This is a genomic window from Saccharothrix espanaensis DSM 44229 (genome assembly GCF_000328705.1).
GTDB classification, from domain to species: domain Bacteria; phylum Actinomycetota; class Actinomycetes; order Mycobacteriales; family Pseudonocardiaceae; genus Actinosynnema; species Actinosynnema espanaense.
On record NC_019673.1, the window covers coordinates 621,444 to 676,248 of the forward strand.

General features: G+C 72.7%; 59 protein-coding genes and 1 tRNA gene (2 of these 60 only partly in view). 39 read left to right on the forward strand and 21 right to left on the reverse strand.

Translation table 11 applies throughout. The features are described from left to right. On the forward strand, positions 1-132 hold the 3' portion of the coding sequence (locus tag BN6_RS03000; protein ID WP_041311771.1) for a carboxylesterase/lipase family protein. Its footprint begins 1,323 nt before the window's first position; 132 of the gene's 1,455 nt are visible here — the last part of the coding sequence; its start codon lies off the left edge, out of view; it ends in the stop codon at positions 130-132. On the opposite strand, the gene BN6_RS03005 is transcribed toward BN6_RS03000, so the two are convergent. Both BN6_RS03005 and BN6_RS03010 read right to left on the reverse strand, forming a co-directional pair. Beyond that, on the reverse strand, positions 116-592 hold the full coding sequence (locus BN6_RS03005; protein WP_231904961.1) for a DUF2165 domain-containing protein: 477 nt from the start codon (positions 590-592) through the stop codon (positions 116-118). The two genes, BN6_RS03000 and BN6_RS03005, sit on opposite strands and share 17 nt — an antisense overlap. 199 nt (positions 593-791) lie before the next feature. After that, entirely contained in the window at positions 792-4,862 is a 4,071-nt protein-coding gene (locus BN6_RS03010; protein WP_015098054.1) for a WD40 repeat domain-containing protein, read from the reverse strand. Positions 4,863-5,155: 293 nt separating this feature from the next. On the opposite strand from BN6_RS03010, the gene BN6_RS03015 reads away from it, so the two are divergent. The 3 genes from BN6_RS03015 (at position 5,156) to BN6_RS03025 (ending at position 7,437) form a co-directional block, all read left to right on the forward strand. Further along, a complete protein-coding gene (locus tag BN6_RS03015) occupies positions 5,156-5,371 on the forward strand; it encodes a hypothetical protein (RefSeq protein WP_041311777.1) in 216 nt (71 codons plus the stop codon). A gap of 67 nt (positions 5,372-5,438) precedes the next feature. After that, positions 5,439-6,896: a DNA-3-methyladenine glycosylase 2 family protein gene (locus tag BN6_RS03020; RefSeq protein ID WP_162164604.1), complete on the forward strand. Its 1,458-nt coding sequence runs from the start codon at positions 5,439-5,441 to the stop codon at positions 6,894-6,896. A 34-nt stretch (positions 6,897-6,930) separates the two neighbouring features. Then, positions 6,931-7,437: a methylated-DNA--[protein]-cysteine S-methyltransferase gene (locus BN6_RS03025; RefSeq protein WP_015098057.1), complete on the forward strand. Its 507-nt coding sequence runs from the start codon at positions 6,931-6,933 to the stop codon at positions 7,435-7,437. Here the strand turns inward: BN6_RS03025 and BN6_RS03030 are convergent. Then, positions 7,395-8,108 (reverse strand): DUF2306 domain-containing protein, encoded by a 714-nt coding sequence (locus tag BN6_RS03030; protein ID WP_041311783.1) that lies wholly within the window; start codon positions 8,106-8,108, stop codon positions 7,395-7,397. The two genes, BN6_RS03025 and BN6_RS03030, sit on opposite strands and share 43 nt — an antisense overlap. Positions 8,109-8,269: 161 nt before the next feature. Here BN6_RS03030 and BN6_RS03035 point away from each other — a divergent pair, with 161 nt between their 5' ends. Genes BN6_RS03035 through BN6_RS03050 form a run of 4 tightly spaced genes read left to right on the forward strand, consistent with a single transcriptional unit; the run spans position 8,270 to position 11,014 of the window. Continuing rightward, positions 8,270-8,857 carry an ArsR/SmtB family transcription factor gene (locus BN6_RS03035; protein WP_015098059.1) on the forward strand — a complete coding sequence of 196 codons (588 nt, stop codon included), beginning with the start codon at positions 8,270-8,272 and terminating at the stop codon, positions 8,855-8,857. Beyond that, positions 8,857-9,570: an SRPBCC family protein gene (locus tag BN6_RS03040; RefSeq protein ID WP_015098060.1), complete on the forward strand. Its 714-nt coding sequence runs from the start codon at positions 8,857-8,859 to the stop codon at positions 9,568-9,570. Before BN6_RS03035 ends, BN6_RS03040 begins: the two co-directional genes overlap by 1 nt. Next, a complete protein-coding gene (locus BN6_RS03045) occupies positions 9,567-10,205 on the forward strand; it encodes a DUF998 domain-containing protein (RefSeq protein WP_015098061.1) in 639 nt (212 codons plus the stop codon). The genes BN6_RS03040 and BN6_RS03045 overlap by 4 nt, the downstream gene beginning before the upstream one ends. A 14-nt stretch (positions 10,206-10,219) precedes the next feature. After that, a complete protein-coding gene (locus tag BN6_RS03050) occupies positions 10,220-11,014 on the forward strand; it encodes an alpha/beta fold hydrolase (RefSeq protein WP_015098062.1) in 795 nt (264 codons plus the stop codon). 164 nt (positions 11,015-11,178) lie between these two features. Here the strand turns inward: BN6_RS03050 and BN6_RS03055 are convergent, their stop codons facing one another. After that, on the reverse strand, positions 11,179-12,012 hold the full coding sequence (locus tag BN6_RS03055; protein WP_015098063.1) for an SAM-dependent methyltransferase: 834 nt from the start codon (positions 12,010-12,012) through the stop codon (positions 11,179-11,181). A 221-nt stretch (positions 12,013-12,233) separates the two neighbouring features. On the opposite strand from BN6_RS03055, the gene BN6_RS03060 reads away from it, so the two are divergent. From BN6_RS03060 to BN6_RS03070, 3 genes are all read left to right on the forward strand, one after another. Then, positions 12,234-13,118 carry a helix-turn-helix domain-containing protein gene (locus BN6_RS03060; RefSeq protein ID WP_015098064.1) on the forward strand — a complete coding sequence of 295 codons (885 nt, stop codon included), beginning with the start codon at positions 12,234-12,236 and terminating at the stop codon, positions 13,116-13,118. 127 nt (positions 13,119-13,245) lie between these two features. Continuing rightward, positions 13,246-13,491: a DUF397 domain-containing protein gene (locus BN6_RS03065; protein WP_015098065.1), complete on the forward strand. Its 246-nt coding sequence runs from the start codon at positions 13,246-13,248 to the stop codon at positions 13,489-13,491. Next, the gene (locus tag BN6_RS03070) at positions 13,475-13,780 is read left to right on the forward strand and encodes a hypothetical protein (protein WP_015098066.1); all 306 of its coding nucleotides are present in this window, start codon (positions 13,475-13,477) and stop codon (positions 13,778-13,780) included. The genes BN6_RS03065 and BN6_RS03070 overlap by 17 nt, the downstream gene beginning before the upstream one ends. A gap of 184 nt (positions 13,781-13,964) precedes the next feature. On the opposite strand, the gene BN6_RS03075 is transcribed toward BN6_RS03070, so the two are convergent. Then, complete coding sequence (locus BN6_RS03075) at positions 13,965-14,564, reverse strand: TetR/AcrR family transcriptional regulator (RefSeq protein ID WP_041311788.1); 600 nt, start codon at positions 14,562-14,564, stop codon at positions 13,965-13,967. A gap of 76 nt (positions 14,565-14,640) precedes the next feature. On the opposite strand from BN6_RS03075, the gene BN6_RS03080 reads away from it, so the two are divergent. Further along, positions 14,641-15,162 carry a peroxiredoxin-like family protein gene (locus BN6_RS03080; protein ID WP_015098068.1) on the forward strand — a complete coding sequence of 174 codons (522 nt, stop codon included), beginning with the start codon at positions 14,641-14,643 and terminating at the stop codon, positions 15,160-15,162. 267 nt (positions 15,163-15,429) lie between these two features. Here the strand turns inward: BN6_RS03080 and BN6_RS03085 are convergent, their stop codons facing one another. Beyond that, entirely contained in the window at positions 15,430-15,801 is a 372-nt protein-coding gene (locus BN6_RS03085) for a hypothetical protein (protein ID WP_015098069.1), read from the reverse strand. A 301-nt stretch (positions 15,802-16,102) separates the two neighbouring features. Between BN6_RS03085 and BN6_RS03090 the strand changes: the two genes are divergently transcribed. Next, positions 16,103-17,041 (forward strand): LysR family transcriptional regulator, encoded by a 939-nt coding sequence (locus BN6_RS03090; RefSeq protein ID WP_015098070.1) that lies wholly within the window; start codon positions 16,103-16,105, stop codon positions 17,039-17,041. A 32-nt stretch (positions 17,042-17,073) separates the two neighbouring features. On the opposite strand, the gene BN6_RS03095 is transcribed toward BN6_RS03090, so the two are convergent. Next, a complete protein-coding gene (locus tag BN6_RS03095) occupies positions 17,074-18,054 on the reverse strand; it encodes a LysR family transcriptional regulator (RefSeq protein ID WP_015098071.1) in 981 nt (326 codons plus the stop codon). Between the two features lie 122 nt (positions 18,055-18,176). Between BN6_RS03095 and BN6_RS03100 the strand changes: the two genes are divergently transcribed. Next, complete coding sequence (locus BN6_RS03100; RefSeq protein WP_015098072.1) at positions 18,177-19,133, forward strand: trypsin-like serine protease; 957 nt, start codon at positions 18,177-18,179, stop codon at positions 19,131-19,133. 150 nt (positions 19,134-19,283) lie between these two features. Here BN6_RS03100 and BN6_RS03105 read toward each other — a convergent pair whose 3' ends face one another. The 3 genes from BN6_RS03105 to BN6_RS03115 all read right to left on the reverse strand — a co-directional run bounded on the left by BN6_RS03105 (position 19,284) and on the right by BN6_RS03115 (position 23,795). After that, the gene (locus tag BN6_RS03105; protein WP_041311792.1) at positions 19,284-20,213 is read right to left on the reverse strand and encodes a hypothetical protein; all 930 of its coding nucleotides are present in this window, start codon (positions 20,211-20,213) and stop codon (positions 19,284-19,286) included. A gap of 181 nt (positions 20,214-20,394) precedes the next feature. Then, positions 20,395-23,169, reverse strand: a complete 2,775-nt coding sequence (locus tag BN6_RS49450) for a helix-turn-helix transcriptional regulator (RefSeq protein WP_015098074.1) — start codon at positions 23,167-23,169, stop codon at positions 20,395-20,397. Further along, positions 23,166-23,795: an MBL fold metallo-hydrolase gene (locus BN6_RS03115; RefSeq protein WP_015098075.1), complete on the reverse strand. Its 630-nt coding sequence runs from the start codon at positions 23,793-23,795 to the stop codon at positions 23,166-23,168. Before BN6_RS03115 ends, BN6_RS49450 begins: the two co-directional genes overlap by 4 nt. A 614-nt stretch (positions 23,796-24,409) precedes the next feature. Between BN6_RS03115 and BN6_RS03120 the strand changes: the two genes are divergently transcribed. After that, positions 24,410-25,588: a Fic family protein gene (locus BN6_RS03120; RefSeq protein WP_015098076.1), complete on the forward strand. Its 1,179-nt coding sequence runs from the start codon at positions 24,410-24,412 to the stop codon at positions 25,586-25,588. 89 nt (positions 25,589-25,677) lie between these two features. Here the strand turns inward: BN6_RS03120 and BN6_RS03125 are convergent, their stop codons facing one another. Both BN6_RS03125 and BN6_RS03130 read right to left on the reverse strand, forming a co-directional pair. Beyond that, entirely contained in the window at positions 25,678-26,538 is an 861-nt protein-coding gene (locus BN6_RS03125) for a tetratricopeptide repeat protein (protein ID WP_015098077.1), read from the reverse strand. A gap of 163 nt (positions 26,539-26,701) precedes the next feature. Continuing rightward, positions 26,702-26,941 (reverse strand): hypothetical protein, encoded by a 240-nt coding sequence (locus BN6_RS03130; protein WP_015098078.1) that lies wholly within the window; start codon positions 26,939-26,941, stop codon positions 26,702-26,704. A 158-nt stretch (positions 26,942-27,099) separates the two neighbouring features. On the opposite strand from BN6_RS03130, the gene BN6_RS03135 reads away from it, so the two are divergent. The 5 genes from BN6_RS03135 (at position 27,100) to BN6_RS03155 (ending at position 31,441) form a co-directional block, all read left to right on the forward strand. After that, positions 27,100-27,465: a helix-turn-helix domain-containing protein gene (locus tag BN6_RS03135; protein WP_015098079.1), complete on the forward strand. Its 366-nt coding sequence runs from the start codon at positions 27,100-27,102 to the stop codon at positions 27,463-27,465. A gap of 157 nt (positions 27,466-27,622) precedes the next feature. After that, complete coding sequence (locus BN6_RS03140) at positions 27,623-28,624, forward strand: helix-turn-helix transcriptional regulator (RefSeq protein WP_015098080.1); 1,002 nt, start codon at positions 27,623-27,625, stop codon at positions 28,622-28,624. Positions 28,625-28,660: 36 nt separating this feature from the next. Further along, positions 28,661-29,554 carry a dioxygenase family protein gene (locus BN6_RS03145; RefSeq protein ID WP_015098081.1) on the forward strand — a complete coding sequence of 298 codons (894 nt, stop codon included), beginning with the start codon at positions 28,661-28,663 and terminating at the stop codon, positions 29,552-29,554. A 342-nt stretch (positions 29,555-29,896) separates the two neighbouring features. Then, positions 29,897-30,838 (forward strand): hypothetical protein, encoded by a 942-nt coding sequence (locus BN6_RS47595; protein ID WP_015098082.1) that lies wholly within the window; start codon positions 29,897-29,899, stop codon positions 30,836-30,838. A gap of 339 nt (positions 30,839-31,177) precedes the next feature. Next, on the forward strand, positions 31,178-31,441 hold the full coding sequence (locus BN6_RS03155) for a hypothetical protein (RefSeq protein WP_015098083.1): 264 nt from the start codon (positions 31,178-31,180) through the stop codon (positions 31,439-31,441). 190 nt (positions 31,442-31,631) lie between these two features. On the opposite strand, the gene BN6_RS03160 is transcribed toward BN6_RS03155, so the two are convergent. Next, positions 31,632-31,704 (reverse strand) — tRNA-Arg (locus BN6_RS03160). Positions 31,705-31,966: 262 nt separating this feature from the next. Here BN6_RS03160 and BN6_RS03165 point away from each other — a divergent pair. Further along, positions 31,967-32,755 (forward strand): hypothetical protein, encoded by a 789-nt coding sequence (locus BN6_RS03165; protein WP_231904965.1) that lies wholly within the window; start codon positions 31,967-31,969, stop codon positions 32,753-32,755. A 289-nt stretch (positions 32,756-33,044) separates the two neighbouring features. On the opposite strand, the gene BN6_RS03170 is transcribed toward BN6_RS03165, so the two are convergent. Then, positions 33,045-36,275 (reverse strand): penicillin acylase family protein, encoded by a 3,231-nt coding sequence (locus BN6_RS03170; RefSeq protein ID WP_015098085.1) that lies wholly within the window; start codon positions 36,273-36,275, stop codon positions 33,045-33,047. 550 nt (positions 36,276-36,825) lie between these two features. Here BN6_RS03170 and BN6_RS03175 point away from each other — a divergent pair. After that, positions 36,826-37,473, forward strand: coding sequence for a response regulator (locus tag BN6_RS03175; protein ID WP_015098086.1), 648 nt, complete (start codon positions 36,826-36,828; stop codon positions 37,471-37,473). 346 nt (positions 37,474-37,819) lie between these two features. Here the strand turns inward: BN6_RS03175 and BN6_RS03180 are convergent, their stop codons facing one another. Both BN6_RS03180 and bluB read right to left on the reverse strand, forming a co-directional pair. Then, positions 37,820-39,304 carry a GGDEF domain-containing protein gene (locus tag BN6_RS03180; protein WP_015098087.1) on the reverse strand — a complete coding sequence of 495 codons (1,485 nt, stop codon included), beginning with the start codon at positions 39,302-39,304 and terminating at the stop codon, positions 37,820-37,822. A 74-nt stretch (positions 39,305-39,378) separates the two neighbouring features. Then, positions 39,379-40,011, reverse strand: coding sequence for a 5,6-dimethylbenzimidazole synthase (gene bluB / locus BN6_RS03185; RefSeq protein ID WP_015098088.1), 633 nt, complete (start codon positions 40,009-40,011; stop codon positions 39,379-39,381). A 150-nt stretch (positions 40,012-40,161) separates the two neighbouring features. Here bluB and BN6_RS03190 point away from each other — a divergent pair, with 150 nt between their 5' ends. Then, on the forward strand, positions 40,162-40,419 hold the full coding sequence (locus tag BN6_RS03190; RefSeq protein ID WP_148302719.1) for a hypothetical protein: 258 nt from the start codon (positions 40,162-40,164) through the stop codon (positions 40,417-40,419). Here BN6_RS03190 and rpsR read toward each other — a convergent pair. Genes rpsR through rpmB form a run of 4 tightly spaced genes read right to left on the reverse strand, consistent with a single transcriptional unit; the run spans position 40,367 to position 41,312 of the window. Continuing rightward, positions 40,367-40,600 (reverse strand): 30S ribosomal protein S18, encoded by a 234-nt coding sequence (rpsR, locus tag BN6_RS03195; protein ID WP_015098090.1) that lies wholly within the window; start codon positions 40,598-40,600, stop codon positions 40,367-40,369. The genes BN6_RS03190 and rpsR overlap by 53 nt on opposite strands. 9 nt (positions 40,601-40,609) lie before the next feature. Then, complete coding sequence (rpsN, locus tag BN6_RS03200; protein ID WP_015098091.1) at positions 40,610-40,906, reverse strand: 30S ribosomal protein S14; 297 nt, start codon at positions 40,904-40,906, stop codon at positions 40,610-40,612. After that, entirely contained in the window at positions 40,906-41,073 is a 168-nt protein-coding gene (gene rpmG / locus BN6_RS03205) for a 50S ribosomal protein L33 (RefSeq protein ID WP_015098092.1), read from the reverse strand. The genes rpsN and rpmG overlap by 1 nt, the downstream gene beginning before the upstream one ends. Beyond that, the gene (rpmB, locus tag BN6_RS03210) at positions 41,073-41,312 is read right to left on the reverse strand and encodes a 50S ribosomal protein L28 (protein WP_015098093.1); all 240 of its coding nucleotides are present in this window, start codon (positions 41,310-41,312) and stop codon (positions 41,073-41,075) included. Before rpmB ends, rpmG begins: the two co-directional genes overlap by 1 nt. Positions 41,313-41,362: 50 nt before the next feature. Here rpmB and mrf point away from each other — a divergent pair, with 50 nt between their 5' ends. From mrf to rpmF, 3 genes are read left to right on the forward strand one after another with little or no spacing between them, the layout of a single operon-like run. Beyond that, entirely contained in the window at positions 41,363-42,415 is a 1,053-nt protein-coding gene (gene mrf, locus BN6_RS03215) for a ribosome hibernation factor-recruiting GTPase MRF (RefSeq protein WP_015098094.1), read from the forward strand. Continuing rightward, on the forward strand, positions 42,412-42,657 hold the full coding sequence (locus BN6_RS03220) for a type B 50S ribosomal protein L31 (RefSeq protein WP_015098095.1): 246 nt from the start codon (positions 42,412-42,414) through the stop codon (positions 42,655-42,657). Before mrf ends, BN6_RS03220 begins: the two co-directional genes overlap by 4 nt. Beyond that, positions 42,657-42,818 carry a 50S ribosomal protein L32 gene (gene rpmF, locus BN6_RS03225; protein WP_015098096.1) on the forward strand — a complete coding sequence of 54 codons (162 nt, stop codon included), beginning with the start codon at positions 42,657-42,659 and terminating at the stop codon, positions 42,816-42,818. The genes BN6_RS03220 and rpmF overlap by 1 nt, the downstream gene beginning before the upstream one ends. Before the next feature lie 60 nt (positions 42,819-42,878). Here the strand turns inward: rpmF and BN6_RS03230 are convergent, their stop codons facing one another. Then, on the reverse strand, positions 42,879-43,523 hold the full coding sequence (locus BN6_RS03230) for a histidine phosphatase family protein (RefSeq protein ID WP_015098097.1): 645 nt from the start codon (positions 43,521-43,523) through the stop codon (positions 42,879-42,881). Between the two features lie 55 nt (positions 43,524-43,578). On the opposite strand from BN6_RS03230, the gene BN6_RS03235 reads away from it, so the two are divergent. From BN6_RS03235 to BN6_RS03290, 13 genes are all read left to right on the forward strand, one after another. Then, a complete protein-coding gene (locus tag BN6_RS03235; RefSeq protein WP_015098098.1) occupies positions 43,579-43,899 on the forward strand; it encodes an EthD family reductase in 321 nt (106 codons plus the stop codon). Then, complete coding sequence (locus BN6_RS03240; protein WP_015098099.1) at positions 43,896-44,720, forward strand: 3-hydroxyacyl-CoA dehydrogenase family protein; 825 nt, start codon at positions 43,896-43,898, stop codon at positions 44,718-44,720. The genes BN6_RS03235 and BN6_RS03240 overlap by 4 nt, the downstream gene beginning before the upstream one ends. A gap of 10 nt (positions 44,721-44,730) precedes the next feature. Further along, positions 44,731-45,864, forward strand: a complete 1,134-nt coding sequence (locus tag BN6_RS03245; RefSeq protein WP_015098100.1) for a GNAT family N-acetyltransferase — start codon at positions 44,731-44,733, stop codon at positions 45,862-45,864. A 33-nt stretch (positions 45,865-45,897) separates the two neighbouring features. Then, complete coding sequence (locus BN6_RS03250) at positions 45,898-46,515, forward strand: trimeric intracellular cation channel family protein (protein ID WP_015098101.1); 618 nt, start codon at positions 45,898-45,900, stop codon at positions 46,513-46,515. A gap of 108 nt (positions 46,516-46,623) precedes the next feature. After that, positions 46,624-47,313 (forward strand): response regulator transcription factor, encoded by a 690-nt coding sequence (locus tag BN6_RS03255; RefSeq protein WP_041311805.1) that lies wholly within the window; start codon positions 46,624-46,626, stop codon positions 47,311-47,313. Beyond that, positions 47,310-48,689: a HAMP domain-containing sensor histidine kinase gene (locus BN6_RS03260; protein WP_015098103.1), complete on the forward strand. Its 1,380-nt coding sequence runs from the start codon at positions 47,310-47,312 to the stop codon at positions 48,687-48,689. The genes BN6_RS03255 and BN6_RS03260 overlap by 4 nt, the downstream gene beginning before the upstream one ends. Positions 48,690-48,751: 62 nt before the next feature. Then, complete coding sequence (locus BN6_RS03265) at positions 48,752-49,618, forward strand: GNAT family N-acetyltransferase (protein ID WP_015098104.1); 867 nt, start codon at positions 48,752-48,754, stop codon at positions 49,616-49,618. Positions 49,619-49,842: 224 nt separating this feature from the next. Next, entirely contained in the window at positions 49,843-50,643 is an 801-nt protein-coding gene (locus BN6_RS03270) for a DeoR/GlpR family DNA-binding transcription regulator (protein ID WP_041311808.1), read from the forward strand. After that, a complete protein-coding gene (gene galT / locus BN6_RS03275; protein ID WP_015098106.1) occupies positions 50,640-51,725 on the forward strand; it encodes a galactose-1-phosphate uridylyltransferase in 1,086 nt (361 codons plus the stop codon). Before BN6_RS03270 ends, galT begins: the two co-directional genes overlap by 4 nt. A gap of 589 nt (positions 51,726-52,314) precedes the next feature. After that, positions 52,315-53,343: a S1C family serine protease gene (locus tag BN6_RS03280; RefSeq protein ID WP_408005275.1), complete on the forward strand. Its 1,029-nt coding sequence runs from the start codon at positions 52,315-52,317 to the stop codon at positions 53,341-53,343. A gap of 252 nt (positions 53,344-53,595) precedes the next feature. Then, the gene (locus BN6_RS46455; protein ID WP_158509339.1) at positions 53,596-53,772 is read left to right on the forward strand and encodes a hypothetical protein; all 177 of its coding nucleotides are present in this window, start codon (positions 53,596-53,598) and stop codon (positions 53,770-53,772) included. A gap of 70 nt (positions 53,773-53,842) precedes the next feature. Then, positions 53,843-54,346 (forward strand): sigma-70 family RNA polymerase sigma factor, encoded by a 504-nt coding sequence (locus BN6_RS41535; protein WP_158509340.1) that lies wholly within the window; start codon positions 53,843-53,845, stop codon positions 54,344-54,346. Beyond that, a protein-coding gene (locus BN6_RS03290; protein WP_015098110.1) for an OmpA family protein crosses the window boundary here: on the forward strand, positions 54,343-54,805 show its 5' portion. 305 nt of this gene lie beyond the right edge of the window; 463 of the gene's 768 nt are visible here — the first part of the coding sequence; it begins with the start codon at positions 54,343-54,345; its stop codon lies off the right edge, out of view. The genes BN6_RS41535 and BN6_RS03290 overlap by 4 nt, the downstream gene beginning before the upstream one ends.

Consider the following 54,805-nt stretch of genomic DNA (forward strand, 5'->3'; position numbering starts at 1 on the left):
GCCGGGCTGCCGGCGTGGCCCACCTTCGGCGAGGGGCACGTCCAGTCGCTGGCACCGGACCGCATCGGCCCCGTCGACTACGCCGCCGAGCACCGGCTCCCGTTCTGGGACCGGGTCACTGGACGTCCTTAGTGGACAGTCGGAGCAGGATCAGCCCCACCGAGGCGATCACGAAGTTCTGGAACGCGGCGGACAGCCCGTTCCAGTCCTTCGACTGCCACATCAGGAACCACTCGCCGCCCACCACGATGAACCCGCCGCCGAACAGCAGCACCTGCATGACCCACCCGACCGTCGACAGCGGGCGGGCCGCCGGCCGGCCGCGCAGCCACGCCACCAGCGCGGTCAGCAGCACGGCGGCGGTCACCGCCTCCCAGGCGATGATCAGGACGTACGCGATGGTCACGAGGGTCGGGTCGGTGATGGCGCGGTACATCGTGTTGGGCGACTGGAACGTCGTGTCCATCGCGAACACGTGCTGCACGAACGCGCGGTTGGTCTCGTAGTCGGTGACGTTCCCGAACACCACGAGCCCCATGTAGACGCCCGTGATCGCGGTGAGCACCGCGACCACGGCCTGCGGGCTCCCCACCCGGCCGAGTAGACGCATGAGCTGAGACTTGTCCACGGCCCGTGAGAAGTCCATCACGAACAGTGCCGATTGAGACGATCACCCACGTCACCCACCGTCAACGGTTCGGACTGGCTACGGACACCCCCGCTTCCACACCACGGCACCCCGCCACCTCTGCACCCCAGCACCACGGCACCACGCCACCCGGCACGTGGTCTTACGAGCACACCGGTTCGTAATCGAGCTGCGGCAGGTGCTTGCGCCACAGCTCTTCCGGCAGCACGCCCTTGGTCTTGGCGCAGATGCGGCCGATCGCGCGCTGCTGGTCGAGGTCCCACAGCCGGACCGTGGTGTCCAGGCTGGTGGAGGCGAGCATCCCGGCGGGCGTGAACCTGACGTCCTGCAACCCGGCGTCGTGGCCGGTCAGCGCTTGCCCGAGGGGGCGCGGGCGGACCAGGTCGCGCACGTCCCACAGCCGGATCGCGCGGTCGTCGCCGCCACTGGCCAGGGTCTTGCCGTCCGGGCTGAACGCGATCGTCACGGCCGCCTCGACGTGCCCGGTCAGCGGCGAGCCGATCGGCCGGACCCGGGTCGGCGCGGACAGGTCCCACAGCCGCAGCGACTTGTCGTCGCCGGCGGTGGCCAGCACCTTGCCGTCCGGGCTCACCGCCCCCGCCCGGACCGCGCCCGCGTGGCCGGTCAGCGGCTGGCCGAGCGGCTGCGCCGCCGCCGGGTCGGCGACGTTCCACAGCCGCAGGGTCTGGTCCGCGCTCCCGGTGACCAGCGACCGGCCGTCCGGCGTGAACACCGCGAAGTGCACGTACCCGCTGTGCCCGACCAGCGGTTCGCCGAGCGCGCGCGGCCGTTCCCGGTCGGTGATGTCCCACAGCTGCACCGAATCGTCGTTGGACCCGGTGACCAGCACCTTCCCGTCCGGGCTGAACGCGACCGGCGCGCTGTAGCGGGTGTGCAGCTCCAGCGGTGCGCCGAGCGGGCGCACGGCGGCGGGGTCGGACAGGTCCCACAGCCGGACCGCCTTGTCGCTGACGCTGGCCAGTGTGGTGCCGTCCGAGCTGATCGCCAGCCCCCACACGCCCGCCTCGTCGCCGGTCACCGCCAGCGCGGCGCTGTGCGGCTCGTGCGGGTCGGTCAGGTCCCAGACCCGGATGCTCTGGTCCCGGCTGCCGGTGACCATCCGCTTGCCGTCCGGGGTGGACACCGGGCCGACGGTCCGCCCGGAGTGGCCGATCAGCACCGTCTTGGGCAGCGACCACAGCCGCACGGCGGTGTCCTGGCTGCCGGTGGCCAGCCGGTGGCCGTCCGGGCTGAACGCCACCGCGTAGATGGTGCCGTTGCGCCCGGTCAGCGGCTGGCCGATGATCAGCGGGTGGGCCGGGTCGGTCACGTTCCACAGCCGGGCGGTGCCGTCGCCGCCGCCGCTGGCCAGCACCCGGCCGTCCCGGTTGAACGCCACCGACCAGACCGCGCCGGTGTGGTCGGTCAGCGGCCGGCCGAGCAGCCGCGCGGCGGCCGGGTCGGCGACGTCCCACAGCCGGATGGTGTGGTCGTCGCTGCCGGTGGCCAGCACCCGGCTGTCCGGGCTGAACGCCACCGAGCGCACGATCCCGTCGTAGCCCGCCAGCGGCGCGCCCAGCGGCCGGGGCCGGGTGCGGTCCTCGACGTCCCACAGGACCACGGTCTTGTCGTCGCCGCCGACGGCGAGCAGCCTGCCGTCCGGGCTGAACGCGACCGACCGCACCTGCCCGGAGTGCAGGCCGAGCGCGGCGCCGAGCGGGGCCGGCGCGGTCGGGTCGGCCACGTCCCAGAGCTGCGCGGTGTGGTCCTCGTTGGCGGTGACCAGGGTGTTGCTGTCCGGCGCGAACGCGACAAGGTAGATCGTGCCGTGCTCGCCGACCAGCGGCTGGCCGAGGGCGCGCGGCCGGCTCGGGTCGGTGACGTCCCACAGCCGGACCGTGCCGTCGTCGCCGGCGGTGGCCAGGGTGGTGCCGTCCGGGCTGAACACCGCCGAGCTCACCCAGCTCCGGTGCCCGCGCAGCGGCGGGCCCAGCGGCCTGGGGTTGTCGCGGTCGCGCAGGTCCCACAGCCGCACGGTCGAGTCGTAGGAGGCGGTGGCCAGGGTGTTGCCGTCCCGGGAGAACGAGGTCAGGTAGACCGCGCCCTCGTGGCCGACGAGCTGGGTGGCCAGCGGCGTGCCCTGGGTGGACAGGATGCGGGTGTAGACCTCCTGGTCGTCCGGGCGCATCCGCTGCGCGACCAGGTCGAGCTGCGCGGACAGCGACGGGTCGGTCTCCTGGAGCCGGTCGGCCTCCGCGACGACCTGCCGGAACACCGCGTCGTCGCGCTGCCGCACGGCCAGCACGGCGGCCGTGACGGCGATGATCGCCAGCACCACCACGACCACGACCGCGCTGCGCCGGCCCCACAGCGCGCGCCGGCGGAACTGCGTGGACACCGACAGGAAGTCCTGCGCCACCCCGGTCAGGCCGCCCGGACCGGCTGCGTCGGCCCAGTGCCGGGCCGTCTCCAGCCGCGCGCCCCGGTACAGCAGGGACGAGTCGCGGTCCTGGTTGGCCCAGGTCGCCGCGTCCTCCTCCAGCCGCTGGCGCAGCAGCTGGCCCTCCCGGTCCTGGTCGATCCAGCTGCGCAGCCTCGGCCACGCCTGAAGCAGCGCCTCGTGGGTGATCTCCACCGAGCCGGAGTCCAGGGTGACCAGCCGGGCGCGGGCCAGCACCTCCAGCGCCTCCTCGCCGGCCGCCCGGTTCGCGGCCTGGTCGACCAGCTCGTGCCGGGTGGACCGGCGGCGGGTGTCCTGGGTGTCCTCGCCGACCCGGACCAGCCGCAGCAGCAGCGGGCGGGCGGCGAGCTGGGCGTCCGGGGCGAGGTCGGCCCACGCGCGTTCGGCGGTCGCCGCGACCGCGCCCTGGATGCCGCCCGCCGCGCGGTAGCCGGAGATGGTGAGCTTGCCGCCGGTGCGGCGCTGCCAGGTGGCCAGCAGGGCGTGCGAGAGCAGCGGCAGCGCGCCCGCGTCGTACGCGCCCTGGCCCGCCCGGCCCTGCGCCCGCCCGCTGCGCACGCCGAGGTCGCGCAGCATCAGCTCGATCAGGCCCGGTTCCAGTTGCAGGCCCGCCGCCCTGGCCGGGCGCGACACGGCTTCGCGCAGCTCGGCGGAGGTCATCGGGCCGAGCACCATCTGGCGCTCCTGGAGCGCCTCGGCCAGTTCCGGGAACGCCAGGCAGCGGCCGTAGAAGTCGGCCCGGACGCCCAGCACGACCAGCGCGGGCGGCACGCCGCCGGGCACCGCGGGCGTGCACGCCACGTGCAGGGCCTGCACGAACACCTGCGCCAGGCTCTCGTCACCGCACAGCGTGAACGCCTCTTCGAACTGGTCCACCACGACGACCACGCGCTCGGCGCCGTGCCGGGCGGCGTACGCGCCGAACGCGGCCCGGATCTGCCCGGCGAACCGGAGCACCCCCAGCAGGGTCTGCCCGAGGAACGTCTCCGGGCCGTCCGACGGGTGCTCGGCCGCGTGTTCGGCGAATTGCCCCGCCATTCCCTCCATCGCCAGCCCGAGCACCTCGGACAATTCCGGGATCTGCCGGACGAGTTCTTTCACCGGGTCCGCTCCGGGCGTCACCACGACGGCCGGCCAATTCTGCGAATCGGGCAGCCCGAGCGCCCCGTCGCGAATGGCCGGAATGACCCCGGCGCGGACCAGCGACGATTTGCCGGCGCCCGAGGCGCCGACCAGCACCACTATTCCGCCGGAATCCGCGGCGGCGCCCAGCCGGGAGACCAGGGCGGCGGTGCTGCGCTCCCGGCCGAAGAACCACGAGGAGTCCTCGGGCTGGAACGCGGCCAGGCCCCGGTACGGGCAGACGCCGATCTCGTCGGAGCTGGGCGGCTCCTCGTCCTCGGGCGCGGTGGCCGGGCTGGCGAGCGCCTCCTCCCACAGCGCGCGCCACGCCGCCAGGTCGTACAGGCCCGCCGCCGGCGGCTTCGGCCGGGACTTGCGGGCCTCGCCGATGAGGACTTCGAGGACTACCGAGAGTGCCGAGAACCGGGCCGGCACGTTGCGGCCGCGCCGCCAGTCGCTGACCCGCTGGGCGGTCGCCCGGACCGGCCGGCCGCGTTCGTCGGTGCGCCGGGCGCGCCCGACCGACTCGGTCACCCGCTTCAGGGGCGGGTCGCCGGCTTCCGCGTAGAGCAGCGCGAACCGCTCCGCGAAAACGGCGCGGGGCCCTGACCCCTGACCAGAACCAGCCATCCGCGGCTGACCTCCTCGGGTCCGGTCTTCCGGACCGGAAAACCGGATGTGAGCGCGTGAACAGGTCGTTTGTGGACCGGTGCGGCACCAGGCCATCCACCCTAACGACTTCGGCTGCCAAGCTGCCCGGGACGTTCCGCCGATGTCGTCAGGTTGGGCGAAGGGACCGGTCGAAGTGGTTTCGCCAGCAACTACCGCGAGTGTCGCGACGTTCTCCGCTGAGGGGTCCTGGGGGTCTTCTCAGCGGGACGCGCCGAACCGGCCCGGCCGGTGGAACGGCGCGGCGACCTGTCATGTCGGCCGGGACTGAGAGCGGTGCGACCGGCCCGGTGCCGGTCACGGCCCGTGAGGACCGGGGGATACCCGTTGAAGCACGGGTCTGCCCGATCCTGCGGACCGTGCTCGACGGGCACGCCCGGGATCGGGCCGAGGTGAGGCTGGTCCTGCTGGCCAGGCTCGCCGCACCGCTGCCCGCCCAGGCCGGGTCGGCACAACGCCGTGCGACCTGACCGGGCCGCTCCCTCGATGTCGGATTTCTGCCGGCCACCGGCCCGGCGTTCCCCGATGCTGGACCACGTGCACGAAGACCCGGAACGGTGTGTGCGAGCCGTGCAGTCCAAGGACGCGCGGTTCGACGGGTGGTTCTTCACCGCGGTGCTGACCACTCGCATCTATTGCCGTCCGAGTTGTCCGGTAGCGCCGCCCAAGGTCGAGAACATGCGGTTCTACCCGAGTGCGGCCGCGGCCCAACAAGCGGGATTCCGGGCGTGCAAACGGTGCCGGCCCGACGCCAGTCCGGGTTCCCCGTTGTGGAACCACCGCGCCGACTCGGTGGCCCAGGCCATGCGGTTGATCGCGGACGGAGTGGTGGACCGGGAAGGTGTTCCGGGACTCGCCGCCCGGCTCGGCTACAGCGTCCGCCAGGTCGAGCGCCAACTGCTCGCCGAACTCGGCGCGGGTCCGCTCGCGCTGGCCCGCGCGCAGCGGGCGCAGACCGCGCGGCTGCTGATCGAGACGACCGCGCTGCCGATGGCCGAGGTGGCGCTCGCGGCCGGCTTCGCCAGCATCCGGGCGTTCAACGAGACCGTGCGCTCGGTGTTCGCCCTCTCGCCCACGGACCTGCGCACCCGGCGGCGGGCCGTCGCGGACACGCCCGGCGTGCTGTCGCTGCGGCTGCCGTTCCGCGCGCCGCTGTGCCCGGACAACCTGTTCGGGCACCTCGCGGCGACCGCCGTGCCGGGCGTGGAGGAGTGGCGGGACGGGGCGTACCGGCGGACGTTGCGGCTGCCGCACGGGCACGCCGTGGTGGCGTTGTCGCCGCAGCCCGACCACGTGGCGTGCCGGTTGGCGTTGACCGACCTGCGCGACCTGTCGATCGCCATCGCCCGGTGCCGGCGGATGCTCGACCTCGACGCCGACCCGGTCGCCGTGGACGACCGGCTGCGCACCGACCCGGACCTGCGCCCCCTGGTGGACAAGGACCCGGGCCGACGGGTGCCGGGCACCGTGGACGCGGCGGAGTTCGCCGTGCGGGCGGTGCTGGGCCAGCAGGTGTCCACGGCGGCGGCGCGCACGCACGCCGGGCGGATCGTCGCGGCGGCGGGCACGCCGATCGCCGACGTCGGCCTGACCCACCTGTTTCCCACCCCCGACGATCTGCTCTCGCTCGACCCGGCGGTGCTGGCCATGCCGAACGCGCGCAAGGTCGCGTTCCGGGCGCTGGTGGAGGCCCTGGCCTCGGGCGCGGTCGACCTCGGGGTCGGCGCGGACTGGGCCAAGGCGCGCGCCGAGCTCCTGGCGTTGCCGGGGTTCGGGCCGTGGACCGTCGAGGTGATCGCGATGCGCGCGCTGGGTGACCCGGACGCGTTCATCCCGGGCGACTTGGGCGTGCGAGTGGCGGCGCGGGCGTTGGGGATGCCGGACACACCGGGTGCTTTGGTCGCCCGTGCACAGGCGTGGCGCCCTTGGCGCGCCTACGCCGTCCAATACCTGTGGGCGACCGGTGACCACGCGGTCAACCGGTTGCCGGCGTGATGCCTGGTGAGCCAGGCGTGAGAGGAAGTTCGCGGTGGTAGCGCACACGGTGGTCGACAGCCCGGTGGGGCCGTTGACGTTGGTGGCCCAGGACGGCGTGCTGTCCGGGCTGTACATGACGGAGCAGAGGTACCGGCCGGCGGAGGAGAGCTTCGGGGCGCGGGACGCGTCGTTGTTCGACGACGTGGTCGGGCAGCTGGCGGAGTACTTCGCGGGCACGCGGACGGAGTTCGACGTGCCGCTGGACCTGATCGGCACGCCGTTCCAGCGTTCGGTGTGGACGGCGCTGTGCGCGATCCCGTACGGCGCGACGATGTCGTACGGCGAGCTGGCGGCGGCGTTGGGGCGGCCGACCGCCGCGCGGGCGGTCGGCCTGGCCAACGGGCACAACCCGATCGGCATCATCGTGCCGTGCCACCGGGTGGTCGGCTCCGGCGGCGACCTGACCGGGTACGGCGGCGGGATCGCCCGCAAGCGGCAGCTGCTGGACTTCGAGTCTCAGACACCGACCTTGGGCCTGTCCGTCGTCGCGCCCGGCTGACGCCGCCGGGACTTGCCCCGGTCCAGCCACCACTCGATGAACAGGAACGGCAGCACCCAGCCCATCCACGCGGTGATGCCCGTGATGGCCTGCATCAGCGCGACCTCGCTGCCGCCGAACGTGGTGTGCAGCTGGTCGGGCAGGGTGAACCCCAGCCCGGCCGCCCAGAACCGGTTGGAGATGATCGACAGGGTGAGCGCGGTGCTGCGCAGCATCCAGCGGCGGTGGTCGGCGTAGCGGCGCTGCCGCGCCATCCGGTAGCCGGCGATCGTGACGCCCAGCCAGAGCGTCCCCATCAGGACGTTGCCGACCTGGTTGATCGGACCGAACGGGCTGACCGCGCCGATCGCCACGGCGAGCACGCCGCCGGGCAGGACCCCCGCGAACACGTACACGCGGCCCGCCCGGCGGTGCCAGCCGGGGTGGTTCTGCCGCAGCCACGGCCAGATCTGCAGCACGCAGGTCAGGATCGCGATCGCCCCGAACACCACGTGCGCGACCAGGAACGGGTAGTGCCACGTGTGGTTGCCGGGCTGGGGCACGCGGGTCTGCGCGGCGTCGAACGTCAGGTACCTCGGCAGCGAGAACGCCACGAACGCGGCGACCAGGACCCCCAGCGGCAGCACCCAGTGCTGTCGCCACCAACTCTGCTTCACCTGTGTGTCCACCATGCCCGGGAGCCTGGCCGGCCCGGCTGACCGACCCCGCACCGAACCCTGACAGCGCAGCTCAGCCGCCCTGCCCCGGCACCGCCCGCACCGCACCGGCCACCCGCCTCACCGACAAATTGAGTTGTCTTGACAAACGAAGTTGTCGGTGAGAGGGTTCTCCCATGCTTGAAGTGGCGGTGATCGAGGACGCGGCTACGGCCGAGGTCTCGCTGGACCCGGTGCGGGCCCGGCTGCTGGCCGAACTGGCCGAGCCGAGCTCGGCGACCATGCTGGCGGCCAAGGTGGGGCTGCCCCGGCAGAAGGTCAACTACCACCTGCGCACGCTGGAGCAGCACGGGCTGGTCGAGCTGGCCGAGGAGCGCCGCAAGGGCAACATGACCGAGCGGGTCATGCGCGCCACGGCGGCGTCCTACGTGATCTCGCCGATGGCGCTGGCCGCCGTGCAGCCCGACCCGGAGCGGTCGCCCGACCGGCTGTCCGCGCGGTGGCTGCTCGCGGTGGCGGCGCGGTTGGTGCGCGACGTGGGCAACCTGCTCACGGGCGGCGCGAAGGCGGGCAAGAGGGTGGCGACCTTCGCCATCGACGGCGAGGTCCGGTTCGCCACGGCGGGCGACCGGGCCGCGTTCGCCGAGGAACTGGCCGCGGCGGTGACCGGGCTGGTCGCGAAGTACCACGACGAGACGGCGGAGGGTGGGCGGGCGCATCGCGTCGTCGTCGCCGTGCACCCCAGCATTCCCAAGGAGTCCTGATGGGCCACGCGTACGAGGAAACCAACGAGGTCGAGCTGGCGGTCACGCCCGAGCAGGTCTGGGCGGCGATCGCCACCGGGCCGGGCATCGACTCGTGGTTCATGGGCAGCAACGAGGTCGAGGCCGGCGTCGCGGTGAAGGGCGCGTTCAGCGGCTACCAGCCGACGCACGGCGTCACCGCGTGGGAACCGGGCAAGCACCTGGCCTACGGCGGGGAGAAGGAGCCGGACGGCCGGTTCATCGCCTACGAGTTCCTGATCGAGGGCCGGGAGCGGGGCAGCACCGTGCTGCGCATGGTCGCGAGCGGCTTCCTGCCCGGCGACGACTGGCACGACGAGTTCGAGGCGATGCTGGCCGGCGGCGCGATGTTCTGGCGCACGCTGATCGAGTACCTGGAGCACTTCGCGGGCCGCACCGCCCGCCCGGTGACCGTGCCCGGCCCGCAGGTCTCGGACTGGGCCGAGCGCTGGGCCGCGCTGCACCGCGCGCTGGGCCTGACCGCCGCGCCGCGGCGCGGTGACGCGGTGACCGTCGACGGGATCCCCGGCGTCGTCTACTACGCCAACGGGCAGACGATCGGGATCCGCACGCCCGACGCGATGTACCGGTTCTTCCAAGGTCTCGGTGGCTCGCTGATCGCGATGCACCACGTCTTCGCCGACGACGAGCGCGACGAGCGCAGCTGGTCCTCCTGGATGGGCGGGCTGTCGTGACCGCGCTGGGAACGCGGCAGCGGTCCGGCACCGACGTGACCGGTCTGCTGCTGGGCTGCGGGGTGCTCGCCGGGCCGCTCTACCTGGCCACCGGGTTCGCCCAAGCGTTCACCCGGGACGGCTTCGACCTCCGGCGGCACCCGTTCAGCTTCCTCTCGTTGGGCGACGGCGGCTGGGTGCAGGTCGCGAACTTCGTGCTCACCGGGTTGTTGTTCCTGGCCATGGTCTTCGGGGTGCGGCGGGCGATCAAGGGACAGCGCGGCGGCACGTGGGGGCCGGTGCTGCTGGGGATCTTCGCGGTCGGCATGGTCGGCGGCGGCGTCTTCGTGGCCGACCCAGCGTTCGGGTTCCCGGTCGGCGCGCCGGACGGGCAGCCGGAATCGCTCTCGTGGCACGGGACCCTGCACGGGGTGGCGTTCTTCGCGGCGTTCCCGGCGCTGATCGCGGCGTGCTTCGTGTTCGCCCGGCGGTTTCGTGGCGGGTGGTCGTGGTACTGCGCGGCGACCGGGGTGATCTCCATGGCGCCCATGGCTTTCATGGGTTCGGAGTGGGGAACGGTGCTGCTGTACGCGGTGGCAGTGGTGAGTTGGCTCTGGGTGTCCGCGGTCGCGCTGAAGCTGCGCGCCGAAGTCTGAGGAGAACGTCGAACATGGGTCAGGTCACGTCCGCGGACGGCACCGGTATCGCTTACAGCAAGGTCGGTTCGGGGCCCGCGCTGATCGTCGTCGACGGCGCGCTGTGCTACCGGGAGTTCGGCCCCGCCAAGCAGTTGGCCGAGGCGCTCGCGCCGCACTTCACCGTCTACACCTACGACCGGCGCGGTCGCGGCGAGAGCGGGAGCACCGGGCTTTACGACGTCGAGCGGGAGGTCGAGGACATCGCCGCGCTGATCGAGCGGGCGGGTGGCCGGGCGCACCTGTTCGGGATGTCCTCCGGTGGCGCGCTGGTCGCCGAGGCAGTGCACCGGGGTGTCGCGGCCGAGCGGTTCGCCGTCTACGAGTCGCCGATGATCGTGGACGGGTCGCGGGACCCGATGCCGGCGGACTACCCGGAGCGGATGAGCCGCGCGGTCGCCGCCGGCCGGCCGGGCAACGCGGTGAAGATGTTCATGAAGTTCGTCGGCACGCCCGGGTTGTTCGTCGCGCTGATGCAGGTCATGCCGATGTGGAAGAAGCTCAAGGGCGTGGCGCACACGCTGCCCAACGACCTGGCGGTGGTCGGTGAGCACCAGCGCGGGGTCGCGCCGCCCGCCGACCGGTGGTCCGGGGCGAAGGCACCCGGCCTGGTCATCGCCGGCGGCAAGAGCCCGGCGTGGATGCGCAACGCCCAGCAGGTGCTGGCGTCCGCGCTGCCGGACGGGCGGTTGACGGTGCTCGACGGCCAGACCCACATGGTCAAGGCGGACGTCACCGCACCGGTCCTGGTCGACTTCCTCACCCGCTGATCCGCCGGCCACGGGGCGCTGCCGCGACGCGGTGGCGTCCCGGCGGTTGTTGGTCCACAAAGGACTACTCTCGGGCCGGGTGATCCGGGAGGCAGCGAATGCGTCGTGCCATCCGCACATGGCACGACGCTCGACGCGGAGTCACCGCCCCCACGTGACGGCTGCTACGGCTTGCGGGCGACCGCTCCGGCGATGCAGTACGACACGGCGTCGAGCTTCCTCAGTCGCGGCCCGTCCGGCCACCAGTCCGCGCAGATCACCAGCCCGGGGTCGACCATCTCCAGGCCCTCGAACAGGCCGAGCAGCTCGGCGCGGGTGGCGAACCGGCCGGAACCCATGGGGGAGTGCAGGAACGTCTCCTCCATCCGCCGCGCGATCGCCGAGTGCTCCTCGGTTTCCGGGTCCATGAAGTGGCTGATCGCCACGTACGAGCCGGACGGCAGCGCCTCGACGTACTCGGCCATGATCTCCGCCGACGTCGGCGACGTGCCGTTGTAGTGGTGCAGCGTGCCGAGCTGGAACAGCGCCACCGGCCGGCTGAAGTCGATGTGCTTGCGCACCACCTCGTCCTGGAGGATCTCCTGCGGGCGGAAGATGTCCGCGGCGGAGAAGTGCGTCTGGTCGTTCTCCTCCAGCAGCGCGCGGCCGTGGGCCAGCACCACCGGGTCGTTGTCGACGTAGACCACTCGTGCGTCCGGCTGAATCCGTTGCGCCACTTGGTGGGTGTTCTCCGCCGTGGGCAGGCCGGAGCCGCAGTCCAGGAACTGGGTGATGCCGGTCTGGCCGGCGACGAACCGGGTGGCGCGGATGAGGAAGGACCTGTTGTCCACGGCCAACGTGGCCGCTTCCGGTGCGACCTGCTGGACGCGGCGCAGCACTTCCCGGTCGATCTCGTAATTGTCCTTGCCGTTGAGGAAGGCGTCGTAGACCCTGGCGATGCTGGCCTTGGTCGTGTCGATGTAGACGGGGGCGGCGGTGTCCGAGGACGGTCCCGGCATTGGTGACCTCGCAGTGGGGTTGGGGAGAGCGGCGGCCGTGCACCGCGGCACGACCCACCCAGCGTAGGTGCTTGGACTCACCGTGTGAGTGGGCAGTGTGCGGCGGACGGAGGAAGATCAGCGGTGTACGTTCAGTGACGATGCGATTTCGGGCTGTCCGGGCGCAACCGCTGTTCGGGTGGACGGCGTCGCACGAGTGAGGACGATCGGGAGGATCAGCGATGGCCACTGGTGACCCCGAGGGTTCGGCCACCGAGCGGGACGGCGGCCCCACCGCGCTGCGCATCGTGCTCGGCTCGCAGTTGCGCAGGCTGCGGGAGGGCGCGGAGATCAGCCGCGCGGACGCGGGGTACGCGATCCGCGGCTCGGAGTCGAAGATCAGCCGGATGGAACTCGGCCGGGTCGGGCTCAAGGAGCGCGACGTCTCGGATCTGCTGACCATGTACGGGATGACGGACGCGGACGCGCGGGACAAGTTCCTGGCGATGGTCCGCCGGTCGAACGCGCCCGGCTGGTGGCACCGGTACACCGACCTCATGCCGGACTGGTTCCAGGACTACGTCGGGCTGGAGGAGGCGGCGTCCCGGATCCTGACCTACGAGACGCAGTTCGTGCCCGGGTTGCTCCAGACCGAGGCGTACGCGATGGCGATCGCCAGCCACGGCAGGCCGGAACTGGCCGGCCCGCCGGTGAAGCGCCGGGTCTCGCTGCGCATGCAGCGGCAGAAGGTGATGTTCCGGCCGGGCGCCCCGCGGCTGTGGGCGGTGATCGACGAATCAGTGCTGCATCGCCCGATCGGTGGGCGTCAGGTGCTGCTCGACCAGATCGAGCACTTGCTCTCCGTAACCAAAGACGGACCCATCACTCTCCAGATCGTTCCGTACCAGTTGAGCGGTTACGCAGCGGAGGGTCCGTTCACCATGCTGCGGTTCAGCGAGCGCGACCTGCCCGACATCGTCTACCTGGAGCACCTGGCGGGTGCCCTCTACCTCGACAAACGGGAAGAACTCGAGGTCTACAGCAGGGTTTTCGACCGGTTGACGGTCGACGCGGAGACGCCCGACCGCAGCCGGCAGTTGCTGATGAAGATCCGAGCGGACCTGTAGCGCTCCTCCGTCCGGGGGAGATTCGTCCTCTGCATCTGCACGTGCATTTACCCACCTCTCACGGAGTGCTACGGTCCGTGCACAGCCAGATGCACGTGCAGATGCATCCCGTCGCGTGGGGTAGGTGATGTCGATGGCCCTCAAGGCCCACAACGGCATGTCCGCGGCCGAGCTGCCGGACGTGACTTGGCGCAAGAGCGCGCGCAGCGGAGCGTACGGCAACTGCGTCGAACTCGCCGCACTGGACAGCGGTGAGATCGCGATGCGCAACTCCCGGTTCCCGGACGGTCCCGCCCTCGTCTACACCAGGGCGGAGATCGCGGCCTTCGTGGCCGGTGCCAGGGACGGGGAATTCGATGACCTCGCCGGCTGACGCCGTGGTGCGGACTTCGTTGCAGCTGCGCCAGTTGATCGAGCGCGGTTTCCAGTTCCTGCACCCCAGGGACTCCCGGGGTGAGCTGGCGGCAGTGGTGGGTGTCCGGGCGCACGACGCGGTGATCGACGTCGTGCGGTTGCACACCGAGGACGACGTGGTGGCGATCAGGATGCCCGCCGACGAGGTGAACGTCCTGTCCCCCACGAGATTCTCCTGGCGACGGCGCGGGCCGGCGACGAGCGTGCTCGACGAGCTGCTCGAACTGCCCGACGACCGGATCGCCTGACCAGACGGCCCGTTCCACCCGGAACGGGATGAGGGGCGGCACGTGTCCCTCGCCGACGAACCTGACCTGGAGACGCAGCGGGAACCGGCTCCGCGCCCGTTGTCCGGTTCCGTGACGCTCGAAGCGGAACTCCGTGTTCGTCGCCTCTGGCGCGAAGGTCGGCCGCACCCGACCTTCGCGCCGGCTAACTCCCGTCGAGACCGCGCAGCACCACGTCGAGGCCCCGGCGGAACCCGTCCGGCACCCCGAGTCCCGCGGTGGCGGTCTCCGCGAGCAGCGGGAACTCCGATTGTGCCGCCATGGCAGCGGTTCCGGGCCCGGACAGCGGTCCGAGGTGCTCCAGCTGCACCGCGCCGATCAGGTAGCCCAGCAGCGCGCGCAACGCCACCACCCGCCGTTCGCCGCGGAAACCGGCCTGTGCCAACACTTCCAGCACGGCCTCGGACCAGCGCAGCAGCGCGGGCGAGCGGTGCCGGTGGGTCATCGTCAGCGGCACCGCGTTCGGGTGCGCGGCGATCGCGTCCCGCACGCGGTGCACCAGGGCCGTGACCTGGTCCGGCCAGTCGGCCGCCGGCGGCCGGGTGTCCACTGTGGACAAGACGTGGTCAACGACCAGTGCCTCCAGGCCGGTCTTGTCCGGGACGTACCGGTAGAGCGACATGGTGCCCATGCCGAGTTCCTGGGCGACGGCGCGCATGGACAGGTCGGCCAGGCCGGCGCGGTCGATCACGGCGAGCGCGGCGGCGGCCAGGTCCTCGGGGGTCAGCGAACGGGGTCGGGGCATGGTGCTTGACAGCGTACGACATACGCTCATACCGTGACGTAGGCGTACGAGGCACGCCTACGAGGGGGTTTTCACGGTGTTGACGACGCGCGAGTGGGAGACGGTGCTGGGCGGTCCGGTACGGGTGCCGGACCCGGACCTGCTGGTGCACCTGCAGTTCCGGCGCTTCGCCGGCTGCCCGGTGTGCAACCTGCACCTGCGGTCGGTCGTCCGGCGGCACGCGGAGATCGAGGCGCGCGGCATCCGGGAGGTCGTGGTGTTCCACTCGACGGCCGAGGAGTTGCGGCCGCACGTGGCGGACCTGCCGTTCGCCGTGGTGGGTGATCCGGGGAAGGTGCTCTACGTCGAGTTCGGCGTGGAGTCCTCGCCCCGGTCGGTGCTCGATCCACGGGCCTGGGGATCAATCGCGCGGGGCTTGGCGCGCGACCTCGGGCCGGTCCTGCTCGGCCGCCGGCCGCTGCCCCGGCCGACCGGGGGACGGCTGGGCCTACCAGCGGATTTCCTGATCGCGCCGGACGGCCGGGTGATCGCGGAGAAGCGCGGCGAGCACGCCGACGACCAGTGGTCGGTGGACGAGCTGCTGCGCCTCGCCGGCTAGTTGTCCACAGGCTTGTCCACAGCTGTGGACCGATCGAACGCCTGTTCGACCAGTGCGCGACGGCTCGTCGTCACACCCAGCCGGCGGGGCCGGGCCGTGAGGGCGGGTCAGGGCAAAGGGAAATGCCCGCCAAGGTGTCCTTGGCGGTTCAGGGAAGACACGTCCGGCAAATCCGAACAATTCCCACGTCTATTCTTGGCAGCTGTGGGAAAAGTGCGGGTGGACGCACCCCGGCCACGTGTGGTGGGCCGGGGTGCGTCCGTTCGATCAGTTGCTGACCTTCAGGCTGTAGCCGGCGAAGCCGAGCTGGCAGACGTACGAGGACCAGACGCCACCGGAGGTGCCGTTGCCGCCGACGGTGTTGCAGTCGGCGAGCGAGAGGGTGGCCAGGTACACGTTGCTGAAGGAGCCGTGGGTCGGCTGCACCAGGGTGCTGTAGCCGGCGACCCCGCTCTTGCACTCGTAGCTGGAGAACACGCCGCCGGCCACGCCGTTGGTGCCGATCTGCGTGCAGGTCGCGTTGTCGCTGGTGTAGAGGTAGACCGGGTCGGCGGAGGCCTGGGCGGCACCGGCGCCGAGCGCGAGGGTGGCCGCGGCGGCCGCCGCACCGGCGGTCAGGACACGGGCGAGCTTCATCATGTCAATTCTCCCCAGAATGTCGGTTTCGACCGTATCGGCACCGCCGTGGCGGCACCTGAAACGACGTTAACAGCCGCTTACCGGCACCCTGGGAACATTTCTTCTCGACTGTGAATAATGCCCTGCGGAATCGGGCCTCAAGGTCCGGCGACAGCGCTGGTCCGCGTCGTACCCAGAGGTAATGTGTGAGGTGGGTCACGCAAGCTTGTAACAGTATTGGGAGAGGCGCTGTCCGGGCTACCGGGAAAAGGCATTCGTCGCACCGGTTGACCTCTCCGTCGTATCGGTCATACTCGGCCGGATGGAGCTGGAAGTGCGGCACTTGCGCTTCGTGGAGGCCATCGGCGCGGCGGGCAGCCTCACCCGGGCCGCCGCCGCGCTCGGGGTGTCCCAGCCCGCGCTCACCTCCCAGCTGCACCGCATCGAGCACGCCCTGGGCGGCCTGCTGTTCGACCGGGGCCGGCACGGCGCGCGCCCCACCGCCCTCGGCGAGGTCGTGCTGACCCACGCCCGCGAGGTGCTCGGTGCGCTGGACGGCCTGCGCCGCGCGGTCGACCGGCTGCCCGGCGGACCGCTGCTGAGGGTGGGTGTGCTGCCCACCGCCCTGGCCCGGCAGCTCGGCGGGACGGCCGCCGCCGCCGTGCCGGACCGGGTGGTGGACCTGTCGGTGGTGCAGAGCCGGGCCGAGGCCCTGGCCGCGCTGCGCGACGGACGGCTGGACCTCGCCCTGCACGTCGACTTCCCCGATCGCGAGTGCGTCGCGCCGCCCGGCGTGGGGATCACCCCGCTGGGCTGGGAGCCGGTGTTCGTGCTCGTGCCGGACGCGCACCCGGCCGCCGGGCGCGCGGAACCCGCCCTCGCCGACTTGGCGGGGTCGACCTGGCTGACCTCGCGGCACGGGGACGACGAGTTCGCTCGCCACCTGGTGGACCGCTGCGGGCCGGTCGTCCTGCAGGCCGTGGAGGAACTCGTGGTCGCCGAGCTCGTCCGGCGCGGCGCGGACGTCGTGGTGCCGTTGCAGCCGCTCGACACCGGCAGCACGATCCCCGGCCGGATCCACGCGGTCGAGGGCTCGCCGCTGCGGATCCGGCACCTCCTGCTGTGGTCCGAGGCCGTGGACCCGGCCGTGGTGGACCGCATCCACGCCGGTCTGGTCGCCGCCTACCGCCGGGTCGCGCCGGCGGGCTGCCGCATCCCCGGCTGGTTCGACCGCAACCCCGGCTGGCTCGGCTCGCCCTGACCCCGCGGCGGCTGACCCTCAGCGGCTGCCCCTCAGCGGCTGCACGGATCGTGCCGGGGGACGGGGCGGGCCGGGGTCGTGGTCCACTCCGGGTGCCGGTGCAGCCAGGCGCGGTAGACCGGCGGCCGTTGCACGACCTGGTGCTGCGCCTCGACCAGCCCCGTCCACAGCCGGTCCACGTCGGCCGGCCGCAGCACCCCGCCCGTCCGCCAGAACAACGTCGTCGCCATCCACAGCGGCGCGCCCGCCAGCGGCACGACCGCCACCCCCGACCGGCTCCGGCTGCCCGGCATGACCGGCAGCACCGCGCGCCCGAGCTCGGCCGCCTGCAACGCCTCGGTGGCGTCCATGATCCGGATGTCCGGGGTGAACCCGGCCCGCAGGCACACCTCGGTGAGGTGGTCGCCGAAGTGGTCCCGCGCGGTCGACGCCGCGCCCCACGTCTCGCCCGCCAGGTCCGCCAGGTCGATCTCGGTGCGCCGGGCCAGCGGGTGCCGGTCGGCCAGCGCGACGAACATCGGCTCGACGGCCACCGCGGCGCGGTGCACGCCGGCCGGCACCGGGTACTCGCCGCCCGGGAACTCGGCGACCAGCGCGCCTTCGATCCTGTTGTCCGCCAGCAGCTCCAGGTGCGCCACACCGTCCAGTTCGGTGCGCACCGAGGCCTCCACCCCGAGCACCCGGGGCACCAGCACGGACAGGCTCGCCAGCAGCATCGACGGCGTGCAGCCGAACCGGGCCGCGCCCGGCGACGTGCGCCCCACGGCCACCTCGAACCGGTCCAGCGCCTCCAGCACGGTCCGGGCGTGCGCGGCCACCACCTCGCCCAGCGGCGTCGGGGTCGCGCCCCGCGCACCCCGCCGGAACAGCGGCCCGCCGACGATCCGCTCCGCCCGCCGCAACGCCTCGGTGACCGACGGCTGCGTCATCCGCAGCTCGGCCGCCGCGCCGGTGAGCGTGCCGGCGTCGGCGATCGCGCGGACCACCCGGAGGTGCCGGAACTCCAGCTCCATAGGCGGACCTTATGCAACGTTGGGATTGTTCGGCCAGTTCACGGCCCGCTCATCATGTGTTCACGGTCGTCGCCTGCACTTCGACCGCTGGAGCACCACCCCCTGCACCAGAAGGAAAACCCATGTCATTGCGTACCTTGCTGCGCGCTGCCCTCGTGCCGGTGGCCGCCGCGGCGGCCTTCGCGGCCATGCCGGTGGCGAACGCCGACCCCGTCACGCCGTACATCGTGGGCGGCGGCAACGCCACCGAGACCTACTCGTTCATGGGCTCGATCCAGCTCAACGGCCGGCACGGCTGCGGCGCGTCGCTGGTCAGCGCCCAGTGGATGGTGACGGCCGGGCACTGCACCTACAACCAGCAGTCCCCGATCCAGCCCTCGCAGATGCGGGTGCGGGTCGGCTCGACCCAGTGGAGCAGCGGCGGCACGCTCGCCGGTGTCTCGCAGATCGTGCGGCACCCGAACTACCGCCCCGGCGGCAGCCAGCAGTACGACATCGCGCTGCTGCGGCTGTCCACCTCCGTGTCCCAGGCTCCGATCAGCCTCGGTGACAGCTCGCCCGCCGCCAACACCGCCGTGCGGCTCATCGGCTGGGGCCAGACCTGCAACACCCCGCAGTGCGGCCAGCCGCCGACGAACCTGAAGCAGCTCGACACCCGGATCAACCCGGACTCCATGTGCACCAACGAGTTCAACGGCAGCCACGAGCTGTGCGTGTACAGCACCACCTCGCAGACCGCGTGCTACGGCGACTCGGGCGGCCCGATGGTGCAGAAGGTCGGCGCGGAGTGGCGCCTGCTCGGCGCGACCAGCCGGGCCGGCGTCGTCAACCAGACCTGCGGCTCGGGCCAGGCCACGATCTACACCGACGTGGTGGCCTTCACGCAGTGGATCCAGTCGACGACCGGCGGTGGCACCCCCAACCCGCCCGGCTGCTCGACCTCGGAGTGGAACCCGGCCCAGTACTACCCGCCGGGCTCGACCGTGGCTTACCGGGGCTACCAGTGGCGCAACCCGTACTGGAGCTACGGCGAGGCGCCCGGCCAGAGCTACGCCTGGCAGCGGGTCGGCGAGTGCTGACCTGAGTCCCGCCTCACGGGTCGGGTGGACCCCGGGACGGGGAGCGACGGGTCCACCCGGTCCGCTCGAACGCCCGGCGACGCCGGGACGCACGGACGAAGGCCCCGCCGGACAGGCGGGGCCTTCGGGGCCTTGGGTCAGAACCGACGGTCAGCCGACGGGCGCGCTCATGGCGAACCAGTTGAACGTCTCCACCATCTGCCGGGTCGTGCCGACGTACTGCGGGCCGGTCAGCTCCCACCGGACCACCGTGCGGTAGGTGCCGGGCTGGAGGCTCTCGTCCACGTCGGTGTTCTCGTCGTCCTTCACCGGCACGTACTCGGTGATCGTCCGCTTGGTCAGCGTCACGTCCAGCAGCTGGTAGTCCGACTGGGAGTCCAGGTAGCCGGGCTGCTTGTGGTCGCCCGCGCGGCCCGGGTCGGACAGCTTGAGCTGCACGGTGTTGCCGTTGAACGAGCCCTTGGCCGCGACCACGGTGACGATGTGCCCGCCGCCGCGCTGGAGGCTGCCCGCCTGCGGCCCGGCCGAGTAGCGGCCGTACACCAGCTGCACCGGCCCCTGGTCGAGCTTGCGGGCCAGGTCGCCGGAGAAGTCGGCCGCGTTGGCGGAGTTGGTGTTGCCGACCGCGGTGTGCCACCCGATGTCGCGGGCCGGTTTGGTGGCGACGTTCCACGCGGTCTGGAGGTTGCCCATGGTGGTCTTGCCGTCGTACTTGGCGTCCACGCCGATCCGCCAGATCGAGTTGCCGACGACGGTGTAGTCCGCCGGGTCCTTCGGGTCGAGGTTCTTGACCTTGGTGGACAGCCAGCCGACCGGCGCGCCCTTCACGTGACCCCAGTAGTGCAGCACGTTGTAGAGCGACGCGGGGCCGCAGTAGGCGTTGCCGTTGTTCTCCAGACCGGCCCGGAACTGGTCGACGTCGCTCACGCCGCACAGCTTCACGTCGAAGTCGGCGCCGGAGACGTCGGAGGTCCGGGTGCACGGCGGGGGCGTGCCGATGATGTCGGCGGACGCGACGCCGGAGAACGTGAGAGCGCCGGCGGCGGCGGTGACGGTGAGGGCGAGCGCCTTGCGGATCATGGTCCTACCTCCTGGTGTGAGCCCCTGTGGAGAGCTTCCGTGGTGCGGTAGGACAAGACTGACCTGCGAAGACGTCCAGGGCATGAGGGATCGTCCCTCAACCTGGGAGCGCGTCGAAGTGGGGTGTATCAGGCACCCCCCAAGCCTGATCCGTATCTCTCCGGTGCGCGTCGGGTACCGGTCAGGCCAGGACGCGGGCCAGTTCGCGGCGACCGCTGATGCCGAGCTTGGTGTAGATCCGGCCCAGGTGGTTCTCCACCGTCTTGGGCGTCACGAACAGCTCCTGCGCGATCTCCCGGTTCGGCCGGCCCAGCGCCGCCAGGTCGGCCACCCGGCGTTCGCTCGCGGTCAACGCCTCCGCGCCCGCGAGCGCCACCCGGCGCGGCCGGTCGCCCAGCGCCTCCAGCGCCTCCGCGCCCCGCGCGCGCAACGCGACCGAGCCGCACTCCGCCGCCAGGTCGGTGCCCCGGTGCAACGGCGCGCGCGCGTCGACCCGGCGGCGGGCCACCCGCAGCGCCTCGCCGAGGTCGACCAGGGACCGGGCCAGGTGCAGCCGCGCGGGCGAGTTCTCCAGCACCTCGACGGATTCGGCGAGCAGCGCCACCCGGTGCTCGGCGTCGGCGTGCGCGAGCAGCCGCAGCGCCGCGCCCACTTCTGTTGCGGCGCCCCACTTCCGTGCGACGGCGAGCTGTTCGCGGGCCAGCGCGAGGGCTTCGGCCTCGTCGCCGAGCAGCATCGCCGCCCGCACCGCCGGGTCGCGCCACGGGATGGTCGGCGCGTCCACGTCCACGGCCCGCATCTCGTCGCGCTGCCGGAACGCCTCCGCCTTGGCCAGCACCGGGTTCCCGTTCGCCAGCGCGATCAGCGCGCGCGGCTCGTGCAGCCACAGGGTGGGCATCATCGGCGGCGCGTCGGCGTGCAGCGCGTCGAACCGGGCCAGCGCCCGTGCCGCGGCCTCGACGTCACCGCGCTCGAACGCGGCGTAGGTGATGAAGTGCGTGGCGGTGGCGCGCAGGGCGACGATGTGCGGGCCGGTTTCCTCGTCCCGCACGGCGGCCAGCGCGCCCTCGCCCTCCGCCTCCACGAAGGTCACGTTGCCCAGCCGCCAGTTCAGGAACAGCGCGGCGTTGGCGACCATGGCGAACTCGACCGGCGACCCGTGCGACCGGACCCGCAGCCGGGCGCGGTCGATCTCCCGGCGGGCGTCGTCCACGCCGTCGGCCGACATCAGCGCCAGCAGGGCCACCACCCACGCCACCATCGCGTCCGTGCTGCCGGTGGCGTCGTCGAAGTACGCGCCGTGCGACAGCGCCCGCAGCGCGGTGTCGGCCACCTCCGCCGCCGGCCACACCTCGTAGCGGCCCGTCTGGGCCAGCAGGCCGAGCAGCGTCCGCTCGTCGGGTGTGTTGCCGCGCAACGACTTGAAGCGGGCCAGGTGGTCCGAGGCGACCACCCGGTGCTCGCGCAGGAACGACCGGGTCACCGCCAGCCGGGCCTCCAGGTGCAGCCGGCCGTCGCCGTCGGGCAGGACCCGGATCGCCTGGGACAGCTCGGCGATCGCCGCCTCCGGACCGTCCACGACGGACGTCGCCGACGCGGCGGCGGCGACGAGTTCGGCGTTGGGCAGGTCGGCGGCGGCGGACCGGAGTTCGCGCCGGGCCCCGGCGGCGTCCCCGGTGCGCAGCAGCGCCCGGCCGTACTCGGCGCGCAGCCCGGCGTCCTCCGGCGACTCCGCCACGGCCCGCGCCAGGTGCGCGGCGGCGGTCTGCGCGTCCCCGGCCGCGAGCAGCGCGGCGGCGGCCTCGCGCAGCACGTCGGCGGCGTCGGGCAAGGTGCCCCGGGGCGCCTGCGCGAGGTGCGCGGCGACCCGGTCGGCCGGTGCCTTCGCGGCCCGCAGCCGGGTGGCGGCGGTGGCGTGCAGCGCGGCCCGCGCCACCGGGCCCAGGTCGGCCAGCACGGCCTCCCGGACCACCGGGTGCACGAACGCCAGGTGGTCGTCCGCGCTGGTCAGGACGTTCGCCCCGACCAGTGCGGCGACGGCGGCGGGCAGCGCGGCGACGTCCAGCCCGGCGACCGCGCCGACCTGCCACGGGTCGCTGCCGGTGCCCAGCACGGCCGCCGCGCCCGCCAGCGCCACCGCCTCGCGCGGCAGCCGGCCGAGCGCCGCCCGGAACACCGAGGTCGGCCCGAGCCCGGCGACCCGCTCGGCGGTCGCCGGGTCGCCCGGCGGCAGGCCGAGCACGTCCAGCTCGTCGACCAGCACGCGGGCCAGGAACGGGTTGCCGGCGCTGGCCTCGTGCAGCGCCCGCACCACGGCCGGGGCCGCGCCGGTGATCAGGTCGGCCAGCGCCGCCGGGCTCAGCGGGCGGGGCAGCAGCCGCTCGGCCCGGCGGGAGTCGCCGAGCTGCGCCAGCGGGCCGGTGTTGGCGGCCGGTCGGGTGGCCACCACCAGCGTGATCGGCAGGTCGGCGATCCGCCGGGACAGGTAGAGCAGGAAGTGCAGCGACGACAGGTCCGCCCAGTGCGCGTCGTCCACGGTGATCAGCAGCGGCCGGGTGGACGACAGGTCGACCGCCACCCACCACAGCGCGTGCAGGGTGCGGGCCAGTTCCGCCTCGCCCGGGTCGGCGGCGGCGGCGTCCAGCGCCGCCAGCGCGGCCCCGGAGGGCCCGGCCAGGATCGCCGCGCGGACCTCGCCCCGGTACCGGGACACCGACCGCTCCACCAGCTGCCGGACCACGCCCCACGCCATCGCGCCCTCCAGCGCGTCGCCGACCGCCTGGAGCCGGCCGAAACCGCGCTGCTTGGCCAGCTCGCGGGCCGCCTCGACCAGCCGGGTCTTGCCGATCCCGGCCCGGCCCTCGATCAGCACCACCCGCCCCTCGCCGGCCGCCGCGGCGTCCAGCGCCGAGGCGATCCGGGCCAGTTCCCGGTCGCGTTCCAGCGGCGCGCTCACCGCAGCGCGCGCAGCAGCCGGGCGGGGTCGCGCAGCGGGCGGCCGTGGCCGAACAGCACCAGCTTCGGGCGCAACCCGGCGAGCCGCCGCATGGACTCCAGGTTCTGCTCCTGGTCCCAGGTCAGGAACCCCGGCGGGCCGGTCGGCCACAGCACGTTGAAGAACACGTCCCCGCAGATCAGCACGCCGTCGTGGTCGCGCCACAGGGCGATGTGGCCGGGGGAGTGGCCGGGCACGTCGAGCACGGTGAACCCGGCGACCTCGTCACCCTCGCGCAGGCCCCGGGCGACCGGGTGCGGGTCGGGGGTCTTCAGGCGGGAGAGCAGCTTCGGGATGCGGCCGGGCGCGGGGACCGGGGTGGAGGTGCGGATCGCCTCGGCGTCCGCCGCGCCCGCCCACAGCGGCAGGTCGTACCGGTCGCACACGGCGTGGCTGGAGCCGTAGTGGTCGGGGTGCGCGTGGGTGACGACGTGCGCGCTCAGGGCGCGGCCGTCGAGCTGGCGGGTGAGCCGGCGGCGGGCGGCGGGCGTGCCCGCGTCCACCAGCACGTCCTCCACGAGGTACGCGTTGACCAGGTGGGGCGGACGCCCCGGCAACTGGTGCACTCCGGGTGCCAGTGGTCGCACCGGGTGATCGTAGCGTCTGCCCTGGTAGTCGCGGGGGAGTCGCGTGCGGCCGAACGGGCTCGCACGCTAGGTCGGCGGGCCGCCGGTCGCCGAACGGATGGGGAGCGCAGCGCGCCGCCGCGCGTCCGGTGGCGCGAGATTTGTGCCCGGCGGGTCCGCGCGCGGATTACCGACCTGGCCATGTCGGCGAAGATGGAACTGGCGCCGCCACCGACGTAGAGCACGCCGTCCGGGCCGAACGCGACAGTGCCGACGAAGTGGCTCGGGTACTGCCGGCACCAATTGAGTCACTCGTGGTTGTTCGGAACCGATCGCCGATATCGCCCGCCCGGAGCAGTCCGCCCCCGCGACGTCGATGCGTCACTGCGTGGAATAGCCGGTCCGCGCACCGGGGTGGAAACAGTCGGCCGACGAATGGTCGTCCGCAGATCTGCGGAATGTTCCCCGTGGTACGCCCAGGTGTCGGCAGTGCTATAACCGGGGCTATAACCGGGGTGGCCGAGGAATCGTTGCAACCGGTCGGATCGGTGAATGACCAATTCCGGTCATTGATCTCTTGATCGCAGAGTTGAAGCGCATTGCGCATTCGCTTCACTTGGTGGAGGCTGCACGCCATGAACGTCCCTCCCCTGCCGCCAGGGCAGTGGGCACCGGTCCCCGTGATCCCGGGCATCCCCGAGCACCGCCGGCGCGAAGGCGCGTACCTGCCGCCCCCGCTGCCGTCCCACCTGCCGCAGCCCGTGGCGACCTACCGCCTGGTGGCCGAGGCCGAGCACGCCCTGGGCCGGCTCGACGAGGCCGCCGACCGGCTGCGGGTCAGGTCCGGCCTGGTCCGGGCCACCCAGGTGCGCGACGCGCAGGCGTCCGCCGGGCTCACCGGGACCGCGATCGGGCTGCGCGAGGCGCTCGCCGCCGACCTCCTGGCCGCCCGGGGGGACCCGCCGACCGACCGGTCCGCCCCGGCCCAGCTGCTCGCGCCCCACCTGGCCGCCTACGACCACGGCATCGGGCGCGTCCGCGCCGGGGCCCCGGTTGACGCCGAGCTGATCGGCCGGCTGGCCGCGATCATGGTCGGCCGCCCCGAAGCAGGCCCGCGCGAGGTGCTGCGCGACGAACCCGGTGTGCTCGGCCTCGACCGCGAACGCGCGTACCTGTTGACGGCGACCGGCGCGCACCTCGTCGCGCAGCTTGAGCAGTGGGACACGTGGGTGCGCGAGGAGCACGAGCAGCCGAGGATCGCCAAGATCGCGCTCGCGCACTACCAACTCGAAGTGCTGCAACCGTTCCCGGCCGCCAACGGGCACGTGGCGCGGGCGTTCTCGATGCTGGAGATGGTGCGCTGCGGCCTGCTGCGCGACCAGCTCCTGCCGCTGTCGGTGTGGCTGGACGACACGCTGCCCGAGTACCAGGAGGAGATCCGCGCGGTGGTCGACACCGGCCAGGTGCACCACTGGGTGGAGTTCTTCGCCTGCGCCGTCCGCGACCAGGCGCTGGCGCAGCTGCGGCTGATCGGCCACCTGGAGGAGCTGGCCGAGCGGTACGCCCGGCTGCTGCCGCGCACCGGCGCGCTGCCCGAGGTGGCGGCGAACCTGATCGGCTTCCCGGTGGTCGACCACCGGGCGCTGCGCGAACGGCACGAAGTGACCACTAAGGCCGCCACCGACCTCACCCGCCGGCTGGTGCAGCGCGGGATCCTGGTCCCGTGGGACTCCCGCGACTACCGGCGGGTGTTCGTGTGCCGGGACGTGCTGCGCCTGCTCGTGGACAACCCGGACACCACGGCCCTGCCCTGACCCTCGCGGAGAGAACCCACATGAGCACTCCACCCCGTCGCGGCCGGCACCGCCGCGAATCCCGTCCCCGCTTCACTCCTTGGGCGAAGCTAGGCGTCGGGCTGCTGATCCAGCTCCTGGTGGCCCTGCTCCGGAACTGACCCGGCGGGCAGATCGAGCCACCCCCGCACGGCCCGCGCGTCCCGCTCGGCGAGGTCGGGCAGCACGCGGCGCAGCCGCCGCCGGCCCGCGCCCTCGTCGCCGGAGAGCCACAGCGCGCGGCCCAGCAGCACCTGCGTGCGGGCGCGGTCCTCGGCGGGCCCGTCGTCGAACGCCTTGTCCGCGCGGGTCAGGTAGTTCACTGCGGTGTCGAGCCGGCCCGCCTCGATCATCAGCGTGCCCAGGTGGGCCAGCGCGCGGGCGACGTCGTGCGGGCCGCCGTGCAGGATGCGCAGTTCGAGCACCTCGTCCGCGCAGCCGACGACCCGGTGCAGCCGGCCCTGGGCGCGGTAGGTCGCCGCCAGGGCGTCCAGGGCGCCCACGGTCGGCTCCGGGTCGTCCAGGTGCCGCCAGATGGCCAGTTCGCGCATCCCGAGCGCAGCGGCCGGGCGCAGCGACCCCCGGGCCCGCAGCACCTCCGCGCCGGCCCGCAGCGCCGCGGCGAGCGGTCTGGACGCCGGCAGCGCGGCGGCCAGCGGTGCGGTGCGGTCGTAGAGCTCCAGCGGCCACCGGCCGTCGGCGTCCGGGGGCAGCGCGCGCCACGCGTGGGCCAGCAGGTCGAGAGCCGTCTCGTCGCCGACCCGCACCGCGGCGATCACCTCGTCGCGGTGCTCGGCGAACCACCGCCGCACGTCGTCGGCGTCCTCCAGGGGCAGTGGTCCGTTCGGCGGCCCGGGATCCGGGACGTCGTGGCCGAGGGCGTGCCGCGCGCGCAGCACGTCCCGCAGCAACCGCCTGCCGTGCTCGCTCACCTGCCGCCGTCCTTCCCGGTCCGCTGCGCGGGCGTCGACCGGCCGTCGTGTGCCGGCCACTGGTCACATCGGGTCGCGCCGCCCATCCGTCTCCGATGATCATCAGTGTCCACCAATCGGGTGACTGGTGGGCACCGCCAAGTTGTCTCTTCGCGGGTGACGCTCAGTCATCCCGCCCGGTCCGCGACACCACCTCGAAGAGGTCGTCGAACTGCATCGGGGCCAGCGCGGCGAGCGCGCCGCCGATGAACGCCGGCCCCGGCCGCAGCTCCCCGCTGAGCACCCGGGCGACCGTCGAGCGGTTCACCTCCATGGCCTTGGCCAGCGCGTAGTCCGAGCTGAACCCCGCCAGCAGCGCGGCCTTGGCGAAGGCCTGCGCGCGCAGCCTGATGGTCTTCGGCATCGCCGCCTCCGCTGTCATGTGTGCGCACCGGACGTCCGTCATGTGCACCCAACTCTAGTGCGGTTGCCTGTGAGCAACGGCGGCCGCGACGGTCGGCGGAGGTGGGAAGGGTTGGGGGTGCGTTGCGGACGTTGCGTGCACGCGCCTAACATCGGTGCATGAGCGAACCCGAGAACGTCCCGTCCCCGTGGTGGCGGTACCTGGAGGAGAACCTGGCGAGCCGGGGTCTGACGACCGGCGACCTGGCCCGCGGCGCGGGCGTGGACCGCAGCCGGCTGTCGGACTGGAAGCGCGGCGGCAAGGCGTCGCTGGAGTCGGCGCGGGCGGTGGCGAGCCTGTTCGGGGCCGGCCCGCTGGAGGTGATGGTCGCCGCCGGCCTGCTCACCCCGCAGGAGGCGAAGCTGCGCGAGGCCCGGCCGGACCCGGCCCGGCTGAGCGACGAGGAGCTGGTCGCCGAACTCCGCCGGCGGATGGGCCGCCGACCCGCCGACCGGGTCGATCCGAAGAACACTCACACCGGGTGAGCGCGGTTCGAGACGCCGGCCGTCCGCCAGCCGGACGCCCCACCAGGCACGGAGACACCCGCGGCCCGTGGTGTGTTCCGCGTTGGCCTCCGTCATGCCATCGTGTTTTCACCAACGATTGGTCTGGACCTTCGGTCCGGTGGCGAAAGGACGAAAAATGCGTGGCACCACCGTGTTACCGGGGACGCCCTGCCAGACGCCGCGGGTGGGTGAGCTGCCGATGCACCGGTTGGAGGTGCCGGTGCCCAACGCCCTGCCGTTCGCCATCGGCACGTTCGACTCGATCGGGCCGATGTCGAGCGCGAACTTCCCGCACCGGCACACCTTCCACGAGATCGTGCTCGTCACGGGAGGCGTCGGCACCCACGTCGTGGACCTGGCCCGCTGGGAACTGCGCCCGCCCCACCTGTGCGCCATCGCGCCGGGCCAGGTGCACCACTGGGCCGACACCCGGGCGTTGGAGGGGTTCGTCATCCTGTTCACCGACGACTTCCTCATCGACCACCCCGGCGACCGCGAACTGCTGCGGCGGCTGAGCGAACGGCCCTGGCTCACCCTCGAGGACGACACCCACGCCGGCCTGTCCGCGCTGGTCCGCGAGCTGGACCAGGAGTACCGGGAACGCGCCGAGGGCGTCGAGTCGGTGCTGAGGTCCCTGCTGCACGTGCTGATCGTGCGCGCGGCCCGGCTGCCGGAGACGCCGAGCGCGTCCCCGCCCGCCCGGACCGGCGCGGTGGCCGAGGAGTTCGCCCGCCTCGCGGGCCGGCCCGACGTCGACCTGTGGTCGGTGCGGGCCTACGCCGAGCGGATCGGCGTCACCCCGGGCTACCTCACCGAGGCGGTGAAGGCGGCGACCGGCCGCACCCCGTCCGAACTCGTGCGCGAGGCGCGGGCCAGCGAGGCCAAGCGGCTGCTCGCCCGAACAGACCTGACCGTGCGGCAGATCGCGGGCCGGGTGGGGTTCGCCGACCCGGCCTACTTCTGCCGCTTCTTCCGCCGCGAGACCGGCGTCAGCCCCGGCGACTTCCGCCGCACGGGGGATGTGCGCGGCGCCACGACGGGTGACGCCGTTCACAGTTATGACCGACCACGAGATACACCACGAACTACCGCCCCAGTCCATCGTCCGCGCCGAAGCGTCTCCATAGGTTCGTTATGAATTCCCGAGACCGCCCATCCCCCACGAGGAGCAGGCATGGACACGCCTACGGACGGCGACCAGAGCACGACCGAGGAATCGCCTGATTCCCGGAACTTCAGCCGCAGGCCGGTCCTGCGCGCCGCCCTCGCGGCCGGCGTCGCGGTGCCCGCCGCGCTGATGGGTGTGCCCGCTCTGGCTCGCACGATCCCCAGCACGGGCGGCCAGCTCGAACCCACCCCGCAGTGCGACGACGGCGACGACCCGACCCCGGCGCAGACCGAGGGGCCGTACTTCAAGCCGAACTCGCCGCGGCGCTCGTCGCTGGTCGACGCGGGCACGGTCGGCACCCGCCTCACCGTCACCGGCTTCGTCTTCGGGCTGCGCTGCCAGCCGATCGCGAACGTGCTGCTGGACTTCTGGCAGGCGGACAACAACGGTGTGTACGACAACACCGGCTTCAAGTTCCGCGGCCACCAGTTCACCGACGCGTCGGGCAAGTTCACCCTGGCCACGATCGTGCCCGGCCTCTACCCCGGCCGCACCCGGCACATCCACGTCAAGGTGCAGGCCCCCGGCGGCCGCGTGCTCACCACCCAGCTCTACTTCCCCGGTGAGCCGCGCAACAACACCGACACCATCTACGACCCGCGCCTCCTCATGACGATGCGCAACGTAGGGACGGGTCGCGAGGGTCAGTACGACTTCGTGCTCAACATCCAGCAGACGACCACCACCACCCGGCCGACGTCCACGACGACGACCACCGAGCCGACCGGCCCCACGACGACCACCACGGTTCCCCCCGGTGGCACGTGGGCGGCGGGCACGCCCTACACCGCCGGCACCAAGGTGACCTACGGCGGCGTCAGCTACGTGTGCCAGCAGGCGCACACCGCCCAGGCCGGCTGGGAGCCGCCGAACGTGCCCGCCCTGTGGCGCGTCGGCTGATCTGACTGCCCGCGCGACCCGGTAACCGATCGCGCCTGACCCTGCCATCGGCAGCAGTCCCGGCGTCGCGCCAAAGGAGACGGCGACAGCCGTCCCGCCCAGTCCCGGAAGGCCCTCGGAGACGTCCGAGGGCCTTCCGCATTTCGGTGGATGTCTTGCGTCCACAATGGACTTTCCCGCTACGTCGCTCTGCCCCCTCGGCGTCGTGTCCGAACCGGGCGTCCCGACTCCCCGTCCGCCGTGGTCGGCCCTCGGCCGTTACCTCGTCGTGGTCCGGACGTAACGGTCGTCCCCCGGTCCGCCGATGCTCAGACCAAAGGTCCTGAGCGTCTGGAGCGTGCCGTGATCGAGAACTCGCCCCACGGGCTGGTGATGCTGGGTGCCGAAACGGCGGTCACCGTCACCCGCGAGGAGGACCACCAGGCCGAACTGTCCCGGTACCCGGTCGCGCCGGGGATGCGCAGGCACGTGGCGGTGGAGTTAGCCTGGTGCACGATCTCGACCGGCAAGTACCGGGGCGAGCGCGCCATCGAGGTGAGGTTGGACGGTCGGCGCGTCGGCGAACTGACCCACATGATGTCCCAGCGGTACGCGCCGCTGTTGGTCCAGCTCAACGCCCGTGGCAGCCGCACCGGCTGCGAAGCCGTGATCCAGGCCGGCGTCCGGGGTGCCGAGGTCGTCCTCCGCCTGCCCCACGAGGGCAACCTGACCCTCCCGCTCGACCCGCCCACCGGACCACCGACGGCCATCCACCAGCCGGTCCTGCACCAGACGACGCCTCACCCGATGCCGGTCCGCACGTCACGGTTCACGAAGCACCGTCCCGCGTGGATCGCCGCCGCAGCCGTCGCCGTGGTGTTGTTCATAGCGGCCATAGCGAACGCAGGCACCCCCAAAACCCCTGCCGCAAAGCTGACCACCACGGCCCCCACCACAACCACCACCACCGTGGCCCCAACCACCACCACCACGACGACCACAACGACGACCACCACCACCACGACCACCACGACGGCCGTACCCGCACCCCCGCCCCCACCCCAGACGACGCAGCCGCCAGCCGTGAAGCAGACGACCGAACAGGCCGCTCCGCCGCCCGCCCCACCGGTCGCCGACCCCACCTGCCACCCCAACTACAGCGGCTGCGTACCCATCGCATCGGACGTCGACTGCGCTGGCGGCAGCGGCAACGGCCCCGCGTACGTGCGCGGTCCCATCCAGGTCCTAGGACCGGACGTGTACGGCTTGGACGGCAACGACAAGGACGGCATCGCCTGCGAGTGAGCCGCTAGCGGACGTTCCCGAGGGGCGGACCAGGTGGTGCAGCGGCTCGAGGGCGGCCTCCGCAACCATCACCCTGACGAGGGACCAGTTTGCGGCAACGTCACCCGTATCCCAGCAACGCGGGGCCGGGTCGGTCCTGCACACTGGCGGCATGGAGGTTGGTACGCGAAGGGTCGCTGGGCGCCGTAGCCGCACGGTGGGGCGCTTGCGCCGGGCGGCGCGCGGTCTCGTGGAGGCGGCGGTCGGCGCTGCTCCGGAGTGCCCCTTCTCTCCTGACGGCAGGCACGCGCGGTCCAGCGTGCCCGGCAGGTCGACCTGCCAGTTCTGCGGAGCGTCGATGTGAGCGCCGCCCAATTGCCGCACGACATGCGCGGCCAGCCGTTGTGCCAGCACACCCGGCCTGGTAACTGCACCTGGTGGTGCAGCTACCGCCGTGCGGTCATCTGCATCACCCCGGTCGCCGTGCTCATCCTCGGCGGCATCGGGTTGCTGTGGGCCACCGGCAACCACGACCAGGCCATCCAGGTGTTCGCGGGCATCAGCCTCGTGCTGGGTTTCGGGATCCCCGCCGTCATCTTCGCCAACGCTTCCAGCGAGCGCTGACACCTCCTGGAGGCTTGCGGGCTTCTCTCGCGTGCCGGATGAGGGCTTAAGGGAGCCGACTACGCCGGGGTTCGCACCACGCGTAGCTCCACGGCCGCAGTGGCCGATCGACCTCAGTGGCCGCTACAAGCAAGAGCCTCTGACCTGTTTTACGAGGTCAGAGGCTCTGCATCACCCGGCGAAAGGTGAGTGCCCCCGGCAGGATTCGAACCTGCGACACACGGTTTAGGAAACCGATGCTCTATCCCCTGAGCTACGAGGGCGCACCGGGCAGAGTACCGGGTGTCGTGGGGCGGGGGTGGGGGTGGGTGGGGTCACCTGGGTGGCGGGCTGGGTTGCTGTGCGTGCGGATTTCGGGGGGTGGCCGGGGTGTGGGGCTGAGCTGTTGGGGGGAAGTGGTGTGGGTCACCTTCACACCCGTTGGGGGTTCGGGTAGTGAGGGAGGGGTCTGGTTGGAAACTCGGCGGAAGACTTTCCATGAGCGGTAGACCTTGGCCGGATTTCCGGCCCGGACCCCTGGGTGCGATGGGGGCCTGGTGGCGTCGTCGGTGGGTGCGGCGGGCGGAGGAGTTCACGTTCGAGCCTCCCTCCTCGTCGCACCAGCAGGCGTTCGAGACGCCCTTGCCCAGTGCCGTGTACGGGCTGGACTTCCGGGCCCGGTTCACTGTGCACTGGCGGCTCGACCTGACCACCGGCGCACGGCACAACGTGCCGCGCAGCGCCGCCATCAACGACATCGTGCGGCGCGCCAAGGAGGTCACCGAGCGCGCCATGCTGGTGCACCACGCGCCGTTGCAGCACCAGCTCGGCGACGAGCTGGCCGCCGAACGGCAAGTAGAGGGCACCCACGTCTGGGCGCGGGCCGAAGGGGTCGAGCTCTCGGTGGACGAGACGGAGCTCGAGATGGCCCGCAAGCACATCGAGCTCCTCCAGACCACCACGGTCCGCCAGGCCGAGCGCGACGCCGAGCGCGCCGAGATCCGGTACCTGCGCGACGAGGTGCTCACCGACCTCTCCACCGCGACCATCTGGTGGTTGCACCGCAACGGCTACCAGGTCGAGCAGGCCATCGGGCTGGCCCAGCAGCTCGCCGAGCTGGTCCGGATCGCCTCGCTGCGGCGCGACCAGCACTGGGCCGAAACCCTGGTCACCAGCTTCGAATCCGCCCTGCCGCGGCTGTCCGACGGCCACCGGACGGACCTGCGGCTGCACCTGGCCAAGGCCCTCGGCATCTACGGCGGCGCCTCGGTCGCCACGGAGTTCGCCGAGCAGGTCGGCCTCCCGCACCAGAACGGGGTCAAGCCGCTGACCTGAGGGCGCGGCAGAAAGCCCGCCGAGCGGGGAAGTCGACGGCGGAACCGAGGGCGGAACCGACGGCGACTGACGGCGGCTGACGGCGGCTGACGGCGGCTGACGGCGGCTGACGGCGGCTGACGGCGAACCGACTGTGCCGGAACGGGATTCGGGACACCATTCAAAGGTTGCGACCGAAATCTCTTTCGCTGGCGGCGACGGGCCCGAGCCCGGGGGATGTGTTGCGGGGCTTGGAAAGGCGGAAGACCCCGGTCCCTGGGGGTGGACCGGGGTCTTCCTGCGGACCGGCCTACGTGACGTAGACCTCAAGCTCGTACAGCGAGTATCCGTAACCCGTGGCGCGTTGGATACCGGTCATTCGTACGAATCGTGCGGCGGTTGGAGTGAACGTCACCAGGTCCTGCCCGCCATTGCCCGCACCGGTCGTGAAAACTTCACGCCAGTGCGTGCCATCGGGTGATACTTCGATCCGGTATGACGTGGCATGGGCCGCTTCCCAGTTCAGCACCACCCGGCCGACGGTCCGCGACGCCCCCAGGTCCACCTGGAGCCACTGCGGGTCGCTCCAGTCGCTGGCCCACCTGGTGTCCGGCTTGCCGTCCACGGCGTTCGCGGGCGGCGAGTTGTGCCAGCCACGCTCATGGCTGCTTGCTGTCGCCGTCGCGCCGGACGCGAGGTTGGCCAGGTTCGTCCCGCGCCGGGAGGGGAACTGGACGACCTGTTGGTAGGTGGGCCGGTTCTGCCAGTGGATCCTGTCCTGGGTGATGCCGCCCATGGCGCGGTGGACGATCGTGTCGGCGCACCACTGGTCGCCCGCCGCGCAGGACGCGTCACCGGGGTAGGTCGTGGTCGCGGGCACGGCCGCGGCCTGGGTGAGGCTGTCCAGCAGGACTTGGCGGCACGCGCCGAGGTTCCCGCCGCCGCAGTACTTCGCGCCCAACGGCCCGGCGACGTCCTCCCCGAGCACCGAACGCAGGTCCTTGTCGACGTAGCTCCACCAGCCGTGCTGGAACGCGGAACCCTTGTGCGGCGCGGCTCCGTGCGTGTCGGACGGCGGTTCGTCCACCTGCACGGCGTGCGTCAACTGCGTGTACAGCGCGTCGCCGAGGCCGGGCTGGAACTGCGCGCGGACCAGCAGCGGCCACCACGCGTCCAGCAGGCGGATCGCTTCGGCGTGCGCGTATGCCTTGCTGCCACGGGAAGTCTCCTTCCGCAACGACCCGGAACGTTGCCACTCACGCAGTTTCGCCACGGCCGCCGCCGACACCGGGTCGGTCACCGCCGCGCTGTCGATGACCCGCAACAGCTCCGGCAGCACCTGCTCCGCGCGCAGGTCGGCCACCGCGGCCGACGCCATCGCCTGGGTCAACGACGTCCGGGTCACCTTCTGCCCGCCGGCCACCAGCGCGCGCACCCGGTCGTCGAGCAGGTCGCCCCGGTGCACGGACCCGTTGCCGTAGCCCGACGCCGAGTAGTCCAGCGCCTGCTTGTTGTTCCACGAGATGTAGTAGTCCTGGTTCACCGAGTTCGGGTGCTGCGCGAACGGCGTGTAGGACGCGGTGTTGCCGTCCGGGTTCCAGCCCTGCCACTCGTTGGCCTGCTCCGCCTTGATCGGCAGGTTCGGGTCGACGTGGGGTGCGCGCACCGGGTTGGCGCCGGAGTTGAAGTACGCGGTGTCCGCGGCGTCGGCGTAGAACCAGTTGAACGCGTACCCGATGTGCTCGGCGGCGCGCTGGAAGTCCTGCGCGGAGCGGATCGCGTCCGGGTCGTTGAACTCCTGGAACCCGACGATCGAGTCCACCTCGTGCAGGTACGTCGACCGCAGCGACGTGTACGCCACGTGCTTGCCGCCGACTTGCGCACGGCTCTGCACGAGCCCGTACTCGGTGCGGTGCACCACCAGCGTGTACGAGCCTGCGGGCGTCGGGTCGGCGACCGTCGGCTTCCACGCGTTCTTGCGCTCGATCCGTTCCATGGCAAGGCATTCCGAGCGGAACCGGTAGTGCGTCGACGCGGCCGTCGCGGGGGAGCCGTCGGGCTCGCACAGTTCGACGGCGTACGTGTCGGTGATGTCCTGGCCTGCCGAGGTCGCGCTCCACGAGTAGTCCAGACCACGCCCTAGCTGCACGTACATGCTCACGCCCGCGAACGACACGCCGCGCGCCCGGATGCCGGGCCCGTTGAGCTCCTGGAGCATCAGCAGCTGTGGTGCGAAGTAGCCGGTCTGCGGTCCCCACACGGCGATCGGGTTGCCGGTGTCGGTGTGCGCGCCGGACACGGCCAGCGCGTTCGACATGCCGTGCTTCTTCGCCAACAGGTCGGCCGGCAGCACGCCGTCCTTGAAGATCCCCTGCACCGCACGGAGTTCTTCCGGAACGTCCACAGTGGACGACGTGGTGGTGGTGGCGTCGTGGACCATCTTCTCCGGGGTCACCACGCCGCCGTCCGGCAGCGCCACGCCCAGCGGGGACGACGGTGTCGACGCGTACGGGAAGCGCTGCCCGTCGTGCAGGGTGAGCACGGACTCCGGGTCGTTCTGCTCCCGGAACGACCGCCACACCCGGTCGCCGACCTCCGCGCCGTACTTGTTCTGCGCGGCCAGCTTCACCAGGGCGTTCTGCACCTCGCCGCCGCCACCCGCGCCGAACAGCCCGCCGACCACGGCCGCGATGGCGACCAGGTCGGTGGTCTTGAACGGCTGGATGTCGTTGCGGTTGGTGATCGCGTCGGCGTGCCCGGTCAGCACGTACTCGCCGGGGAAGTACCGGCCGTTCACCGACGCGGTGAGGTAGGCATTGATGCCGGCGATGTAGTCGGTCACGTCCTGCAACGCCTGCCGCCCGCGCGGCCCCTGCGTGGCGACCTGGTCGATCTGCCGCTGGAGGTCGGCCTCGGTGTACGGGATCTGGCCGAAGAAGCTCTGCTCCAGCGCCCGGTTGCCCTCGGCGCCGCCGGCGAAGCCGCTGAGCTGCCCGCGCCCGAGGTGGCGGAACAGGTCCATCAGCCACAACCGGTCCTGCGCGGCGGCGTAGCCCGCGCCGAACTCGGTCCCCGAGCGGGTGGTGCCGTAGACGTGCGGCATGCCCAGGGTCTTGTCGCGGACGATCGTCACGTCGGCGCGCGGCTTGATCGTGCTCTCGACCTGGTCGGCGGGCACGCCGAAGGACGCGTCGTTGAAGAAGGTGCCGAGCTGGTCGTTGGTCAGGCCGGGGTGGCCGGAGACCAGGGCGTCGTACTTGTCGAGCTGGTCGGCGGAGTGCGCCGGGCGGGTTCCCAGCGCCTTGTGGGCCAGGATCTCGGCGAGCGTGGCGTTGCCGTTCTGGCCGGGCGGCAGCACGTCGTGGCACTGGCCCAGGCAGTGGTCGTCCGGGGTGAACGCGGTGGTCTTCGGCGAGGCGGCGGACAAGGCGGCGGGGGTGGTGGACGAGGCGGCGGGGGTGGCGGGGGTGGTGACGGCCGTGGTGATCAGGGCGACCACGGCCAGGGACGCGGCTGACGTCCGCAGGGCGGCTCTCCGCATGACGCGAAGCTCCTTCCGGGCAGGGTTCCTGTGACGCACGTTACTCACAAGTACGAATTCACGAAAGAGCTTCGCGTTAAGCGTGCGGGTGACCCGCGCCGGGCGTTGCCTGTTGACCGTGTGTCCCGGATCGGTGACGCACCGCCGCCGATCCAGGCCGCGCCGATCGCCCGTCCTGTCCATCCGGGACTGTGCCGATCGGTCCGCACCCGTGCCGCCAGGTCCGCGCGACCACGTTCACCGGTGAACGCGCGCGTCGTACGTGAACGCAAACGACCGCGCCCAGTACGGCATCCCGCCGATGGCCGGCTTCGGCCGTGACGACCAGCGCGCTGAACGCTGTCCGGGCGACAAGCCCTGCGCCCTGTTGCCGCATACGCGCCAGGAAGTTGCGCGGGTCCACCGCCCGCAGCCGGTATTTCCTGGCAACTGTGAACAGGCTGTTCCGGAGCTGTTCCATGGTGAGATAACGGTGAATTAACGTCAGCTTGCGTGTTCGTGCGCGATGCTGGGCGGGTACGAACACGAAACGCCAACGCGGGGAGGCGTCGTGATCAAGGTGATGCTGGCCGACGACGAAGACCTCGTCCGGTCCGGCCTTCGCATGATCCTCAGCAGCGCCGGCGACATCGAAGTTGTGGCCGAATGCGACGACGGGCACCTGGTGGCCGACTTGGCCCGCCAGCACCGCCCGCACGTCGTGCTGCTCGACATCAGGATGCGGTCCTCGGACGGGCTGATGGCGCTGCGCAGGTTGCGCGCCATACCGGACCCGCCGAAGATCGCCATGCTCACCACGTTCGACGTGGACGAATACGTGTCCGAGGCGCTGCGGCTGGGCGCGTCGGGCTTCTTGTTGAAGGACACCGAACCGGAGCAGCTCGTGCGCGCGGTGCGCGACCTGGCCGTCGGCGGGGCCGTGCTGGACCCCGGCGTCGCGGCACGGGTGCTGGCGGCGGTGGCGGACGGCGAGCGGGCGGCGGAACCCGCCCGGCGGCTGCTGGCGTCGCTGTCCGAGCGCGAGCGGGAGGTGCTCGTCCTCATCGGACAGGGCATGTCCAACGCCGAGATCGGTGGCACGCTGCACCTGTCCGAGGCCACCGTGAAGGGTTACGTGTCCTCGGTCCTGGGCAAGATCGGCGCGGTCAACCGGGTCCAGGCGGCCCTGGTCGCCTTCCGGGGCGGCCTGATCGCCTGACGGTGGCCTATCGCCTGACGGCGGCCTGATCGCCTGAGGGCGGCGGTCGCCTGAGCCAGGTTCGGGGCGCTCCCCGGGAATTGTCGGTCCCCCGTGGGACGATAAGGCCCGGGGGCGCTCCGGCCCCGATGTCGGTACCCGCTGGGATAATGGCCACCGGGCGAACCTGAAACTGTTTCAGGAAATGGTCGCGGTCGGTGGCGGCCGCAATTCCGGTTACCCGGCGCAATCATTTCGCCGTTATGGAACGCGATCACATTCGTGGCACCCCGCCGCCACGTCCGAAACGGTCACGCACGGTCGTCGTTTTCGCGCGGTCGCCGGTTTCCGGGCGCACCGGGCGGTTTCACCCGCCGGTGACGATTTCCGCCGACGGCTCGACCTCGACCCGGTTGCGGCCGTGCCGCTTGGCCCGGTAGAGCGCCATGTCCGCGGCGGCGAAGAGCTGGTCGAGCTTGGCGGGCCCGGCCGCCACGCCGATGCTCACCGTCGGTCGCCGGATCGTGCCCAGCACCAGCGTCCAGTCGTGCCCGTCGACCGCCGCGCGGATCCGCTCCGCCACGGTCGGGCCGACGTCCTGCCCGCCGCCGCCGGCGTCACCGAGCAGCACCACGAACTCGTCGCCCGCCCACCGCGCGACCAGGTCGTCCGCCCGGCACTCGCGGCGCAGGAGCTGGGCGATCTCGCGCAGCGCCGCGTCACCCGCCGCGTGCCCGGCGTCGTCGTTGACGCCCTTGAACCAGTCCACGTCGACCAGCACCAGCCACGGCACCCGGCCGCGCGCGGCGGTGCTCTCCAGCAGCCCGGCCGCCGCCCGTTCCAGACCCAGCCGGTTCGCCAGGCCCGTCAACGGGTCGCGCGCGGCGGCCTCCTGCGCCGCCACCGCCAGCCGCTGCGCCTGCACCGCGACCCGGCGCTGCTCCAACGCCTGGGCGAGTCCTTCCTGGAGGGTCTCGGTGGCCGTCCGCCCGGCGGCGACCGAGCAGCGCAGCGCCGCCGACTCGCCCACCGGGTCGTTCATCCGGGCGCAGATGTCGGCCAGGTCCAGCGAGAACCGCAGCAGCAGCGACGTGTCGTTGATCGCCTCGGCGGCGGCCACCGCGCGGCTGGCCAGCGTGCGCGCCTCGACCAGGTCGTCCTGGTCCCGGTGGACCACCGCGAGCACCCAGTCGGCCACCGCCAGCGCCCACTTGTCGCCCACCTCGGTGGCCTGGCGCAAGGTCTCGGTGGCGGCCCGCTCGGCGGCGTCGAGGTCGCCGACCCCGGCCAGCGACCGGCTGTACGCGCCCATCAGCGCCAGCCGCATCCGCGGGTCGCGGGCCAGGTCGAGGCCCTCCCGCAGATGGTCGCGGGCCTCGGCGAAGATGGCCGGCGCGGCCTCCGGCGGCGAGGAGATGGCGCGGAAGTTCAGCGTGCCGCCCAGGCCCTGCAGGCAGTGGCCGAGCACCTCGGGCACGTTCGCCCGGCGGGCCACCTGCACCGACAGCCGCAGCATGTCCACCGCGGCCCGCCGGTTGCCGATGCCCTCCAGCAGGTAGGCCAGGGCGTGCATGGCCTGCGCGGCCGCCGGGCTGTCGGCGTGCTCGGCGTCCAGGTCGGTCCAGCCCTCGGCGGCCAGCTCCAGCGCCAGCGGGATGCGGCCCAGCCGCCACGCCAGCTTCGCCCGGTTGACCAGCACCGCCGAGCGCACCCAGCGGTCCGCGCCGGGCGGGGTCCGGCTCACCACCTGGTCGAACAGGGTGTTCGCCTCCGCCAGGCGGCCAGCGTTCAGCAACGCCTTGACCTCGAGGTCCAGTCGGGGCACCGCTACCAGCGGATCTCGCTGCTCCACTCGTGCTGACACTCCATTCCGACTCGGCGGGACGGGTACGCGGGCCCGCCCGCCAGCGGCACGGCCCCCACAGGCTACCGGGACGGGCGCCGCGTGTACCGCTCCTCGTGCAGCACGTCGTCGAGCGGGAGCCGGTTGCGCCAGCCGTGGCGCTCCAGGTCGGGGGTGTCGGGGAGGGCGTCGACCGGCCCGAGGCACAGCCACGCCACCGGGCGCACGGCGGGCGGCACGTCGAGCAGGCGGCGCAGGGCGTCCTCGCGGTAGAAGCTGACCCAGCCCACGCCCAGCCCCTCGGCGGTGGCCGCGAGCCACAGGTTCTCGATGGCCAGGCACACCGAGTACAGGCCCGCGTCGGCGATGGCGTGCCGGCCCAGCACGGCGGGCGCGCCCCGGTCCGGGTCGTAGGTGACGACCACGCCGAGCGTGGCCTCGAGGATGCCCTCCACCTTGATCCGGGCGAACGTCGTGGCGCGCTCGGCGTCCAGCTCGGCGGCGAACACGCTGCGCTCGGCCAGCACGTGGTCGCGGAACGCCCGGCGGGTGTGCTCGTCGCGCACCAGGATGAAGTCCCACGGCTGGGACAGCCCGACGCTCGGGGCCGCGTGCGCCGCGGCGAGCACGCGGCGCAGCACGTCGGCCGGGATCGGGGCGCCGGTGAACTCGCCCCTGGTGTCCCGGCGGCGGTGCAGCACGTCGTAGAAGCTCATTCGGAGGATCGTGCCTCACGCGATCCGGTGAACTCTGCCGCTGTGCGGTGGCGTCGGTCTCAACGGGGCGTTGAATGGTCGGCCATGCCGAGGATCGGAACCGCGCCGGGATCCGCTTTGGGCTTCACCGGGGGTGTGGCCGCGACTGTCGTGTCGGGTCACTGGCCGCTGGTGGCGCTCGCCGTGCTCGCCCTGGTGGTGCTGGCGGTGTCGCTGGTGACCACACCGCTGGGCGCCGCGCTCACCGTCGTGCAGTGCTGGGGCCTCTACGCCAGCTTCGTGGTGTCCTCGCAGGGCTCGCTCGTGCTGGACTGGACCGCGCTGGCGGTGCTGGCGGCGGCCGGCACCGCCTCGCTCAGCGGGATTGCGCGGGGTAGGGCAGCAGCGCCATCTCCCGCGCGTTCTTGATCGCGGTCGCGACCTGCCGCTGTTGCCGCGGCGTCAGGCCGGTGACCCGGCGGGACCGGATCTTGCCCCGGTCGGAGATGAACTGGCGCAGCAGCACGGCGTCCTTCCAGTCCACAGTGGTCAGACCCTCCTTGCGCAGGAGGTTGACCCGGCGCTTGGGCCGGCGTTCGGGCTTGGGCACGGGGTCCTCCTACCAGCTCGACTTGCGGACGCCGGGCAGCTCGCCGTTGTGCGCGAGTTCCCGCAACCTCAGCCGGGACAGCCCGAACGCGCGGAAGAAGCCGCGTGGCCGACCGTCCACGGCGTCCCGGTTGCGCAGCCGGGTCGGGCTCGCGTCGCGGGGGAGGCGTCGCAGCGCGCGTTGCGCGTCCGCGCGGTTGTCCGGGTCGGTGCGGACGACCTCCTTGAGCTCGGCCCGGCGCTCGGCGTGCCGGGCGACCACCTCCCGGCGCTGCCGATCCTTGGCGATCTTGGACTTCTTGGCCATCAGCGCTCCTCGCGGAAGTCGACGTGCCGGCGGACCACCGGGTCGAACTTGCGCAGCACCAGGCGGTCCGGGTCGTTGCGGCGGTTCTTGCGGGTCACGTAGGTGAAGCCGGTGCCGGCGGTCGAGCGGAGCTTGATCACCGGCCGGACGTCGTTCGCCCTGCCCATCAGACCTTCTCCCCCCGGGCGCGCAGCTGCGCGACCACGGACGCGATCCCGCGCCGGTCCACGGTCTTGATCGCCTTGGTGGACAGGGTCAGGGTGACGTACCGGTTCTCGGCGGCCAGCCAGTAGCGGCGGCGCTGGGTGTTGGGCAGCCAGCGCCGCGACGTGCGGCGGTTCGAGTGCGAGACCCGCTTGCCGAAGCCGGGTGCGCGCCCGGTCAGCCGGCAGTGGTGTGCGGACACGGTGGAACTCCTTTTTGAAACGACAACCGTTTTCATCTACTGTAGCCCACATGGAAACCGTTGTCGTTCTGGTGGCGGGTGGGCAGGGCGTCGCCGAGGAGCTGTGGCGGGCCTCGCCCGGGTCCGCGCTGGTCCGCCACGACCTGCGTGACCTGGGCCAAGGCGTGGTTCGCCGGTGGGTCGACGGGACGCTGGCCGTGCTCGAACTCGCGCACGGCTGCGTGTCCTGCACGCTGCGGCTGGACCTGGTGCCGCTGCTGCGCACGTTGACCGGGCGCGTGGTCGTGGACCTGGACCCGGCGCTGGAGCCGGAGGCGGTGTGCCTGGCGCTCGCGCCGCACGGGATCCGGGTCGAGTCCGTGGTGACCGCCGTCGACCCGACGACCTGGCTGGCCGACGTCTCCGGCGACGAGACGCTCGGCGAGCGCGGGATCGGGGTGCCGGGGGACGACCGGACCGTCGCCCAGGTCGTGGTGGGGCAGGCCGAGTTCGCCGACCTGCTCGTGCTGCGCGGACCGCGCGACCCGGTCGTGGAAGCTGTACTGGACCGACTTTCCCCCGGTGTGCCAAGGGTTTCCACGGTCGGTGCGCAGTTGCCGCCGGTCGTGCGGCGGCACGGCCAGGCGTTCGGCCCGCTGCTGCGCGGGCAGCCGCCGCTGGAGCCGGCCGGCGGGGTGTCGCTGGTGCACTTCACCGCGCGGCGGCCGTTCCACCCCATGCGGTTGCACGACGCGGTGGACGTGCTGCTCGACGGGGTGGTGCGCGCCCGCGGCCGCATCTGGGTGGTGAGCCAACCGGATTCGGCCCTGTGGTTGGAATCCGCCGGCGGCGGCCTGCACGTCGGCGCGGCCGGCCCGTGGCTCGCGGCGTCGGCCGACTGGTCCGATGTGGACGGTGAGCGGCGCGCGTCCGCCGCCGTCGACTGGCACCCCCGCTTCGGCGACCGCTCGCAGGAGCTGGTCGCGATCATCCACCGCGCATCCCCCGACGAGATCGAGGCACGGCTGCGCGCCGCGCTCGTCACCGACGAGGAGCTGGACCTGGCGGACGAGCTGGAGTTCGCCGACCCGTTCGCCGAACGGCACGAGATGGAGGAACTGTGAAGCACGGCATCCACCCCGACTACCACCCGGTGGTGTTCCAGGACTCGGCCACCGGGCGGTCGTTCCTGACCCGCTCGACCGCGACCTCGGACCGGACCACGCGGTGGTCCGACGGCAACACCTACCCGCTGATCGCGGTCGACGTGACGGCTGACTCGCACCCGTTCTGGACCGGAGACCGGCGGGTCGTGGACACCGCCGGGCGCGTCGAGAAGTTCCACCGCCGCTACGGGAAGCGCTGATGGCCGTCCCGAAGCGCAGGACCTCGCGGAGCAACACCCGGCACCGCCGGGCGCGCTGGAAGGCGACCCCGCCGGACCTGGTGCCGGTGACCACCCCGGACGGCCGCCGGCTGCTGGTGCCCCGGCGGCTCGTCGCGGCCTACCGGCGGGGCCTGGCCTAGCGCCGCCCCGGCCCCGGCCCCGCCCTGGCTTGGCCTCGCCCGAGTCAGGGCCGGCCAGGCTCAGGTCTGGGTGTCGCCGTCCGGGGAGTCGCGCCACTGGGTGAACGGCCGGTCGAGGTGCCAGCGCGTGCCGTCGTGGGTGAGCACGCGGTGCTCGCAGGTCTCCAGGTTCGACAGCGACTCGAACAGCTCGATGCTCCACCCGAACAGCCGCCGGCACAGCAGCCGGATGGTCAGCCCGTGCGACACGACCAGGGCGGTGGCCGGGTGGCCGTCGCGGGCCATCCTGGTCTCCAGGTCGACCAGGAACGCCGCCAGCCGGTCGTCCACGTCGGCCCCCGACTCGCCGTTGGGCAGCCGGAAGAAGAAGTGGCCGAACGCGTGCCGCTGGTGCTTGAGCACCTCCTGCTGCACCGGGTCCTGCAGGTTGCCCCAGTCCTGCTCGCGCAGCCGGGGCTCGGCGACCACCCGCTCCGCCTGCTCCCCGAGGTCCAGCCCGCGCAGGGTCGCCCGGGTCCGCACGTACGGGCTCACGTACACCGCCACCGGACGCCCGCCGACCAGGGCTTTGATCCGGGGCCCGGCGTCGGCCGCCTCTTGTTCGCCGCGCGGGGTGAGGGGCAGGGCGTGATCGGGTACCCGGCAGTAGGCCAGTTCGTCGACGTTGCCCAGGCTCTGCCCGTGGCGCAGCAGGATGATCCGCACCCCGCCATCGTGCCGGTGTTACAGTCCGGCGGCGAAACCGGACGGAAGGTGTCACATGATCAAGTACATCGCGCTGTACCGGAAACCCGCGGACGCCGAGGCGTTCGACGAGGCGTACTTCGCCTCCCACCTGCCGATCGCGGCCAAGACCCCCGGCCTGCTGCGGGCCGAGGTCGCCAAGGTCAGCCGGGTGTTCGTGCCCGGTTTCCTGGGTGAGCAGGAGCCGCACCTCGTGGCCGAGATGTACTTCGAGTCCGAGCAGGCCCTCAAGGCCGCCTTCGCCTCCCCGGAGTGGCAGGCCGCCGGCGCGAACCTGACCGAGATCGGCGGCATGGACCTGGTCGCCATGTTCGCGGCGGAGGTCGTCGAGGGATGATCACCGTGGTGATCGGCGGCGGCACGATGGGCGCGGGCATCGCGCACCTGCTGCTCGCCGGCGGGCACGAGGTGGTGCTCGCCGAGTCCGGCGCGCAGCGGGCCGCCGCCGCGCGCGACGCCGTGGCCAAGTCGCTGGCCGTCGCCGTCGAGCGCGGCAAGCTCGACCGCGACCCGGAGGAGCTGCTGCGCGCGCTGACCGTGGTCGAGCAGCTGGCCGACGTGCCCGCGGAGCTGGTGATCGAGGCCGTGCCCGAGGACGTCGACCTCAAGCGCCGCGTCCTGACAGCCGCCGCACACGCGTGCCCGGACGCGGTGCTGGCGTCCAACACCTCGTCCCTGTCGATCGCCGAGCTGGCCGAGGGGCTGCCCGCCGAGCGGGTGCTCGGGATGCACTTCTTCAACCCCGTCCCGGTGCAGAAGCTGATCGAGCTCGTCCACCACGACCGGCTCGACCCCGCCGTGCTGGCCAAGGCGCGCAGGTGGGCCGAGCAGCTGGGCAAGACGGTGATCGAGGTCCGGGACGCGCCCGGCTTCGCCACCTCGCGGCTGGGCGTCGCGGTCGGCATGGAGGCGATCCGGATGCTGGCCGAGGGCGTCGCCTCCGCCGAGGACATCGACACCGGGATGCGCCTGGGCTACGGCTGGCCGATGGGCCCGCTGCGGCTCACCGACCTGGTCGGCCTCGACGTGCGGCTGGCCATCGCCGAGCACCTGGCCGCCGAGCTGGGCCCGCGCTTCGAGCCGCCCGCGCTGCTGCGCGAGAAGGTGGCCCGCGGCGAGCTCGGCCGCAAGACCGGGCAGGGCTTCTTCACCTGGTAAGCAGGACGTCGTGCTGATCAGGGAACAGACCGACCACGACGCCGACACCGTCCGCGGGCTGCGCAAGGTCGCGTTCGGCGACACGGCCGAGGGCAACCCGCTGCGGCCCGGCAGGCGGGGCCTCGTCGCCGAACTCGACGGCCGCCCGGCCGGGGCGCTGACCATCCACGAGTTCCACCAGTACCACGGCGGCGCGCCGGTGCCGATGGGCGGCATCGGCGGCGTCGCCGTCGACCCGTACGCGCGCGGCCGGGGCGTCGCCACCGGCCTGCTCGACCGGGTGCTGGCCGACCTGCGCGAGCACGGGCAGCCGCTGTCGGCGCTCTACGCCACGGTCCCCGCGCTCTACCGCTCGCGCGGCTGGGAGCGCGCCGGCGTGTTCGAGCGGCTGGACCTCACCCTGGACCGGGTGGCCACCGGCCCGAGGCTCGCCGCGCGCCCGGCCGTCGCGGACGACCTGCCGGGCATCCACGCCTGCTACAACGACGTCGCCGGCACCGTGAACGGCCTGCTGGACCGGTCGGCACCCGCGATCGACCTCGCCGAGGTGCTCGACCTCGACGTCGTCTCGGTGGTGCCCGGCCACGACGGCGAGGTGCGCGGCTACCTGACCGCCGAGCGCGACCGCGAGGGCCTGCGCGTGCTCGACCTGATCGGCCGGGACGTCGAGACCCAGCTCGGCCTGCTGGGCGGCCTGCGGTCGTGGAGCGGCCTGCTCGACCAGCTCACGCTGCGGGTGGTCGACCCGGCCGTCACCGGGCTGCTGACCAACCAGGGCATCCGGTACACCACGCACACCTCCCAGTGGCTGCTGCGGGTGGTCGACCTGCCCGCCGCCGTCGCCGCGCGCGGCTGGCCCGCCGCCCGGTGGCTCAAGCCCGCCGCCGTCGACCTGGAGGTGCACGACGAGCACGCCCCGTGGCACGCGGGCCGGCAGCGGCTGGTCGTGGAGGACGGCGCGGTGCGCGTCGAGCCGGGCGGGTCCGGCGCGGTGCGGCTGCGCGCGCGGGCGCTCGGGCCGTGGTTCAGCGGGATGCAGGACAGCCACGCGCTGCGCCGCGCCGGCCTGCTGGACGGTGACGCCGCGCTCCTCGACCGGCTGACCGGCGCGCCGGGCGTGCCCCGGCTGGCGGACTTCTTCTAGCCTGCCCGGCGTGACCACCGCTGCGGACCGCCCGTGCTGACCGTCCTCGACCTGATCGGCATCGCCGCGTTCGCCGCGTCCGGGGCGCTGGCGGCGGTGCGCGCCCGGCTGGACCTGTTCGGCGTGATCGTGCTCGCGCTGACCACCGCGCTGGGCGGCGGGACGATCCGGGACGTGCTGCTCGGCGTGCACCCACCGGCGGCCCTGGTGAACTGGCCGTACCTCGCGGTCGCGGGGGGCACCGGACTGGTCGTGTTCTGGTTTCACCCGACCGTGTCCAAACTTCGCCGGTCCGTGTTGCTGCTGGACGCGGTCGGCCTCGGGGTGTTCGTCACCGCCGGCACGTCCACCGCGCTCGCCCTGGGCTCGCCCCCGTACGCGGCGTGCCTGGTGGGCATGACCACCGGGATCGGCGGCGGCGCGCTGCGGGACGTGCTGCTGCGGGAGATCCCGCTGGTCCTGCGCCGGGAGATCTACGCGGTGGCGGCACTCGGCGGCGCGGTGATCGTCGCGGTGGGTGACTGGCTGGGGTTCCCCGAAGGCCTGGTGACGCTGACCGGCTCCGTCCTCATCGCCGGCGTCCGGATACTGGCACTGTGGCGGAAGTGGAACGCCCCGATCGCCCGGAAACTCGACCACCCGGAAACGTGACCGCCCGGGAACCCGACCGCTCGCCACACGGGACGGCTCGGGAACTTGACGGCCGGCTCACACCGCCTTCTCAGGCGGCTCTCAGGACCAGGAGCAACACTGATCCCCATGCGCATCCTCGTTGTCGACGACGACCGGGCCGTGCGTGAGTCGCTTCGCCGCTCACTGCAGTTCAACGGCTACCAGGTGGACCTGGCCGGAGACGGTCAGCAGGCCCTCGAATCGGTCGTCTCGCAACGTCCCGATGCCATGGTCCTCGATGTCATGATGCCCCGGCTGGACGGGCTGGAGGTGTGCCGCCGGCTGCGCAGCACCGGCGACGACCTGCCCATCCTGGTGCTCACCGCGCGCGACGCGGTGTCCGACCGGGTGTCCGGGCTGGACGCCGGGGCGGACGACTACCTGCCCAAGCCGTTCGCGCTGGAGGAGCTGCTGGCCCGGCTGCGCGCGCTGCTGCGGCGGGCCGTGAGCGACGCCGAGGAGCCCGCCGGCGCGGTGCTCCGGTTCGCCGACCTGGAGCTGGACCCCGGCACCCGGGACGTCCGCCGCGGCGAGCGGCCGATCAGCCTCACCCGCACCGAGTTCGCCCTGCTGGAGCTGTTCCTGGCGCACCCCAAGCAGGTGCTCACCCGGGGCCGGATCCTGGAGGACGTCTGGGGCTACGACTTCCCGACCTCCGGCAACGCGCTGGAGGTCTACGTGGGCTACCTGCGCCGCAAGACCGAGGCCGAGGGCGAGCCCCGGCTGCTGCACACCGTCCGGGGCGTCGGCTACGTCCTGCGGGAGACCCCTCCGTGATCACCACCGCCAACGGGCGGTTCCAGCGCGTTTCCCTGCGGGCACGGGTCACCCTCCTGGCGGCGTTCTGCGTCGCCGGGGTGGTCGGCGTGGTGTCGCTGGGCGCGTACATGACCGTCAGCAGCAACCTCGACGACCAGCTCAACCTCGGCCTGCGCCAGCGCGCGGACGCCGCGGTGGTCGCGCCGAGGGTGAACACCGACGTCACCCAGATCCCGGGCGCGTTCCTGGCCGCGGGCGACGTGCGGATCGGCCTGCTCACCTCGGACGGCCAGATGCTCTACCCCAAGGGCACCGTCGCGCCGCCGTCGTCCGCGGGCGACCTGGAGGTGGCGCGCGGCCAGAAGACCGAGAACCTGTGGAACGACACGCGCAGCGGGTTCCGGGTCATCTCGGTGCAGTACGAGGACGGCCGGGCGATGGTGATCGCGCAGTCGATGAAGCCGCTGGACACCACCCTGGGCAAGCTGTCCGTGGTGCTGTTCGTGATCAGCGGCATCGGCGTGCTGGTCGCGGCGGCGGCGGGCACCGCGGTGGCGCGCACCGGCCTGCGGCCCGTGCAGCGGCTGACCGAGGCGACCGAGCGGGTCGCGCTGACCGGCGACCTGCGCCCGATCCCGGTGACCGGTGACGACGAGCTGGCCCGGCTGACCCAGCGGTTCAACGCGATGCTGGTCGCGGTCGCGGACTCCCAGGAGCGCCAGCGCCGGCTGGTCGCCGACGCGGGCCACGAGCTGCGCACCCCGCTGACGTCCATGCGCACCAACCTGGAGCTGCTGCTCGCCTCCGAGCGGCCCGACCTGCCGACGCTGTCCGACGAGGACAAGGCGGAGATCAACACCGACGTGCGGGCGCAGCTCGACGAGCTGACCACGTTGATCGGCGACCTGGTCGAACTGGCCCGGGAGGACGCGCCCCAGGTGGTGCACGAGCCCGTCGACCTGGTCGAGGTCGTGGAGCGGGCACTGGACCGGGCCCGCCGGCGGGCACCCGGCGACGTCCGGTTCGACGTGCGGTTGCAGCCGTGGTCGCTGCTCGGCGACTCCAGCGCGTTGGAGCGCGCGGTGCTCAACCTGCTGGACAACGCGGTGAAGTTCAGCCCGGCGGGCGGCGTGGTGCGGCTGGAGCTGCGGCAGGTGGGCGACGGCAGCGTGGCGCTGGAGGTCGCGGACTCCGGCCCCGGCATCGCCGACGACGACCTGCCGCACGTCTTCGAGCGCTTCTACCGCTCGTCGGAGGCCCGCACCCTGCCCGGTTCGGGGCTCGGCCTGGCGATCGTGAAGCAGGCCGCGGAACGCCACGGCGGCGCGGCCTACGCGGGCCGGGCACCCGAGGGCGGGGCGCTGTTCGTGCTCCGGCTCCCCGGCCGCCCCTGACCCGTGCCGGCGGACCGCGCGGCGAACCGGGCGACCGGCCGGCCGCCGGCATAGTCCCTGCTGTGCAAGGGACTTTTCACGACGACCTCACCACGTTCTGGCGGCTGGCCGGCCCGGTCTACGAGGCCGATCCGGTGCGCAACAGCTTCGCCCTCGCCTACCTGGTGGGCGAGCGGGCCAGGGCGGTCAACCAGGTGGCCCGGCTGTTCACGCTGCACGACGCGGCCGGGGTGGTCGGGGCCGCGTTCCGCAACCGGGGCAGGCCGGTGCACGTCGGGACCATCCGGCCGGAGCACGTCCCGGAGTCGGTCGCCCACTGGCGCGCCGCCGACCCCGGGCTGGGCGGGGTGTTCGGCCCGCGCCCGCTCGCCGAGGCGTTCGCCGCCGAGTGGACGCGGGTCGCCGGCGGCTCGGTCCGGACGGTCGTCGAGCTGCTGTTCTACCGGCTCGGCGACCTGGTGCCGCCGACCTCGGTGCCGGGCCGGCCGCGGCTCGCCGGTCCGGAGGACCTGCCGGTGCTCACCGAGTACTGGCGGGGTTTCGCGCGGGACACCGGGTCCTGGCCGGGCCGGGGCGTCGAGCAGTTCAGGGCCGACGTGGTCGAGTGGCTCGGCCTGGGCTACGGGTTCGTGCTGTGGGAGGTCGACGGCGAGCCGGTGTCGGTCGCCGTGGCGCGGGCCCCGGCGTCCTCGGTGAGCCGGATCTCCGTGGTCTACACGCCGCCGGAAGCCCGTGGTCGCGGGTACGGGTCGGCCGTCGCCGCAGCGGCGGCCGAGTGGGCGACCGGGGCCGGTGCGGCGCAGGTGGTGCTCAACACCGACCAGTCCAACCCGACCTCCAACGCCCTGTACCGACGTCTCGGCTTCGAGCAGGTGGAGGCCCAGGTCGAGCTGGCGTTCGACCCGGAGTCGAACACAAACAAACACTAGGTCAAACCGCGTTGTCCGAACTGTGGTCGGGAACACGGTCGGCACGTCACCCCTCGCGGACTGGTTCCAATCCCCTGAACTGGGACGAAGTCCGGACGGTCACGCCGTTCACGATCGGTGCCGGTGACCGCACCCGAACGATCGGTCTTGTTCGACTGTGTTGACGTTGTCGACGTGGTCAGCAACGCTTGTGGTCGCGTGGCGTACTCGGGAAGAGGTGTGGCGTGCTGGCGCGGCAACGACAAGCGGTGATCCTGGAAGAGGTCCGGCGGACCGGCGCGGTGCGGGTGGGCGACCTCGTCGTGCGGCTGGGCGTCTCGGACATGACCGTGCGCCGCGACCTCGACGTGCTGGCCGCCCGCGGCCTGGTGGAGAAGGTCTACGGCGGGGCCACGTCCGTGGTCGGCCGCAGCACCGACGAGCCCGGTTTCGAGGCCAAGTCGGTGCGCCAGCTGCCGGAGAAGGAGGCGATCGCGGCGCTGGCCGCGGGTTTGGTCCGGTCCGGCACCGCGATCGGGCTCTCCGCCGGCACCACGACGTGGACGCTGGCCCGGTTCCTGGACGAGGTCCCGGACCTGACCGTGGTCACCAACTCGATCCGGGTCGCCGACGTGCTCCAGCAGAGCGGGCGCACCGACCGGACCGTCGTGCTCACCGGCGGCGTGCGCACGCCGTCGGACGCGCTGGTCGGCCCGGTCGCCGTGCAGGCCCTGCGGTCCCTGCACCTGGACGTCGTGTTCCTCGGCGTGCACGGCATGGCCGAGCGGTCCGGCTTCACCACCCCCAACCTGGACGAGAGCGAGACCGACCGGGCCCTGGTCGACGCGGCCGGGCGGGTCGTCGTGGTGGCCGACCACACCAAGTGGGGCACGGTCGGCATCTCCACCATCGCCGACCTCGGCGAGGCGGACGTGCTGGTCACCGACGAGGGACTGGGCGACGCGGCCCGCGCCGCGCTGGGCGACCAGGTCGGGGAACTGCTCCTGGCACCCGTGCCGGGACGGGGAGAGGAAGGGACGGCGTGAAGCGCACGGCGGGGAAGCTGGCCGACGGCCGGGAGATCATCTACTTCGACGACACCCCGGGCGCGCCGCCGCGCACGGCCGTGGACACCCGGGACCTGCCGGCGTCGCAGCCGCTGTCCGAGGTGCGCCGTGACCCGCTGACCGGCGAGTGGGTGGCGATGGCCGCCCACCGGCAGACCCGCACGTACAAGCCGCCGGCCGACCTGTGCCCGCTGTGCCCGTCCGCGCCGGGCAGGCCGACCGAGATCCCCGAGGCGGACTACGACGTGGTGGTGTTCGAGAACCGCTTCCCGTCGTTCGCCGAGGACGTGCCCGCGCTGTCGTCCACTGTGGACGGTATGCCGATGGTGGCCCGCGCGGCGGGGCGCGGCCGGTGCGAGGTGGTGTGCTTCACCTCCGACCACACCACGTCCTTCGGGTCGCTGGAGCCGTCGCGGGTGCGGACCGTGGTGGACGTGTGGGCGGACCGCACCGCCGCGCTGAGCGCGATCCCGGGCGTGGAGCAGGTCTTCCCGTTCGAGAACCGCGGCGAGGAGATCGGGGTGACCCTCTCTCACCCGCACGGGCAGGTCTACGGCTACCCGTTCGTGACGCCGAGGACCGAGCGGATGCTGGCGGTGGCGGCCGAGTACCGGGCGGCGCACGGCCGTGCGCTGCTGGGCGACGTGCTGGCCGCCGAACGCGCGGCCGGCACCCAGGTCGTGGGCACGTCGGAGCACTGGACGGCGTTCGTGCCCGCCGCCGCCCGCTGGCCGGTCGAGGTGCACGTGGTGCCGCACCGCCAAGTGCCCGACCTGCCCGCGCTGACCGACGCCGAGCGGGACGACTTCGCGCACTTCTACCTGGAGGTGCTGGGCCGCCTCGACGCGCTCTACCAGCGTCCGCTGCCTTATATCGCGGCGTGGCACCAGGCCCCGGTGCGCACCGGGCGCGACCTGGCGTGGCTGCACCTGGAGGTGTTCTCGGTGCTCCGCGCGCCGGACAAGCTCAAGTACCTGGCCGGTTCGGAGTCCGGCATGGGCGTGTGGATCAACGACGCGACGCCCGAGCAGATCGCCGAGCGGCTGCGCGCCGCCCGGTGAGTTCCCGGACCGCCGCACTCTCACAAGTGATCCCCAGGTCTGTTTAAGGCTCCTCTCAGGCGCGCACCCCAGAGTGGTGGACATGACCGAGAACGAGCCGCAGCCGCCGCAGCGGCCTCAGCCGCAGCAGCCCAACCCCTGGGCCCGCGACAGCGCCGATTCCGGTCACGGGTACGCCGGCTTCCAGCAGCAGGGTGCTGGCCAGCCGGTCGCCGGTGAGCACGGGACTGTGCAGGGCAGCCCCGTCCCGCCGGCAGGCGCGCAGGGCGTTTCGCAGGGAGACGCCGTGCCGCACGAAGGTGTCGCGGGTGCTTCGCAGGGGAGCCCCACGACACCGGCCGCCGGTGCGCCGAGCGCTTCGCAGGGGAGCGCCGCGCCATCGGACCCCGGTGCGCACGGAGCTGTGCAGGGCAGCTCCGGTGCACCACATCCCGGCTGGGGGAGTGCCCGGCCGGACGCTCCGGGTGGGCCAGGCGTTCTGCAGGGGACGCCTGGCCGACCTGGGCCCTACTACGCACCGCCCGGACCTCCGGTCGTCACGCCGCGGAACCGGGGCCGCGGGAAGGTCGTCGCGGGAGTCACCGCGCTCGTGCTCGCCGTCGGCGGCGTCGCGGGCGGGGTCGGCGGCTACCTCGGCTACCAGGCGGCCGACCGGTCCGGTCCGGTGACCAACGCGCTGAACACCGCCCCGCCCGCCCAGCAGACCGGCAACGCACCCGAGGGCTCCATCGAGCAGGTGGCGCAGAAGGTGCTGCCGACCGTCGTGCAGGTGCAGGTGCAGGGTGGTGCCGGCTCCGGGTTCGTGATCAGCTCGGACGGCCTGGTCGTGACCAACAACCACGTGGTCGAGTCGGCCGCGAGCGGCGGCGCGATCAAGGTCCAGTTCCAGGACGGCCGGTCGGCGAGCGCCAAGATCGTCGGCCGCGACCCGTCCTCGGACGTGGCCGTGGTGAAGGCCGACGGCGTCTCGGGCCTGGCCACCGCCGAGCTCGGCAACTCCGGCGACCTCAAGATCGGCCAGCAGGTGGTGGCCGTGGGCTCGCCGTTCGACCTCAACGGCACGGTGACCTCCGGCATCGTCAGCTCGCTGAACCGCCCGGTGCGGGCCGGTGGCGAGGGTGGCAGCCAGGCGACCGTGCTCAACGCGATCCAGACCGACGCGGCGATCAACCCCGGCAACTCCGGTGGCCCGCTGGTCAACATGAAGGGCCAGGTCGTCGGCATCAACTCGGCGATCTACAGCCCCAACACGACCCAGTCCGCGCAGGGCGGCTCGGTGGGCATCGGCTTCGCCATCCCCATCGACCAGGCCCGGCGCACCGCCAAGGAGCTCAGCGAGACCGGCAAGGCCACCCAGACCGTCCTCGGCATCCAGGTGACCGACGACCGCGACGGCGGCGCCCAGGTCCGCGAGGTGACCCCGGGCGGCGCGGCCGAGCAGGCGGGCCTCAAGGCCGGCGACGTGATCACCAAGTTCGGCGACCGCGCCATCGACAGCTCCGACGCCGTGGTCGCCGCGGTCCGCTCCCGGGCCCCGGGCGAGAAGGTCCAGCTCACGCTCAGCGGCGGCCGCACGGTCGAGGTGACCCTCGGCAGCCAGCCCGTCGAGATCAGGTAAGCCCCCCACGAACTCCGGCTCGCGTGCCCCGAGCCGGTGCTGAGGCCGCACTCCGGCAGGCCGCCCCTCACCTGCCGGAGTGCGGCCTCAATTCTGTGCGTTGCCGGCCGGGTCCCGCAGACCCGGCTTTCCGCTGCCACCGGTCGGCTCCGCGTGGCGGACATGGCGCGGTGACGCGGAATCGAGCGACTCCGATCGGGTGATATCCGGGCGGCCGTTGCGCAACCGGGAGCTCTCGGGCCCTTGGTTCACATGACCTCCAGAACGCCTCCGGGCGAGAACGCGTCCTCCGTGGTCACCGGCGTCCTAGTCGGCGCGAGCACCTTCTACTCGGTCACCGGTTCCGGGGTCGCCACCGCCGTGGTCACCGCCCTGGCCGTGGCCTTGGCGGTGCTGTTGTCGAAGCGTGGTTCCCGGACGAGACGGTGACGTCATGGCGCTCCGGACCGATCCTCCGTTCGTCGACACCCGTGCGCACAACCGTCCCCAGCGGGGTCCCATGCCCGACGACCCGACCTTCTCCGAGATCGAGTTCCGCGCCGAGTACGGCCGGGTCGTCGCCTACCTGTGCTACCACGGGTTCGCCCGGCACATCGCCGAGGACGCGGCCGCCGAGGCCATGGCCGCGGCCTGGGAGAAGAAGGTCAAGGCCGGTCGCCGCGCCGGGTGGGTCCGCGTCGCGGCCAAGCGCTCCGCCGTGCGCAAGGTGAAGGACGACCCGCTGCGCCGGTTGCGGGCCAAGGGGTACCTGCCTCCCGGAGCCGAGGACGACGGCACGCACGAGTACCGAGCCGTCGAACAGCACGACGAACTCGTCGCCGCGATGCGGTCGCTGCCGGAGAACCAGCGCGCGGTCATGGCGCTGTTCCTCGACGGCCTGTCGCCGAAGGAGGTCGCCGGTCGGCTCCGGATGCCCGAGCGCACCGCGTACGACCTGCTCAAGAGGGCCCGCACGCACCTGCGGTCGGTCCTCGTGACCAACGAGAAGGAGGGAACCCGATGAACGACGACGAGTTCGACCGGCTGCTGCGGGAACGCCACCAGTCCTTCGTCGCGGAGTTGACCGTTCGCGCGCCGACGCCGCCGCACCGGGTGTCCCGACGTGACCGGACGGCGGTGCTGACGGCCGCGCTGCTCACCAGGGTGGCCCCCCGGATCGCGGCGGACCCGGTGCGCGCGCTCCTCGTCAGCGCGTGCCTGATCATCGTCGCGGTGTTCGCGGCTTCGTCCTTGCCCACCACGGCGGCACCGGGTTCCGCCGACTGGCCACAGGCCATCGTGTCGTCTCCCGGCGAGCCGACGTCGAGGAACCCGCGGGCCGGCTTGACGAACGTCTCGCCGGGGTCCGCGCCCCCCACCTTGCGGCGCGTGGAACTGCCGCCCAACCTGTCCCGCGTCGAGATCACCCCGGTGGAGGTGCGGGAGGTGGTCGAGTTCGTACCCGACACCACCCAGCTGACCT

What these genes read in the sequence shown, in the direction of transcription:
- BN6_RS41535 (WP_158509340.1), top strand. Translation starts at nt 53,843, where the DNA reads ATGCCCGACGACCCGACCTTCTCCGAGATCGAGTTCCGCGCCGAGTAC.
- rpmG (WP_015098092.1), bottom strand. Translation starts at nt 41,073, where the DNA reads ATGGGCAGGGCGAACGACGTCCGGCCGGTGATCAAGCTCCGCTCGACC.
- BN6_RS03105 (WP_041311792.1), bottom strand. Translation starts at nt 20,213, where the DNA reads ATGATCCGCAAGGCGCTCGCCCTCACCGTCACCGCCGCCGCCGGCGCT.
- BN6_RS03055 (WP_015098063.1), bottom strand. Translation starts at nt 12,012, where the DNA reads ATGCCGGGACCGTCCTCGGACACCGCCGCCCCCGTCTACATCGACACG.
- BN6_RS03255 (WP_041311805.1), top strand. Translation starts at nt 46,624, where the DNA reads ATGCGCATCCTCGTTGTCGACGACGACCGGGCCGTGCGTGAGTCGCTT.
- BN6_RS03095 (WP_015098071.1), bottom strand. Translation starts at nt 18,054, where the DNA reads ATGGAGCTGGAGTTCCGGCACCTCCGGGTGGTCCGCGCGATCGCCGAC.
- BN6_RS03050 (WP_015098062.1), top strand. Translation starts at nt 10,220, where the DNA reads ATGGGTCAGGTCACGTCCGCGGACGGCACCGGTATCGCTTACAGCAAG.
- BN6_RS03130 (WP_015098078.1), bottom strand. Translation starts at nt 26,941, where the DNA reads ATGCCGAAGACCATCAGGCTGCGCGCGCAGGCCTTCGCCAAGGCCGCG.
- BN6_RS03100 (WP_015098072.1), top strand. Translation starts at nt 18,177, where the DNA reads ATGTCATTGCGTACCTTGCTGCGCGCTGCCCTCGTGCCGGTGGCCGCC.
- BN6_RS03170 (WP_015098085.1), bottom strand. Translation starts at nt 36,275, where the DNA reads ATGCGGAGAGCCGCCCTGCGGACGTCAGCCGCGTCCCTGGCCGTGGTC.
- rpmF (WP_015098096.1), top strand. Translation starts at nt 42,657, where the DNA reads ATGGCCGTCCCGAAGCGCAGGACCTCGCGGAGCAACACCCGGCACCGC.
- bluB (WP_015098088.1), bottom strand. Translation starts at nt 40,011, where the DNA reads ATGAGCTTCTACGACGTGCTGCACCGCCGCCGGGACACCAGGGGCGAG.
- BN6_RS03235 (WP_015098098.1), top strand. Translation starts at nt 43,579, where the DNA reads ATGATCAAGTACATCGCGCTGTACCGGAAACCCGCGGACGCCGAGGCG.
- BN6_RS03065 (WP_015098065.1), top strand. Translation starts at nt 13,246, where the DNA reads ATGTCGATGGCCCTCAAGGCCCACAACGGCATGTCCGCGGCCGAGCTG.
- BN6_RS03010 (WP_015098054.1), bottom strand. Translation starts at nt 4,862, where the DNA reads ATGGCTGGTTCTGGTCAGGGGTCAGGGCCCCGCGCCGTTTTCGCGGAG.
- BN6_RS03015 (WP_041311777.1), top strand. Translation starts at nt 5,156, where the DNA reads ATGTCGGCCGGGACTGAGAGCGGTGCGACCGGCCCGGTGCCGGTCACG.
- BN6_RS03090 (WP_015098070.1), top strand. Translation starts at nt 16,103, where the DNA reads ATGGAGCTGGAAGTGCGGCACTTGCGCTTCGTGGAGGCCATCGGCGCG.
- BN6_RS03075 (WP_041311788.1), bottom strand. Translation starts at nt 14,564, where the DNA reads ATGCCCCGACCCCGTTCGCTGACCCCCGAGGACCTGGCCGCCGCCGCG.
- BN6_RS03140 (WP_015098080.1), top strand. Translation starts at nt 27,623, where the DNA reads ATGCGTGGCACCACCGTGTTACCGGGGACGCCCTGCCAGACGCCGCGG.
- BN6_RS03240 (WP_015098099.1), top strand. Translation starts at nt 43,896, where the DNA reads ATGATCACCGTGGTGATCGGCGGCGGCACGATGGGCGCGGGCATCGCG.
- BN6_RS03135 (WP_015098079.1), top strand. Translation starts at nt 27,100, where the DNA reads ATGAGCGAACCCGAGAACGTCCCGTCCCCGTGGTGGCGGTACCTGGAG.
- BN6_RS03030 (WP_041311783.1), bottom strand. Translation starts at nt 8,108, where the DNA reads ATGGTGGACACACAGGTGAAGCAGAGTTGGTGGCGACAGCACTGGGTG.
- BN6_RS03120 (WP_015098076.1), top strand. Translation starts at nt 24,410, where the DNA reads ATGAACGTCCCTCCCCTGCCGCCAGGGCAGTGGGCACCGGTCCCCGTG.
- BN6_RS03060 (WP_015098064.1), top strand. Translation starts at nt 12,234, where the DNA reads ATGGCCACTGGTGACCCCGAGGGTTCGGCCACCGAGCGGGACGGCGGC.
- BN6_RS03070 (WP_015098066.1), top strand. Translation starts at nt 13,475, where the DNA reads ATGACCTCGCCGGCTGACGCCGTGGTGCGGACTTCGTTGCAGCTGCGC.
- BN6_RS03165 (WP_231904965.1), top strand. Translation starts at nt 31,967, where the DNA reads ATGGGGGCCTGGTGGCGTCGTCGGTGGGTGCGGCGGGCGGAGGAGTTC.
- BN6_RS03085 (WP_015098069.1), bottom strand. Translation starts at nt 15,801, where the DNA reads ATGATGAAGCTCGCCCGTGTCCTGACCGCCGGTGCGGCGGCCGCCGCG.
- BN6_RS46455 (WP_158509339.1), top strand. Translation starts at nt 53,596, where the DNA reads ATGACCTCCAGAACGCCTCCGGGCGAGAACGCGTCCTCCGTGGTCACC.
- mrf (WP_015098094.1), top strand. Translation starts at nt 41,363, where the DNA reads ATGGAAACCGTTGTCGTTCTGGTGGCGGGTGGGCAGGGCGTCGCCGAG.
- BN6_RS03035 (WP_015098059.1), top strand. Translation starts at nt 8,270, where the DNA reads ATGCTTGAAGTGGCGGTGATCGAGGACGCGGCTACGGCCGAGGTCTCG.
- BN6_RS03145 (WP_015098081.1), top strand. Translation starts at nt 28,661, where the DNA reads ATGGACACGCCTACGGACGGCGACCAGAGCACGACCGAGGAATCGCCT.
- rpsN (WP_015098091.1), bottom strand. Translation starts at nt 40,906, where the DNA reads ATGGCCAAGAAGTCCAAGATCGCCAAGGATCGGCAGCGCCGGGAGGTG.
- BN6_RS03040 (WP_015098060.1), top strand. Translation starts at nt 8,857, where the DNA reads ATGGGCCACGCGTACGAGGAAACCAACGAGGTCGAGCTGGCGGTCACG.